Origin of the sequence: Sphingomonas sanguinis NBRC 13937 (assembly GCF_001591005.1) — a bacterium.
Classification (GTDB): domain Bacteria; phylum Pseudomonadota; class Alphaproteobacteria; order Sphingomonadales; family Sphingomonadaceae; genus Sphingomonas; species Sphingomonas sanguinis.
Genome location: NZ_BCTY01000001.1, coordinates 286,885 through 336,104 on the forward strand (window position 1 = coordinate 286,885; position 49,220 = coordinate 336,104).

Sequence of the window (49,220 nt, forward strand, 5' to 3'; positions counted from 1 at the left end):
GTCACTTCTGATGCAGCCCTATGTCTATGAAGGTCGAGCCGTCTTGGCGATGCAGTGGCTGGGTCAAACCATCGAAGGCGTCGCGATCGAAACGCGCAGATGGGGAATCATTGGAAAAGTCGAAACGTCGACAGGGACACAGTGGATTTCGGAAGGGGACTGGCTTGTCGATGAGGGCGGCTCGCGTTCCATCGTCTCCCCAGCCCTATTTGCTGAAGCGGTCCCCGCGCCAGGCGATTAAGCCAATCGTCAGGCCATCGCTTAACTCTTGTAGAGACAGTCTCTACAAGAGGCGGGCCTCGCCAGAAAATACGCAAAGCGCATGGTCGCGGCCATGGCTGATCCTGCTGATATTCAGCGCCTTGTGGGCGATCTCCTGCGCGAAGGACTGGTCGCGTCCGTCGATCACGATGCGGGGATCTGCACCGTCGAATTCGCGGATGACCTGACCACCGGCGATATCCCCTTCCTGTCACCGCGCATGGGTGCGGTGCGGATATGGCTCCCACCCTCGATCGGTGAACAGGTCCTGGTGCTGGCGCCCGAAGGCGACGCCGCGCGCGGCCTAGTGATCGGTGGCCTGGCCAGCGATACGCATCCGCATATCGGGCGCGGCCCCGGTGTGGCGCTGGAATGCGACGACGGCGCTCGCCTCGCCTATGATCCCCAAACCCACAACCTGACGATTGCCCTCCCCTCCGGCGGCAAGGCCGCGATCGTCGCGGACGGTGGGCTGTCGATCAAGGGCCCCGTCACGATCGACGGCCCCGTCGACGTGACCGGCAAGCTGACCGCCAGCGAGGACGTCGTAGGCGGCGGCAAGAGCCTGAAGAACCACCTCCACACTAAGGTTCAGGCGGGCGCCGCCATCTCCGGTCCGCCGCAATGATCGGCATGAACCGCACCACCGGCCGCCCCCTGTCCGGCGTCGACCACCTGGTCCAGTCGATCAACGATCGCCTGTCGACCCCGCTCGGCACCCGCGTCGGTCGCCGCGACTATGGCAGCCTGGTCCCCGAGCAACTGGACCAGCCTAACAACCAGCTCGGGCGGCTGCGCGTCATCGCGGCGGCTGCGCTGGCGCTGCTCCACGAACCGCGCGCGCGGATCCGCCGCATCACCCTGGCGCCCGGCGCGGACAGCCATGCGGCCGTGCTGACGATCACCGGCAACCGGACCGACGTCGCAGGCAAACCCGCCTTCATCGCCACCTCGACCATCCGCGCGCTGTCCGCGCTTTCGCAAAGGGCCCCCTCATGAGTTTTCAGCACGGCATCAACGTTCGCGAGGTGACCCGCCAGCCGCGCGGCCTGGCCACCGTCGCCACCGCCGTCATCGGCCTGGTGGCGACCGCGCCTGCGGCCGATGCCACCGCCTTTCCGCTCGATACGGCGGTGAAGGTGACCAACGTCCAGGACGCGATCGCCAAGGCGGGCGCGACCGGCACGCTGCTGCCCGCCCTGCGCGCCATCGCCGGGCAGGTCGACACGACGATCGTCGTCGTCCGTGTCGCGCCGGGCGGGACCGACGCCGCCACCACCGCCGCCATCATCGGCGCCGACGTCGCGGGCGTGAAGACCGGGATGCAGGCGCTGTTGACCGCCCCGGCACAGCTCAACGTCCAGCCGCGGATCCTGGGGGCCCCCGGCCTGGAATCGGAGGCGGTGACCAGGGCCCTGGTGCTGGTGGGCAAGAAGATGCGCGCCCGCGTCTATGCCAAGGCCCTGGGCCTCGATCGCGGCGCGGCCATCGCCCACCGGGCGCTGTTCCCCGACGCACGCGAACTGACCCTCCTGTGGCCCGGCGTCACCGCGCCTTACGGCGCAAACGGCACATCGATCGCGGTCCCCGTCGCGGCCGTCGCGATGGGCGCCCGCGCCGCGATCGACGCGACCCAGGGCTGGCACAAGACCCTGTCCAACGTCGCGCTGAACGATCTTGACGGCCTGACCGACGACGTCACCTTCGACCTGCAGGACGAAACCTGCGACGCGAACGTCCTGAACGCCTCCGAGCTGGTCACTGTAGTGCGCATTGCCGGAACGCTTCGCTTCTGGGGCAACCGCACCTGCGCCGTGAAGGATAGCGATTTCGCGTTCGAAGGCGCGGTCCGCACCGCGCAGATCCTGGCGGACAGCATCGCGATCGGCCTGGTGTGGGCGCTCGACAAGCCGCTGGTCCCCTCGCTGGTCAAGGACATCGTCGAGCAGGTCAACGAACTGTTCCGCATGGAAAAGCGCGCCGGGCGTATCCTGGGGGCCGTCGCCAGCTTCGACGGCGCCAAGAACCCGGTCGACGCGCTGAAGGCCGGAAAGCTGACCATCGGCTTCCGATACACGCCCGTCCCGCCGCTCGAGAATCTGGGGATCGAGCAGGAGATCACGACGGAATTCCTGCTCGACTTCGCGACCCTGTCGGTCGCCGCCTGACCCTCATCGTAAAGGACTGATCCGATGGCATTCCCGCCGAAGCTCAAGCAGCTCATGATGTTCAACGAAGGCGAGGCGTTCGTCGGGGAGACGGTGTCGATCACCCCGCCGAAGCTCGTCCGCAAGCTGGAGGATTACCGCGCGGGCGGCATGGACCGCCCGATCAAGATCGACATGGGTGGCGAGGCGCTGGAAATGGAGGCCGTCTATGGTGGCCCCCTGCGCAAGATCATTCGCCAGTACGGCATGCTGTCGGTGGGCGGCGTCTACCAGCGTTTCGTCGGGTCCTATCAGGACGATGCGGCGGGGACCTTTCACAAGATCGAGATGGTCACGCGCGGCCGTCACGAAGAAATCGACCTTGGGGAATGGAAGCCCGGCTCCGACACCGAATTCAAGGTGAAGAGTCAGCTTAGCTTCCTGTCGGTCACCATGGACGACGAGGAGCTTTGCTACATCGACGTCCTCGGGATGATCTCCCGCGTCGGGGGCGTCGACCAGATGGAGGCGCATCGCTCCGCGTTCGGTCTGTCCTGACCGTCGCCTGATCCTTTTCCGGGGCGGGTAGCAACAACGGCCCGCCCCACAACAACCGGACCCATCTCATGACCGCACGCAAGACCGAAACCATCACGCTCGAAAATGATGCGCTCGACGACGATGACAAGGTGCTGATGCCCAAGGGCACCAAAATTACGATTCGCCGCCCGCTGGGCGGGGCGCTTCGCGGCGCCAATCTCGGGGGGCTGGTCCGCATGGACTATGACCAGATCGCCTTGGTCGCGCCACGCGTCACCACCCCCGCCCTGGTCCCGCACATCTTTGCCGGACTCGACCCGGCCGATGTGACCCAGATCGCGGGGGAGATCGCAAATTTCTGTCTGACGAATGCGGCGCGGGCGGCGCTCTTCCCCTCCACGTAGAGGACGCGATGGCGGACATCGCATTCGTCTTTCACTGGCCACCCCAGGCGATGGACCGCCTTTCCGTCGCCGAACTGATGGCCTGGCGCCACCAGGCCGCCCGCCGTCACGACCCGGAGCGTCATGGATCGTAATCTTCGCCTCCGCCTGCTGATCGAAGCCGGTGACCGCGCCACCCGGCCGCTTCGCGATATCGCGGGCGGGTCGCGCGCCGCTGCCCAGGCGCTCGGCACCACCCGTGATCGGCTGAAGGCGCTGGAACGTGCTCAGGGCGACATCGCCGGGTTCCGCGCCCTCAAGATGGGCCTGCGCTCCACCGAAACCGAATTGCAGAGCGCACGCCAGCGGGTGACCGAACTGGGCCGCGCCATAGGACAGACCCAGAACCCCACCCGCGCCATGACCCGCGATTTCCAGCGCGCCAAGCAGGAGGCGGAGCGGCTGGAACGCCAGCACGCGCAGGAAACCCGCCAGCTTGGCGAACTCCGCACCCGCCTGCGCGACGCCGGGATCGCTACCACCGACCTTGCGCGCCACGAACGCGAGCTGCGCCGCCAGGTCGACGGCACCAACCAGGAGCTGACCGAGCAGGAACGCCGCCTCGAGCGCGCGGCCGATCGTGAACGTCGCATGGCGGCGGGCCGGGCCCGCTTCACCCGCGCGCAAGGCATCGCGACCGGCATGGCGGCGGGCGGTGCGGCCGCGATCGGCACCGGCATGGCGATGGCCGCGCCGATTATCGCCGGGGTGAAGGCCGCGCGGGAATACGAATCGACCATGACCGATATCGGTCAGAAGGCCGATCTGTCGCGGACGAAGACCGAGGCGCTGGGCAAAAGCCTGTTGATCGCCGCCCGCGCCGCCAACCAGATGCCTGCCGACATGCAGGCCGGTGTCGACGCGCTGGCGGGCATGGGTGCCAGCGTTCCCGACGCGGTCGCGATGATGCGCCCGATCGGCCGCGCCGCGACCGCCTACAAAGCGGAAATCGCCGATCTGTCCAACGCCAGCTTTGCCGCGACCGACAATCTGAAGGTTCCCGTCGCACAGACGCAGCGGGTGATCGACATCATGGCAAAGGCTGGCAAGGCGGGCGCGTTCGAGATCAAGGATATGGCGGGGGTCTTCCCATCGCTGACCGCCTCCTACCAGGCGCTGGGGCAGACTGGGACCGGCGCCGTCGCCGATCTCGCGGCCGGGCTTCAAATCGCGCGGAAAGGCGCTGGCGATAGCGCCAGCGCGGGCACCAACCTGGCCAACGTCCTCCAGAAGATCTCGTCCCCGGCCACCACGAAGGCGTTCGAGAAGATGGGCGTCAGCCTGCCCGACGCCCTGAAAAAGGCGTATAAGGAGGGGAAAACCCCGCTCGAAGCTATTGCCGAGATCACGAACAAGACGCTGAAAGGCGACCTGTCGAAGCTCGGCTATCTGTTCGAGGACAGCCAGGTCCAACAGGGCCTGCGCCCACTGATCCAGAATATGGCGCTGTTCCGCCAGATCCGAAGTGACGCGATGAAGTCGGACGGGACCACCGACCGCGACTTTGCCGAACGCATGAAGGACTCCGCGGAACAGAGCAAAGCCTTCTCGACCAACGCCGCCACCCTGGCGGTGACGCTGGGTGCGCAGCTGCTGCCCACCGTCAACGCCGGACTGTCCAAGCTCAATGCGTTCGCCACCTGGATCGGCGATGCCGCCCGCCGTCACCCCACCCTGACCAAGGCGCTGGCGATCGGTGCTGCGACCTTCGCCACCCTGTTCTTGGTCCTGGGGGGCGGCGCGATCGTCATCGCCGGGCTGGTCGCGCCCTTTGCCGCGCTCAGTTTCGCGGCCGGGGCGCTGGGTATTGGCCTTTTGCCGGTAATTGGCATCGCCGTGGGTGTGGTCGCCGGGGTCACCGCGATCGGCGCGGCGGCCTATTTGCTCTACAAGAATTGGAATTCCATCTGGGGAGAGATCCGCGCGTCCGCTGCGGGCGGGATCGGTGGCATCTCCGCCCTGCTCCTGAACTTCAGCCCGATGGGGCTGCTCTGGCGCGGCTTTTCCGCCCTGCTCGGGATGATGGGGGTCACCCTGCCCGCCCGCCTGACCGACGCCGGGCGCTGGATGATCCAGGGGCTGATCAATGGGATCACCGAAAAGCTGGCGGCGCTGAAGGCGCTGGTCATCAGCGCCGGGACCAACATCGCCACCTGGTTCCGCCGGACGCTGGGGATCCATTCCCCCAGTCGTGTCTTCGCGGGGTTCGGTGGCAACATCGTCGACGGCCTGACGTTGGGGATCGCCGCGCAGGAATCGGAGCCGGTCAAGCGCATGGACGGCCTGTCCCGCCGCCTGTCCGCCGCGATCGTCACCGGGTCCGCCCTCCCCGCCATGGCGATGGCCGCGCCCGGGCCGGGCGGCACAGGTGGCCGCGCATCCGCGCCGATCGCCTCGCCTGCACCGATCACCATTCAGATCTACGGCGCACCTGGCCAGAGCGAGACGACGATCGCGGACCTGATCGCGCGAAAGCTGCGCGAGCTGGGGATCGGCGCGCCGGTCGCGGGCTCCCCGACCTTCGCTGACCGGCCGGATTGGGAGTAAAGACCGATGCTGCTTGCACTCGGCATGTTCGCCTTCGGCATCGACACGCTGGCCTTCGACGCGATTCAGCGCAAGTCGAGCTGGCGTCATGCGACCGCCACCCGCATCGGTGCCCGCGACGCCACCCAATTCACTGGCCCCGGTGACGAGACGATCTCGCTCCCCGGCTCGGTCTTTACCGAGATCGCCGGTGGCGAGGTTTCGCTCGACGAGATCCGCCGCATGGCGAACACCGGCGACGCATGGCCGCTCGTCGACGGCCGGGGCTATGTCTACGGCGCGTTCGTCATCACCACCCTGACCGAAACCAAGAAGCATTTGTGGCCCGACGGCGCGCCGCGCCAGATCGACTTCGCGATCGAGCTGCTGCGCGTCGACGAGGACGAAGCATGATCCAGTTCGTCCCCGACTACCGCGTCACCGTCGACGGCCGCGACATCACCCAGATCATCGCCGGGCGCGTGACGCTGTCCGGCGGACGCACCCGGCCTCGCCTGATCTCCATGGGGATTGCTGAAAAGCGTGGCGAGGAAGCCGACACCTTCGATCTGGTCCTGGACGACAGCGACGACGCGCTTGACTTGCCTCCCACCGGCGCGCGGATCCGCGTCTCGCTCGGCTGGCGCCAGGGCAGCGGCGTGACCATCGGCCTGGTCGACAAGGGGGAGTTTCACGTCGAGACGGTCGCACATGGCGGATCCCCGGCCGCGCTGACCATCCGCGCGAAGGCTGCGGACTTTACCGCCGGGCTGAAGCAGCGGCGCGAGAAAGGTCACAACGCCACCACCCTGGGTGGCATCGTCACGGAGATCGCCGGACGCCACCAGCTGAAACCCCGCTGCGCGGCCGCCCTGGCTTCGATCGCGGTCCATGCAAAGGCCCAGAGCCGGGAAAGCGATCTGGCCTTCCTGCGCCGCCTGGGGCGCGAATACGATGCCGTGGCGACCGTCAAGGCGGGCGCGCTGATCTTCAAACCCGTGGGCGATGGCAAATCCCCCTCCGGCACCGCCCTCCCCTCCGTCACGATCGTCCGGTCCTCCGGCGACGCCCATCAATTCGACCGCCAGAAACGCGACGACAGCGAGGGGGTGCAAGCCACCTGGCACAACCGCGCCACCGGCAAGCGCGAGAAATTCGTATCCGGCAAGCCGGACGGCGCCCGCCACCTGTCGCGCGTGTACGCGACCGAGGACGCCGCCCGCCAGGCCGCGACCGCCGCCCATGGCCGCGCCGCGCGCGAACCGGTCAGCTTCTCGATCAACCTGGCGCTGGGCCGCGCCGATCTCGGGCCCGAGCAGAAGGCGAAGGTCAGCGGCTTCAAGCGCCAGATCGATGCGATCGACTGGCTGGTGACCGAGGTGTCGCACAGCCTGGGCGATCGGGGCTTCACCTCGCAGGTAAAGCTAGAACAGGCCTAGTTCTGTTGAACGAAACAAAATTTAATGACATCCTAACGGCTCACCCGTAGGGGCACGTCGCATGCGTGATATCGACGTCAGACTGGCTGTACGGAGTCGCCTCGTTGCTGAGCATGAAGGTGATGCTGACACGAGAATCGTCGAAGAGATGGGCATTTGGCACGGCTCGGTTCGTATCGACATGGCTGTCATCAACGGCTCATTGAGCGGGTACGAACTGAAAAGCGAGCGCGACACGCTGGACCGTTTGCCCGTGCAGGCAGGCCTATACAGTCGGGTATTTGATCAGCTTCATTTGGTGGCTGCATCCAAGCACATGCGACACGCAGAAGCAGAAGTACCGGATTGGTGGGGCTTAATCATAGCTCACGGTGAGCGAGACGGGGTCCAACTGGAATTATACCGCCAGCCACAGCAGAACCCGGCGGTAGAGGCCATACAAATTGCCCGCCTGCTCTGGAAAGAGGAAGCCCTTGAGCTGCTCGAGGCAGCCGACGCCGCGCGTGGTGTTCGCAGCGCTTCCCGTGAAAAGGTGGCGCTGCGGCTTACCGAAGCCTTCGCGCTCCCTGAATTGAGCGCGAAGGTTCGACGTTGCCTAAAGGATCGCCAGGCTTGGTTAGGGAAGCCTGTCTGCCACCAGTGAGATGTGGCGATTGGCAGCATATTCTGACCATTTCTGCCGACCTGATCGACGGGTAATGTTTGCGGCTGCGGCCTGAAATTCGGCATCGGCCCAACAGCCGGTCACGTGATTAAAGCCGTTGTACCCGATGATGATGTTCGCATGCGACTGATGCTGCGTTGCCATTGGCAAGCCGTATGCGCCGCCCGTCTGGACCCCCTTGATGATAAGCCAGGCGTTATCCAGCGTGTATCGTGCGCTTACCGTCGCACTACCCATAGCCGGACCCGGCGGTTCGGTCAGGTCGGGATGACCAGTTAGATAGTCGCTGTAGTCCAGACGGAATGGAACCTGCTGCGTCACGATGTTCCACAGCACCCAGTCGGAGCGTGGCAGCACGTTATTCCCACGTAGCAATCCGCTATGGTCCTTGGGGGCAGCGGCAGCGCTTAACGTAACCGAGCGATAATGTACATAGATCGCAAAGGATTGGCGCATGACCATGTCCACATAACCAGCGTAAGACGCGATATCCACGCCGCCTAAGTGACCAACATTAATGACCAGATCGATATCGTTGGGGTTCCAGCCCTGAGACAAGACCCACGCATGGACATGTGGCAGTTCGGCCAATGTCGCTTTGACGATATGCCCATGACCATCGATCAGGCCTGTCGCCATGGCCATATACTGCGCGGGGTACTGCATTCCAACGACAGGCATCGTTGGAATTCCGCCATTGCGCATGCCGTTCAACATGGTCTGAAAGGCGGTAGCATGGCCACTGTGATTGGCGTTGAAGCTGCCGTCGAGACCAGTGAGATTGCCAGCCCAAATCGCCGCGAGTCCCGGTGCAAAGCTATTCGTCGCACCTTCTCCGATATGGAAGACCGGCAGTATGCGTGCACGCGCTTGAGGCGTTAGCGTTGCCAAAGCGTTTATTTCTCCCGCCTTCGCCTTCATCATCGGCAGGTATCGAAAACGTCCCAAATCCTTACCCTCCCCTGTTATTATAATATCTATTTCATTCAGGAATCCGCATTGCCGAAAGCTGCCAGCCAAGGCCGTGGCGCGTGAAGATCAGGCCGTTGCCGTCATCCTTCGTAGCGCGGCGCAGGCGAAACTGGTCCAGACCTGTTCGGTCGACGATGAGGTCGCTTCCAGTTGCGTCGACCTTGGTGATCCCCTCCGGCCCACTGGTCTTGTTTTTGACGAACACCTTTCGCATCGTTGCGGGCGTAATCATGCCATCGACCATTCCGTCGACCATATTCATGGCCAGCGCCGCCCCTAGCGCCGCCATGCCATTGCCCTCTTTCGTGAATTCGGCAGCAGCTTTCGCCTTCAGTTCTTCTTTCAGGCTGGATCGCAGGGCAGGGAAATCGATGTATGACGCCAGCTTATCGGTGTCGCCTTGCTCGGCAGCCGTGCGCATTTGGTGAAGCGTGTACCGGGGTGACCCCCAATACCAGCCGCCCGCCAGAGCGATCAGCAGCACGATGACCGCAATGATTGGTCCCTTTTTCATTGATCCACCCCCTGTACCGAAGACTATCCAAACCATTTCGGTCACAACCCGGATTTAACACTCCGAAACCCGCAGAAATCCGTCACCCCATACAAAATCATACCTGATTTTACCGGGATGGCGCCACGTCGGTGTCGCCGCCAAGTGCCGGTTAATGCATGAAATCTCTGTCATGGCCGCGCCTACCGCGCCGCTCCAGATAGCCGTCCATCATATCCCGACCCGCATCGAGCAGGCGGACCGTCCCGTCATCCTCTCCCGACCCCGCCAAGCCCCTGGCGATCAGCCAGCCGATATACGGCTCGGCAATCTCACGTTCGACATGGGCGGCGATCAGCAGCTCGTGGCGCGTTGCGACCCGGCCCTCCGCATCAAGGATGTAGAGGATCAGCAACATATCCCATGCAGGCTCGCCGAACCCGCCCTCGACGCCCACGAACGCGGCGTCGCGATCCCGGCGCGAGGCGAAGATATCGGCGGCCATGCGCGCCCGTTCGACGCGCATCATGCCACACCCGTCAGACGACGATCGGCCGTCCGTCCAGCGTCTTCCAGTCCGGCTCGATCAGCCCGGCCGCGCGCCTGGTGCGATAGCGCCAGGTCCCGGCGGCCGTCGCCAGCAGCATCGGATAGGCCCAGATCTGCAACTCTATCGCGTAACCCGTGGCGTGCATTGTCGGATCGATCAGCTTGGCCAAGTGCGCGACGATCGCCGCCAATTGCCAGCCCGCGACCCACAAAGGCCAGTGCCTGGTCGACTTGGACGCCAGCACCGCCAGCGCCAGCAACAGCGTCACGTCGACCAGCGCCGATCCCACCGCCAGTGCCGAATAGGCCCGCCCGTCGACCAGACGGTGGACCAGCTCGTCCGCCGCAAACGCCCCGAGCTGAAGCAGCGCGGACGCCCGCTCGGGCGCGCCGCCCCGCGCCAGCGCATAGACGCCGGTCGCGAGCAGCACGCCGAGGAACAGAAACAGGCTCATGGCCTACTCCTTCGGGCCTGGTCGCGCACCGCGTCAACCCGGGTTGGTCAAGCCGCATCGGCCTGCACGACCGCCAGCTGGGCGCCGGTGCGCATCGGCGCGAGGGGATCGGCTTCGCGAGGCGTGTCGCCATGGTCACCATAAGCGCGGGCCGGGACGGCCATGCCATCGGCGATATCGCGAAATCCGTAATGGGCGGTGTGCACCGCCTTGCGCGCCAGCATCAGCGTCTGTTGCGCACTGACCACCTGGTCGATGGCGTCATGCCCCGAATGCAGCGGCAGGCGCGCCGCGCGGCGCCCTTCGATGGCGGCGGACGAAGCCTGTGCCAGCAGCACGAACGCTTCATCCAGCAGTTTTTCGGCACGCATCAGGGGCAGGCCCACGGCCTGCGCCACACCGATCCGCGTTTCCATGCTCGACATATCGACCTCCCCGGCGGGGGAGGTCCCCGCGATTATCCTGTCAGTCGATCGAAGGCACGAAGCACGGGCTTCGCGACGGGTGGCAACCCGCTGCCCAACGCCATAGCCAGCGTCAGGGCGGCAAGCGACGCCACCGCGATCAGCCCGATCCGTCCCAGCGTCTGCAACAGCGTGAGCGTGTTGAGGCGCCTGCCTTCTCCCAAGGTGGGCCAGAACGGGGCTGCCCCGATCGACTGGTCAGGGGTTAGGGCTGCGGCGGTCGGGCCGGATACCCGTGCAGAATCGTACTGCGATTCCGCAGGGGGCACTTCGACGGGGGCGATATCCCGCCCTTCCCCCTGCAATATCGGGGTTTCGCCAAATACCAGCGCGGCCGCCTGGCGCCGATCGCGCGCACCGGTCAGCTCGATCGCCTCGGCAAGATACTTGTCAACCGTCGACTTGCTGAGGCCCAGCTGCGCCGCGATCTCCTTCGACGTGGCCCGGTGCGACCAGACCAGCCGCAGACATTCGCGCTGGCGCGGCGACAGCGCGATCGGCCGGGTTTCGTTAGGAGGAAAACCACGGTTTTCCGCCATCGCCGATGGCCGGGCACTGTCCGATCCTTCGATTTCGGGCCGGGGCGGCTCGCTCATGTGCGACGTGCGACGATGACCGGGCGGCTGGTCCGCGCGACTCCGGCGTGCGAGCGGGGTTGCACCCCCTGTGAGATCGCCTGCTCGGTCACGGTCAGGCTTCGCGATTCGCTGTGGCGAGATCTGCGTCGGCTTCTGATGACGCCGCAGGATGGTCCGTCCGCGTCCCCGACCAAGTCCGCAGACCTTGCAGAGATGACAGCGCAATGGGCAGCTTACGTGCAAGCAGCCGAGCTTGCGATGCCCGCGACGCCTTCGGGTCGAGCCCCGCAAGCATCCCCTCGAACATCAGGGCTAGAGCCTCCTCCGATCCAAGCGTGACCTCCAGGCGGGCTGTCAGGGCTATTGGGGGCGGAGGTAAGGGGGCGTTCTCTTCTGGATCCGATATCTCGCCAGCAAGATAAGCCGGTGTGGTGTGCAGAACCTGCGCAATTTTAACGATCGACCGGGATGAACGCGAGTCGCCGTTTATAAGGGAATTAATAGTGCTCTGACGGACGCCTACCCGTCGCGCCAACTCAGCCTGCGAGATGCCAATCGCGATCCGTCGCTCTTCGATACGGGCACCAAGGGTCATGCGAGCCTTATCTAACGGCTCATCGTTAGATGAAACTCCTGTTATTCGTTTGACACCATAACGGCTAGTCGTTAGGTCGTTCTTATGAGCCTGGAACATCAGATCAATTCCGTCCTTGCCGAAGCGGTTCGCGCCGCTGGCAATCAGACGGCGTTCGGTCGCCTCATTGGGAAGCGGCAATCATCAGTCCGTGAATGGCTGAAAAATGACCGCCCCCTTCCTGCTGAACATGTTCTCGCGATCGAGGAAGCGACGGGCATCTCGCGTCACCGTCTCCGCCCCGATATATATCCCGAACCCACCTCCTCCGTACTCCCAGGCAACGAGGTGGTAGAGGGCGGCGCGCCGATTGAGAACGGCAATCGGCGCGCCGAAATGCAGTGTGTTAAGCCATGACCACACCGGCACAGCATCCGGCCCCATGGCCGCTGTTCGAGGTGACGGTCGGGGGCTACAGGCCCTTCATCGTCGCGGCCTACAGCCGCAGCGCCGCGCGCTACGCCAGTTTCCTCGACTGGACGGACGGCAAGTTTGGCGACTTCCTTCGCCGCGTGTCGATCCGCAAGGTCCCCGCGACCGCGATCGTCATCGATCCCTACGACTATGTCCGCCGCAACTATCGCCGTGACATTCGTCACGGAACGCGGGTGAAGATCACCGGGGAAGGCGCTGGCCTGGAGGGTGCGAAGGGCACCGTCATCCACCCAGGTCGCGAAAGCACGGCTTACGCCCATGTCGTCCTGGACGGTTCCAAGCACGCCATGACCGTCCACCCCCTCAGCATCATCGTGGAGGCCGCATGACCCAGGACCTGTTCATGCACGGACTTGGCTATGCCAGCCTGATCGCGATCTTCTGCCTGGCGGGCGTAGCGGCGGTGGCCACGATCGCCCGCTCGCTTACCGGCAACGCCGCCAAGATCTCCGCCGCCCTGCGCGGTCAATGGTTCGTCGTCCACCACCAGGCCCCGCCCGTCCGCCCGCGCCCCCGCGCCGTCGCGGTCATCATACCCGAAAGCACGAAGATGCGGGACGCGGCGTGACCCTTCTCCGTGCGCCCCTCACCTATGCTGACGCCGCTACACGCGTAGCGGGCGTGATTGGATGGGACGGGGTCTGCTCAACCGCCGACCGGTCGCTGCGCGCGGTGCGCCACTGGTCGGACCCGAAATCCCAGACCGTCCCCACGATCGCCCAGGCACAAGCCCTCGACGCCGCCTATATCGCGGCCGGTGGCCAGGGCGCGCCCTTCCTGGACGCCATGGAATTCCAGCTGGGGATCCAGGTGCAGCGCCAGGAGGCGTGCACCCGCGCCCTGCTGGACGAGATCGCCACGGTCAGCCGCGAGGCTGGCGAGGCTATCGCGGCGGCCATCCGTATCACCCAATCCAACGCCTCTCCGCTGGACGCCCTCCGCGCGTTCGCAGAGGTGGAACAGGCCGGCAGCGCGTTCGACGCGCTGATGCGCCGCCTGTCGAGTTTCCTCCCGTCCGATGTCAGCGGCGCGGGGAAAGACGGGGGTCCACTCAAGTGAAGAAGAAAATTGTCCGTATCCCGGCGATCGCGTGTCCGCATTGCGGGTCGCGGTCCATCACGCGCGACAGCGTCGAGATCGACCTGTTGACGCGCGAGTTGCGCTGCAATTGCGAGAACGACGCCTGCGGCCACACTATGGTCGTGCAGCTCGCGGTGATCCGCACCATCCGGCCAAGCGACACGCCGAACCCGGCGGTGATCCTGCCCGTGGGTCAGTGGCGCGCACGCCCCGCCAATGACGACGAGAAGCAGTTGTCGCCGGTCAACGACAATGAGGTGAACGTCGTGGAAGCGACGCCTCCCGGATGACGCCGCCCTGATCCCGGCGGTCTGACCGCCCCACCCTGACCCGTCTTTCCCCACCCGGCGATCACCCTGTCGCCGGGAGCCCCTTCGCTTTGCCTGAAAGGATCGCCTCCCATGCTGCATGTCGCGCTCCCCTCGATCGCCGCCTGTACGCCGCTGACCCCCGACGCCTATCTACAACTGCGCCGGGTCGCCGCTGGCCTGTCGCACGACGACGTGGCGCGGCGCATTGCCCATGGGCGCGAGGACGTCAGCATCGCCGCACAGCTGGTCCGCTCGCTGGAAACCCCCGGCGTCCGCGCCCGGCTGACCGCCACCCTCGACCGGCTGCGCATCGTCTTCCCGTTCGACCGGGAAGTCTATCACCAGCTCCACCACGCCCCCGCCTCCACCCACCCGCGGATTTGTCGCGGCTGCGGGGTCAGCGCCTGGGATATGGAGACGGCGCCCGGCGTCGACGCTGGCGGCTGGCATGACGATGTGACCTGTCTGGCCTGCGCCAGCGTGAAGGGCCGCCATTGATGCGCCGCGATCCGCTCCCCCGCTGGGTCCGGCTCCTCGGCACCATCGTCATCGCGATCATCGCGATCCCCTTCGTCCTCGTCACGATCGCCGCGCAGGCGAAGGACACGCGGCGGTGATCGCATGGTCGGGACCGGCCTCTGTCGTGGCGACCGCGCCGTCTATCTCGGGCTTGGCCAGGCGCGCAGCAAGCACTGTGACGTTCTGTCCGTGCGTGGGATCCACGTCTCGGTCCGGTTCGACACCGGCACCGCGTGCCGGGCGCTGGCCAAGGACTGCCACCCTATCCCACGCCGCCCGCCTCCCGAATTCTGACCCGCCCGGCTCTTGTTGAGGCCGTCTCTACAAGAGTCGCCTCTGGCCAGCGCCGCGAACACCACCCCACCAGCCACAGGATGACCCAAATGCCCGACGCCAACGAACTTGCCGATGCAGCCGGTAATATCACCGCCGATGAACTGCGCCTGCTGATCGAGCGCGCAGAGCGCCTGGAAGAGGAAAAGAAGGGCCTTAGCGAAGACATCAAGGATGTTTTCGCGGAGGCGAAGGCCCGTGGTTACGACCCCAAGGCCATCCGCACCATCATGAACATCCGTAAGAAAAAGCGGGAAGAGTACCAGGAAGAGGAAGCGATCCTGGAGGTCTACATGAAGGCCCTGGGGATGATCTGATGTCGATCGCCACCACCTTCACCCTCCGCTGTGATCGCTGCGGCGTCCAGGCGATCGTTGTCGATGGCAACGCCCGCCCGGACGGCTGGGGCGGCATCGCGGCGCGGCGTCACGGTGGTGGCGCCAGCGTCGGCAAGGACGGCTTGGACGATCTCTGCCCGACCTGCATCGACGACTTGCTGACCGTTTGGTTTGCCCAGGTCCCCGCCACCGCCGCGCCGATCGCGACCCCGGCTCCCCGCCCCCGGCCGGTCTTCACGATCGAGGACCGCAAGCGGGCGATCGACAGCGCGACCGGCGCGCTCCTGACCAGCCTAGAAGCGCTCCGCCAGAACCTGCGCGATGACCCGACAAGCATCCTTACCGATCAGCTCCCCGCCGCGCTGACCGAGCCGCTGGCCTTTCACGCCCACGCGATCGTCACCGCCATCGTCCGCCGCCTCAATCTCGAAGATCCTGCGTGATGTACGCCACCCTGACCCAAAGCCTCCGCGCGCTCGAGGTCGTCCGCGACGCCGATGTCCGCCGCGCCGATCCCACACACTATCGCGAGGCGATGGCCCGCGCGTTGATCGTCGACAACGCGATCACCGCGACCCTGCAGCTCGCGGCGGCCGTAAAGGCGGCCGCTGCTGGCGACACCGCCCCGGCCGTCACGGTCGTGGCTGCGCTTCGCCTGGACGAATTGGAGGTGCGGTCATGAAACGCGGAGGAACCGTCACCGTGGCCAAGCGCCCCACCGTATCGACCCAAACGGCATCGGCGGGCTGCGTCACATGCCATGGGCAAGGCACCGGCTGGACCGGTGCGAACGCCCTCGCTCTTGCGGCACGCCATCACGACGCAACCGGACACGCGACCTGGTGCGATACGCACCTCTCCGTCCGTTACGGCTCCGCCAAGCCTGACACCCGCCAGATCGATATCGAAGATGCGATCAAGGAGGCCACCCATGGGTAGCGCGTCCGAGGCCTTCGATCCTTATGCGCGCCTGCAAACCAAAGCGGGGATCTGCGTTTATCTCGGTCACATCAGCGTCGCGACCTACGACGCCTGGTGCGCCAAAGGCGTGGTGCCCGGCCCGGTACGCGGCACGAATCGTTACGACATACGCGCTCACGATCTGCTGCTCGATCGCCATGCTGGTCTGTTGAAGGCCAACACCGCTCTATCGCCACTCGAACAATGGGAGGCGGAGCGTGCGCGCGCGTCTTAAAGGGGTATTCAAGTCCGAGAAGAAATTGGCGGACGGATCGCGTCGGGTCTATTATTTCTTTCGCGGTCACGGGGCATTGAAGCCGCTCGACGGCGACGAACAGCAGCCATTCGCGCCAGGCACCCCGGCCTTCATGCGCGCCTACAACGCTGCGATCGAAGCGCCGCGTGTCGCGCGAACCGCAGGCACTCTCCAAGCCGTCATCGACGCCTATGAGAAAAGCCCGCAATTCACGAAGCTCGCACCCCGCACTCAGCGAGATTACGGCGCTGCCCTCATAAAGATCGGTGATAAATTCGGGACGCACCCCCTGGTGGTGGTCGAAGATCCGAAGATCCGCATACGCTTCCTCGAATGGCGGGACCTACTGGCTAAGTCGTCCCCCCGCCAGGCGGATGCCGTCCTTGGGGTCCTGCGCATTGTGCTGGAATGGGGCCGCGATCGCGGTCACCTGATCCACAATCACGCGACTCGCCCGAAGAAGGTCTACCGCGCCGATCGCGCTGACAAGCTGTGGCTACCGTCAGACATCGAAGCGCTACGCGCGGTGGCCACGCCGGAAATTCTGCTGGCGTTCGAATTGGCGCTGGGGACTGGTCAGCGGAAGGGCGACCTACTGGCGCTGACTTGGTCGTCCTATGATGGTCAGCGGATCCACCTCCGCCAGGCAAAGCGCAAGCGCTTCATCGACATGCCGGTCACGAAATCGCTGAAAGCGATCCTGGACGCACAACCGCGCACGGCCGCCACCATCCTGACACGCAACGGAAAACCATGGGGTGCGGTCAACTTCGACCACCGCTGGCGAGGGACGGTCCTGAAGGCCGGACGAAACGGCCTGCACTTCCACGATCTGCGCGGAACCGCCTGCACCGTCTTGGCGCAAGCTGGTGCGACGCCGTCCGAAATCGCCGCGATGCTGGGTTGGACCGTCTCAACGGTCGCTCGAATGCTCGACCTCTACCAGGCGATGACCGCCTCGCTGAGCGATTCTGCGGTCGCCAAGATCGAGGCTCACCAAACCAAATTGCAGAACGATGTGCAGAACGCCGCACCCGCTAAACTAAATTCGGGGGTAAATTCGTGAAAAATGCAATGAAATCAATGGCTGGGGCGGCAGGATTCGAACCTGCGTATGACGGTACCAAAAACCGTTGCCTTACCGCTTGGCGACGCCCCAGTGGAGAGGCGCGCCTTATACCCGGCGCGCCGTTCTTGAAAAGCCTTATTTACCGCGAAATATCAGCCCAGGCGGCGCATCCAGCCATGGAGGTCTGGGGCTTGGCCGCGCTGAATCGAGACCAGCTGTTCGCGAAGGCGCGTGGTCAGCTGGCCGGGGCCGCCGCTGCCGATGGTGAAGCGGCCCGCGGGCTCGGCGACGCTGCCGATCGGGGTGACGACGGCGGCGGTGCCGCAGGCGAAGGCTTCGACCAGGCGGCCGCTGGCGGCGTCGGCCCGCCATTGGTCGATGGCATAGGGCTCCTCGCGCACGGTCAGGCCCTGGGCGCGGGCAATGGTCAGGATCGAATCGCGGGTGATGCCGGGCAGGATCGTGCCGGTCAGCGGCGGCGTGACCAGACTGCCGTCATCGAACACGAAGAAGACGTTCATGCCGCCCAGTTCCTCGACCCAGCGGCGCTCCACCGCGTCGAGGAAGACCACCTGGTCGCAACCATTGGCGATCGCTTCCTTCTGCGCGAGCAGGCTTGCGGCGTAGTTGCCGCCGCACTTGGCCGCGCCGGTGCCGCCCGGTGCCGCCCGCGTGTAGCCTTGGCTCACCCAGATCGACACGGCGGGCGCGCCGCCCTTGAAATAGGCGCCGACCGACGAGGCGATGACCATGTAGAGATATTCGGCCGAGGGCTTCACGCCCAGGAACACTTCGCTGGCGAACATGAAGGGGCGGAGGTACAGCGCGCCGCCATCCTGTTCGGGAATCCAGTCGCGCTCGACCTCGACCAGCCGCTCGATCGATTCGAGGAAAAGGTTCTCGGGCAGTTCGGGCATCGCCATGCGACGCGCCGAGTCTTGGAAACGGCGGGCATTCGCCTCGGGCCGGAACAGCGCGGTGCCGCCATCAGCCAGGCGATAGGCCTTCATCCCCTCGAAGATCTCCTGCGCATAATGCAGGACCGAGGCGGCCGGATCGATGCTCAAGGGCACGCGCGCGGTGATCTGCGCATCATGCCAGCCCTTGTCGTCGCTATAGCGGATCAGGGCCATGTGATCGGTGAAAACGCGCCCGAAACCGGGGTCTACCAGACGCGCCGACCGCTCGCTCGCCTCGACCGGGGTCTGGCAAGGATCGAACCGAAACGTAAGGGATTGATGCGCTTCCATGATCATCTCTCTGTTTTGGGTTGCCGTGGCCTAGGGCGTGTGAGTAGACGGGTCAACATGGCTGCCTCGAACCAGTCCGCATCGGCACAGTTTCTCCGTGAACCAGAACTCCGTAGGGGTATGGAATTGCTGTATTTCGGCAATAGCCATCTCGTGCGCTCGATCGATCGCGGTCTCGCCGCGCAGGGGCTGGGCCGTGCCCATCACCGTGCGCTTTATTTCATGGCCCGCAAGCCCGATATGACGGTCAGCGAACTGCTGTCGCTGCTGGCGATCACCAAGCAATCGCTGGGCCGCGTGCTCAACGAACTGGCGACGCGCGACCTGATCGAGACGCGACCGGGCGACCGCGATCGGCGGCAGCGGCTGTTGCGGTTGACTCCGGCCGGGGCCGCGATGGAGGCGGAGTTGTTCGACGCGCTGCGCGAGAAGCTGTCCAAGGCCTATGCGCGCGCGGGGCAGCAGGCGGTGACGGGCTTCTGGACGGTGCTGGAGGGGTTTATCCCCGAGAACGAGCGTGCCAGGATCGAGGATCTGCGCTCTAACGACGGGTGATAGGGTTCGCGCGAAGAAGTTTGGGTTTCGCGCGGAGGCGCAGAGGACGCGGAGATGTTACGAGCGACGCGCCGCCGGGCGTTTTACCACCAGCGGATGAAATGACGAGATTGCCATCAGCAATCTACGTCCGCATCCATCGCTGTTCCGCTCGCAAAAATCTCTTCGTGCCGTCGCCGCTTCGCGTGAACTAAAAATCAGCCACGCGCGGCTTGCGCCATTTCGCGATTACGCCGTTCGGACGCCTTCAGCGTATCGGCCATGAGCCGCTTGAGCGCATCGTTCATGTCCAGCACGTTCAGCCCCTCGCGGGTCGAGCCGCCTGGACTCGCGACGCGGTCCGCCAGCACGGATGGCGCAGCATCGGCCGTAATCGCCATGGCCCCTGCCCCGTCCACGGTAGCCAAAGCCAATTGCTGCGCTAGTTCGGGTGCCAGCCCCAGCCCGATGCCCGCCTGCGCCATGGCATCGATGAAGCGAAAAACGAAGGCAGGGCCACACCCCGCCAGCGCGGTGACGGCGTCGAACCGCGCCTCGTCGTCCACCCAGGGGGCCAGGCCGAGCGGGCGGGCCAGCGCCTCGGCGGCGTCACGGACGGCGCTGTCGGGCGAGCGGGTATAAAGAGCGGTAACGCCCTGCCCGATCGCGACCGGCAGATTGGGCATCAGCCGCACGACTGCGCCCGCCGGGATTTGGGCGGCAAGCGTCTGCTCCTCCACGCCCGCCAGGATCGAAAGCAAAATCGCCGGGTTCAAATGCGCCAGAGTCGGCGCGATGTCGTTCAGTTGCTGCGGCTTGAACCCCAGCATCAGGATCGCAGGTGTCTCGTCGATGGGAAGTGCGGTCAACGAGCGGACGCCCTCTGGCGCGCGGGTGCCGCTGCGGGTGATGACGGTGACCTGCGCCGGGTCCAACCCTTCGGCCAGCCAGCGGCGGAGCATCGCGCCAGCCATGTTGCCACATCCGACCAGCCAGATCGGTCCGGCGGGAAAGCTCATGCTCGCCAATTTACGCTTCGCCCTGGGTCTCGATCAGCGCGGCGGCCAGCGCCTCGCGCGGGGTCTTGCCGCCCCACAGGACGAACTGGAACACGGGGTAGAAGCGCTCGCATTCCTCGATCGCCGATTCGACCAGCAACTCGGTGGCGGAAAGGGAGATGGTGCCGTCCTCGCCACCATCGACCATCGCGGCGTGACGATAGAGCAGGATGCCGCTGTTGGACCACAGTTCGAAATGGCCGATCCAGAGCTGTTCGTTGACCAGCGCCAACGTCTCATAGATGCCAGCGCGGCGATCCTCAGTCACCTTTATATCGGGAAACGCCAGGAATTGCAGGACGCTGTCGTCGTCGCGCCACAGCGCGCGCAGTTCGTAGGTCGCCCAACTGCCCTTTACCGTCGCAACGATTTCCTCGTCGTGACGCTCATGTTCCCACCCATGCGCGGCGAAATACGCTTCCAGCATATCGATGGGGGCCGAATCATCGGCTTCATGATCGGTCGACTCAAGCATCACTGGCCCTTGCGAACAAACCCAGACCGACGCAGGTTGCACCGCTCCGGGGTCCACCGCAAGCAGCGGGCGGCCGATTCCTGTGGATAGCTGCCCGCATCCGTGGAGCAAGCAGCCTTTCCCAGTTGGCGATGCCGGTCAGGATTCGGTCCCGGTCGTCGTCGCGCCCAGCCGCGCCTCCAGCGCGTCCAGGCGCGCCTTCAGCGCATCGGCCTCGTCGCGAGCGGCCACCGCCATCGCCTTGGCGACCTCGAACTCTTCGCGGCTGACGAAATCGAGACCGCCGATCCATTCCCGCGCACGCGACCGCGCGCTAGCTTCGGCCTCGCGGCCCATGCCCGCCACGGTGCCGGCCAGGCCGTTCATCACCTTGGCGAAATCGTCGAACAGCTTGTTGTCGGCCTGCATATCAAATTCCCAAAAATCGTTTCACAGCATTTGGGAGGTCTGGGCCCCCGGCACAAGCTTTTCCGCACCCGGATTCAGCTGATCGATCCGCCAGTTGAGCACACCGGCAAAGGACAGCCACACCAGATAGGGCACCATCAGCCATGCCGCGCCCTTGCGAATGCGCGAGAACGCAATGGTGGTGACGATGGACAGCAGCAGGATGCCGACGATCACGAACAGCGCCACGCTCACCTTGTGCGCGCCGAAGAACAACGGCGTCCAGGACAGGTTGAGCAGGAACTGGACCACAAACAGGGCGATGGCGACACCCCGCCCCCTGGCGCCGCGCGCATGGAGGATCATCGACAGCGCCAAGCCGATCATGATGTAGAGCGTCGTCCACACCACCGGAAAGATCCAGCCCGGCGGGTTCAGCTCGGGCTTGACCAGCGCCATGTACCAGCCATTCTCGCTACCCGAAGGCACGACACGGCCCGACGCGAAGCCGAGCAGCAGGATCAGCGGCACGATGACGATCGCCCAGCGCAGGAAAGACATCCGCAACTGATCCTTCGATGCGATCGTACCCACTCGTCCCTCTTTCGCCATGATGCCCGTCGATCTGCCCCAGCGACCCGGGGCCGTAAACGGATAAGGTGAACGTTATTACAGCCGCCCCGTTCAATTTCGGGATGCGGCCACCAAAAACTCGATATTGCCTTCCGGCCCGGTGATCGGGCTCTGCGTGACGCCCGCCACCGACCAGCCGCCGGTCGTCAGCCACGCGACGACCTGATCGCAGACCCGCTGGTGCACGTTCGGATCGCGCACGACGCCGCCCTTGCCGACCTCTTCGCGCCCCGCCTCGAACTGCGGCTTGATCAAGGCCAGCAGCCGCGCGCCGGGCTTGGCGAAGCTCAGCGGGCGCTCCAGCACCTTGGCCAGGCCGATGAAGCTGGCGTCGCACACGATGATGTCGATCGGCTCGGGGATATGCGCCTCGGTCAGGATGCGGGCGCTAGTCTGTTCATGGACGATAACGCGCGGGTCCTGACGCAGGGACCAGGCGAGCTGGTTGGTGCCGCTATCGACCGCATAGACCCGCGCGGCACCCTTTTGCAGCAGCACATCGGTAAAGCCGCCGGTCGAACTGCCGACATCGATTGCAACGCAACCGGTCACGTCCCAGCCGAAATGCTCCAGCCCATGCGCCAGCTTGATGCCGCCGCGCGACACCCAGGGATGATCGCGCCCGCGCACGTCGAGGTTCGCGTCCTCGGCCAATTGCTGGCCGGGCTTGGCAATCTTCGTCTCACCCGAAAAGACCAGGCCCGCCATCACCAGCGCCTGCGCGCGCGAACGGGATTCCACGAGTCCGCGGTCCACGAGCATCTGGTCGACACGCAGCTTGGCCATGCCTCGCCCCTACCCCCCGGCTCGGTCCGTCGCAAGTCGTCATCCATTGGGCGCGAACGCTATTGCCTATCTTTTTAGTAGGAATACATTCCATACCAAGGATCGGGAGTCGACCCGGCCCGGAATCGAGGAGATGCCATATGGGTTCGTTCGCATCCTATGAGGCCCGCAAACCGACGGTCCTCACCGTACCTGGCCTGGGAGGCTCAGGCCGCTCGCACTGGCAGAGTTTGTGGGAAGAGGCGCGCCCCGATACCATCCGGGTCGAACTCGGCATGTGGTCGACGCCGCATCGCAACGCCTGGGTCACGCGGCTGGACCAGGCGATCCGGCAGGCGCAGGCACCGGTGATCCTCGCCGCGCATTCGCTGGGCTGTCTGGCCGTCGCTTGGTGGGCGGAACTGTCGCCCCAGCCCTATGGCTGGCCGGTCGCAGGCGCCCTGCTGGTCGCGCCCGCCGATGTCGACCGCGCGGATGCCCCAGAAGCGCTGAAGGGCTTCGCCCCCAGCCCGCGCACGCCGCTCCCCTTCCCCTCGATCCTGGTCGCGAGCCAGGACGATCCCTGGATCTCGATCGAACGCGCGCACAGCCTGGCGGTCGACTGGGGCAGCCACTTCGTCGATGCGGGGCCGCAAGGGCATATCAATGCCGCCAGCGGTCTCGGCTGGTGGCAGGAAGGGCAGGAACTGCTCGGCCGGGTGATCGCGGCCAGCGGCATGGACCGACCGACGCCGTGTGGGCCGTTGTCGCCCAGCGAAGCGCGGGCGGTGCTGGCGGTAAATGCGACGGACGCGGCGCAGGCGCATTATCTGGGGCGGTGAGTTGTTCGCCCCGTCCAGCCTGAGCTAGGTCGAAGGCCAAGGGGAACCCTTATCAATCAGCGTTCCCCGGCGAAGGCCGGGGCCCAGTTTCGGTGAAGATAAGAGGTAGTAGAAACGACGCGTGGGAGGCCAAGGCTATCGGTGGCAAGGCCTCCCACGCCCATTCACCGCGCCTTCGTGATCGCTCAGCGACTGGGCCCCGGCCTTCGCCGGGGAACAGATTCTGTTTTGGGTCGGGGCGTGGCCTAAATTCTAACTCAGGCGGAACGGGCGCTTTGATCGGACTCGATCGTCTCCCGCTCCGCCTCGGCCTTGGCCGCCGCCGTGGCCTGCTTCATTCGCCGCCACATCCGCACATTCACGCCGATCATCATGACCACCGCCAGCGTCGTGAAGACGATGACGGCGGTCCAGCCCCGGATCACGCGCGCGCACCCTCGTTGATGTTGGCGCTGTTGTGGCGCAGCGCCTTCAGCACCGTTTCGACGATCGCGTCGGCATCCAGCCCGGCTTGGGCGTACTGCACTTCGGGCTTGTCCTGATCCTGGAAGATATCGGGCAGGCGCATCGTGCGCAGCTTCAGCCCGCCGTCGATCAGCCCTTCGTCCGACGCCATGGTCAGCACATGCGCGCCGAAGCCGCCGATCGCATTCTCCTCGATCGTCACCGCCACCTCATGGGTGGTCAGCATCCGGCGGATCAGCGCCTCGTCCAGCGGCTTGGCGAAGCGCAGGTCGGCGACCGAGGTCGACAGCCCCTTGGCCTCCAGCGTGTCGGCGGCGCGCAGCGCCTCGGCCAGGCGAGTGCCGAGCGAGAGGATCGCGACCTTCTTGCCCTCGCGCACCACGCGGCCCTTGCCGATCTCCAGTAATTGCGGAACGTCAGGCAGCGCCACGCCGACACCGTTGCCGCGCGGATAACGCACTGCGATCGGGCCGCTGTCGTGGTTGACGCAGGTATGGACCATATGGACCAGCTCCGCCTCGTCGGCGGCCGCCATCACGACCATGTTGGGCAGGCTCGCCAGATAGGTGACGTCAAACGAGCCCGCATGGGTCGCCCCGTCCGCCCCAACCAGACCGGCACGGTCGATCGCGAAGCGGACCGGCAGGTTCTGGATCGCGACGTCATGGACCACCTGGTCATAGGCGCGCTGAAGGAAGGTGGAGTAGATGGCGCAGAAGGGCCGCATCCCCTGCGCCGCCAAGCCCGCCGCGAAGGTTACGGCATGCTGCTCGGCGATGCCGACGTCGAAGAACCGCTCGGGATGCGCATTCGCGAACCGATCCAGACCGGTGCCCGAGGGCATCGCGGCGGTGATGGCGCAAATGCGAGGATCGCTGTCGGCTTCCTTCGCCAGCGTTTCGCCGAACACGTTCTGGTAGGCGGGCGGCCCCGGAGGTGCCTTGGCCTGGGCGCCGGTGATGACGTCGAACTTCTGGACGCCGTGATATTTGTCCGCCGCCGCCTCGGCCGGGGCATAGCCCTTGCCCTTCTTGGTGACGACGTGGATCAGGATCGGGCCTTCCTCGGCGTCGCGGACATTCTCCAGCACCGGGATCAGGTGATCGAGATTGTGGCCGTCGATCGGGCCGACATAATAAAAGCCCAGCTCCTCGAACAGCGTGCCGCCCATCGTCATGCCGCGCGCGAACTCGTCGGTCTTCTGCGCCGCCTTTTGCAGCGGACGCGGGAAGCGCTTGGCGAGCTTCTTGAGCACGTCGCGCACGCCCAGGAACTCGCGGCTCGACACCATGCGCGACAGATAGGCCGACAGGCCGCCCACCGGTGGGGCGATCGACATGTCGTTGTCGTTCAGGATCACGACCAGCTTGTTGCCCGCCTGCTCGGCATTGTTCATCGCCTCATAGGCCATGCCCGCCGACATCGCGCCGTCGCCGATCACCGCGATGCCCTTGCCCGGCGTCCCCGCCAGCTTGTTGGCGATCGCAAAGCCGAGCGCCGCCGAGATCGAGGTCGAGCTGTGTGCCGCGCCGAAGGGGTCGTATTCGCTCTCGGTCCGCTTGGTGAAGCCCGACAGGCCGCCGCCCTGGCGGATCGTGCGAATCCGGTCGCGCCGCCCGGTCAGGATCTTGTGCGGATAGCATTGGTGGCCGACGTCCCAGATCAACCGGTCATCGGGCGTGTTGAAGACATAGTGGAGCGCGACCGTCAGTTCGACCACGCCCAGGCCGGAGCCGAGATGCCCGCCGGTGGTGCCGACGGCCGAGATCGTCTCGGTCCGCAATTCGTCGGCGAGCTGCCGCAGCTGTTCGGGCGCCAGTCGACGCAGATCGTCGGGAGTCTGAACCGTGTCGAGCAGCGGGGTCTGAGGAATGTCTGCCATCCCACCGGCTTATCCCAGCAAATCGATGGTGTCGATTGCCACTATTCACCGTACCGTCATTGACGCATGCGGAATTTTGTCCCGAAAAGACCGCATGTTCACCTATCGCTGGGCCGAAACCGCCGACATTCCCGCCATCGCCACGCTGATGGAGCGCGCCATCGCGGTACTGCAGCAGGGTTTCCTGTCCCCCGAAGAGATCACCGCCAGCCGCGCGGTCATGGGCCTGGACACGCAACTCATTGCGGACGGCACCTATCTGCTGGCCGAACGGGATGGCAGGCTGGCGGGCTGTGGCGGCTGGAGCGCGCGGGCGACGCTCTATGGTGGCGATCACAGCCATGACCTGCGCGACGCGGCGATGCTCGATCCGGCGACGGACCCGGCCCGCATCCGGGCCATGTATGTCGATCCCGATTTCGCCCGGCAGGGGCTGGGCCGCGCGATCCTGGTGCGGTGCGAGGCGGCGGCGCGCGAGGCCGGATTCCGTTCGGCCGAGATGATGGCGACGCTGGCGGGCGAGCCGCTTTACCGCGCGTGCGGCTATGCCGCGATCGAATCGGTGCACTCCGCACCGGTCGAAGGCGTTCGCGTGCCGCTGATCCGCATGGGGAAACCCCTTTAACCGACGCCCCCTTTAACCGGCGGACACCGTCCTCAGGCGCGGGAAGACATCGTCGATCGGCTTGGTATCGGGCAGGATATAGACATAGCCGCCCTTCTTGCGGAATGTCGGCCGCAATTGCCGCGTATAAAAAGCCTGGGGCACGTTGATGCAGCCAAAGGTGATACGATTGTCGTCGGGCGTCGGCGACAGCATTCGCTCGCGACGCTTCTCGCGCGCGCCTGCGTCCTTGGGGATCGGGTGCAACGCGACCGAGGTCGCATAATCGACCCACAGCACCCGCTCCCCCGCCACCGGCAGGCCGAACTTGGCGAGATAGCGCCCGGCGGGGGTCGTCTTCTCCGCCGGACCGAGCGAGGCCAACGTCTTGGTGCCGACACCAGGGCTGGCATCGTCGCCCGGCATAATGCCGATCAGGACCGGCACCGCCGCCATCTGTTTGCCGTCGGATGCGAACAGGAACAGCGTCGCATTGACCTTGTCGACCACCGCCCAGGGCAGGCCGCGATTGTCCTGCGAGGACGCCACCCAGTCGATGACACGCTGCGCGGACGCCGAGGGGGTCAGCACAGGAGCCGGCTCCGCCTGGGCTTTGGGCTTCGACTTGCGCGCGGAGGCCTTGGGCGGTTCGGCCCGACGTGCATCGGCGACGGAGGGGAAAAGCAGGGCAAGACCGGCCAGCGGCGCCATCAGAAATTTCATCGGAGCGTTATACTCAAGCAAAAGGCCGGTCCTTCCCCGATAAAGGGGAAAGACCGGCACGGCATTTTATCAGTCTATCGCAGGACCGACAGGATCAATGCTGCGATCAATGGCGCGGGCGACGCGCGGGCTTCTGTTCCTGCACGGTCAGGCGCTGTTCGACGCCATCGACGCGACCGGTCAGCTGATCCAGCCGCTGGCCATTGGCCTGGGACTGGCCCGATGCCGCCTGCGCCTCGGCCAGCGCCTGCTTGGCGGTGCCATCGGTCTGCTGGAGCCGCTGTTCGAGCGAATCAACGCGCTGGCTGACGGGAGCGATCTGCTCGCGCACGAAGGACTTCGTGGCGCAACCACCAAGACTGACGGCACCGGCCAAGGTCACCACGGCAAGCAGGGATTTCGATGCAAAAGCAGACATAAACACTTCTTTCAGTCGTTAACCAACCGCAACAACGAAGCCGAGTGCGAAAAGTTCGACAATCCCGATTGTGTTCGACCGTGCCGGTTTTTCGACCAAGCGTTGATCACCGAATACTTACGAACACTTGGAAATTTCACGATTTTGTTAAGTCAGCGTTCAGAATCTAACGCTTTCGTGACACGCGTTTCGCAAAGGGGTCGCGCGGAATGCCGTCGGCACCACCCTGGTCGCGCGACGCCTTGGCGGGAACGACCTTCCGGGCTGCCACACAGTTGCGCAGCGCGGCGATCGCGGCTCCGCTTCCGTCGAGCGACAGGCGTTCGACCGGCACGTCGCCCCGTGCGATGTCCAGCCGCTGAGACTTGGCGAGATAGGTCGGGAAGGCACGCTCGAAGCTGGTGACGAAGCCCTGCTTGCCGTCTGCGCCCAGCCCGATGGCGAAATGCTTGGGATAGCCGCCGCTCGTCAGCCGGAAGTCCAAGGCCAGCCGCTCCTTCGGCTTGATCGACCAATTGGCGTTCAGCACGGTTAGATGGTTCGACCCGTCGCGGTCCAGCCCGAGCAGCAGCGTCGTGTCGCCCGGCCGGTCATAGATGCGCGTCAGGAAACATCCGTCGCCATCCTCGCTGATCGCCAGCGTCCAGTCGCCGACTTTCCGCGGCAGGGTGTCCTTGTCGGCGGCACTGGCCCCGTTTGGCGATAGCGCAGCCGCCAGACCGAGTAGCGATAGAGCGGACAGACGACGTGAAAGCTTCATAGACTTCTTCCTCCACCGCCGACCCTATCCGCCCGGACCGCCATTGGCCAAGCCCAAGCCCCCTTCCACTCCTCCCCTGCAAGAGGTGGAATGAACGGCTTATGCCATCCGCTCGCGCACCACCCTCTCCAGCACGTCGAGCGGCATCGCGCCCAGCGTCAGGACGCGGTGGAATGCCTTGGGGTCCCATTTCGCGCCCGCCTTGGCCTTCGCTTCGTCACGCAGCCGGGTCCAAACGGTGTGGCCGATCTTGTAGCTGCACGCCTGTCCCGGCCAGACGGTATAGCGGTCGATCTCTCCTTGGCTGCGACCGCGCGCGATGCCGGTGGTGGCGATGAAATAGTCGGTCGCCTTTTCGCGGCTCCAGCGCTTGGCGTGCATCCCGGAATCGACTACCAGCCGCGTCGCGCGGAAGAGCAGCGATTGCAGATAGCCGACCTGGCCGAGCGGATTGCCCTCATACAGGCCCATCTCGTCGGCCAGCTGCTCGGAATAGAGCGCCCACCCTTCCGAATGGCCCGAATAGTAGACACCCCGGCGGATCAGCGGAATGTCGTTGCTTTCCAACGCCGACATGACCTGCAGGTGATGGCCCGGCACCGCCTCGTGATAGGTCAGCGTCGCCAGCCCGAATTTGGGTCGGTCGAACGTATCGCGCAGATTGATGAAGTAGATGGCGGGCCGCGAGCCGTCGAGCGAGGCGGACTGGTAATAACCGCCCGGCGCACCCGCCTGGATCGCCTCGGGCACGCGGCGGATTTCGACCGGGGCCTTGGGCAGCACCGCGAACTGTTCGGGCAGGCGGCGGGTCATCGCCGCGACCTGCGCGCGCAATTGTTCGAGCAGCGCCTCGCGACCGGCATCGGTGTTGGGATAGAGCTGGTCCGGGCGCTTGTTGAGCCCGACCAGCCGCTCTCCAACACTGCCCTGCCCCATGCCCTGCGCCTTCAGGATGGCATCGATCCGTGCGCCGATCTCCGCCACCTGCGCCACGCCCAGCCGATGGATGTCGTCGCCCGACATCCTGGTGGTCGTCGCGGCGGCCGCGGCGGCGGTGTAATAGGCCTCGCCATCGGGGAGCCGCCACACGCCCGCGTCATGCACCGCCCGGCCGCGCAATTCGGTGACGAGCGCACGTTGCCGGTCAAGCGCGGGAAAAACCTTGTCCGCCATCAACCGGGCAACGGCCTGCGCCCGTTCGGGCGGCAGGTTCGCGGCCTTCAGCTTGGCGGCCAGATCGGTGGCGGGCCCGGTCGCCTCGGGTGCCTTGTCGCGGACCGCCGCCAGCTGCTTCAGCGCGGTATCGAGGATATAGTCGGGGGCGAACACGCCCTTGGCGGCATCCTGCCGCTGGCGCTCAGTGTCCGCATCGATCGCGCCCGCGAACGCCTCGACCCGCGCGACATAGGCGTCGGCGTCGGCCGCGTTCGTCACCTGGTGCTGGCTCGACAGGAAATCGGGGACATCGCGATACGCCCCCGACAACTGGCTGAGCACATAAGGCGCATATTGCCCTGCGCTGGTCCCATAGGCGAACCGCTCGCCCGCGATCACCTGGTCCAGCCCATAGCCGACGATATCGTAATCGAGCCGCGCCGCCTCCCCCAGCGAGGCGCGCGGGATGGTCCGCAGCGCTGCCAGCTCCTGCCGCGCCCGCGCGTATTGGCGGGCTTCCCCGGCGCGCGACACATCGCCGAGCTTGCTCTTCAGATGCGCGCGTGGCCCCGTATCCAGCCCCAGCGAGGTAGCCTGTTCGGGACTGTCCTCCAACCGCGCATAGAAGAAGCGGTCGAGCATCGCCCGCAGCTCCGCATCGCGCGAACCGGTCGCCGCGCGGGCCAGACCCGGCCAAGCGGTGGTGACGGCGGCAAGGCTGGCGGAGGCAAGAAACTGGCGACGCTGCATGGACGATCCCGGCAATTATGACGTGATTGCCAAGGCTAAGCCCCTGATCCTGCGATGCAAGGCGAAAAGCCACCCGCCCCGGTCTGCACCGTTTCTGCACCGAAAGCGCGCCGGATCATCAGCACGCGCGCCGGTCGATCTGGACCCCGGCGACCCATAGCCGCCCCATCAGGGAGTTCGGCATGACCATCACCACATCCATATACCATAGCTTCCACACCAAGCTGCTCGGCGCCTTCGTGCTGGTCGCGCTGGCGCAGTTTATTTTCTATGGGCAGGAGGCTGGCTGGACGCTGGGCGGCTTCGCCCTCGCCTGGACCGCCGTGCTCCTCCTGACGCGCGCCGATGTCCGCGCCAGCCGCCCCGCATGCGTCGCGGTGGCGGTGGCGACGCTGTTCGGCGTGATGATGGTCGATGATCCGGGGCCGCTCAAATGGCTGTTGTTCGGTGCGTCGATCGGCATGGCGACGCTGTTGCCGCTGCGCCGGTTCGACGATGCCCTGCACTGGGCGGGGCGGCTGGTCGTCCATGGCTTTGGCAGCATGGTGGCACCACTGCGCGACGCGGGGCGGCTCGCCCAGGCCCGTCGCCGCCGACCGGGACGGCGCATGGTCGCGGTGGCGACGATGCTGGTCCTGCCGGTGCTGGGCAGCGCGCTGTTTCTGACGCTGTTCGCCCAGGCCAATCCGGTGATCGAGCAGGCCTTCGCCGCGATCCGCTTTCCCGACCTGTCGGACGTCATCTATCGAACGCTGTTCTCGTTATTCTTCCTCGTGATGATCTGGTCCAGCCTGCGCCCGCGCAGGACCGTGTTGCGGCAAGGGTTCATGGCCTGGCCCGGCACAGGCACCCTTCCCCCAATCGGTCGCGCCACGCTGGTCCTGTCATTGGTGACGTTCAACCTGATCTTCGCAGGCCAGAACGCGCTCGACCTCGCCTTTCTGTGGAGCGGCGCGCCGTTGCCGCAGGGGGTGACGCTGGCCGACTATGCGCATCGCGGAGCCTATCCGCTGATCGTGACCGCGCTGCTGGCGGGCGGGTTCGTGCTGCTGGCCGGACGATCCGGGGATCGGCTGGTGCGGCGGCTGATCGTCCTGTGGGTCGCGCAGAACCTGCTACTCGTCGCCTCCAGCATCCTGCGTACGGTCGATTATATCGCGGTCTTCGGGCTCAGCGGATGGCGGATCGCCGCGCTCGCCTGGATGGGGCTGGTCGCGCTGGGGCTGATCCTGATCGTCTGGCGGATGCTGCGCGGGCGTTCAGTCCGCTGGCTGATCAATGCCAATGCGCTGGCGGCCGGGGCCATGCTGACCGCCGGCTGCGCCAGCGACCTGGGAGAGATCGCAGCCCGCTGGAACGTCGCCCATGCCAAAAGCGCGGCGGATATCGACCTGTGCTATTTGGAGAGCCTCGGCCCGTCGGCGCTGCTGCCGCTGATCGAGGTCGAGCGGCGCGCTTCCGGGCCGGTCCTGCGCCATCGGGCCCGCAACATCATCGGCGATGTGATGGCCGACATGCGCCGCGACCGGGCCGACTGGCATCGCTGGAGCTGGCGCAACGCCCGCCGCCTGTCCGCCGCCGAAACCCTGGTCGGGCAGCGCAAGCCTGCCGCCAAACCCCATATTTGCGGCGAGCCCTATCGCGAGCAGGCCTCGGCCCCCGCGTTGACGAAGCCGCACCAGTCATGATCCTATGCCCCATGCCCCGCACGATCCTGGTCGCCGATGACGATCCCAATATCCGCCAGCTGCTGGTCTTCGCGCTCGGCAAGGCGGGGCTCGACACGATCGAGGCGGCGGACGGCGAAGCGGCGCTGGCCGAGGTGGCGCGGCACGCGCCCGACCTCGTGGTGCTCGACATCAACATGCCGCGCATGGACGGGCTGGAGGTCTGTCGACGGCTGCGGGCGGGCGGTGAGACGCCGATCCTGTTCCTGTCCTCTCGCGATGACGAGATCGACCGGGTGCTGGGGATCGAACTGGGCGCGGACGACTACGTCGTCAAACCCTTTTCGCCGCGCGAGGTGGTGGCGCGGGTCATGGCGATCCTGCGCCGCACCCATGCCCATCCGCCGCAAGTGGAGACGGCGGGCGCGGTCATCCACCATGGCCGCCTGGCCCTGGACGTCGAAGGATGGCAAGCGCGCTGGGCGGGGGCGGAGGTGCCGTTGACCGTCACCGAATTCTCGATCCTGCGGACGCTCGCCGTCATGCCCGCCAAGGTCTTCAGCCGCGAGGCGATTATCGACCGGCTGCACGGCCCCGGCTTTGCCGTGACCGACCGGACGATCGACAGCCATATCCGCAACCTGCGCGCCAAATTCGCCGAGCGCGGCGGCACCGACCTGATCGAGACGCGCGCCGGGATCGGATATCGGCTGGGGACCTGCAGCGGCGGGGCGGCGTGATCGCGCGGGTCAAGGCCTGGGCCAAGCGCCACTGGCCGCGCCTGTCACTTCGCACCTATCTGTTCGCCAGCTTCTTTCTGGTCGCGGCGCTGCCCGGTGTCGGGGCGGTGGCCTTGCGGGTCTATGAGAATACGCTGGTCCGCCAGACCGAGGCGGAGCTGGAGGCGCAAGGGGCGGCACTGGCCGCCAGCGCCGCCGCATTATGGCCCGCCGCGCCGCCGGGACGCCCCGTCACCCGCTTCGCCGCCGAGACGAGCGGCCCCTATGGCGGCGCGGTCGCCACCGCCGTCGATCTGAGCGCGACGCCGATCCTGCCCGAACGGCCCCTGCCCCAAGCTGCTGGCGCGCCGAGCCCGGATGCAAGAGCCGCCGCCACCCGCCTGTCGCCTGTGCTGGCCGTTACCCGCCAGGCTACCCTCGCCTCGATCATCCTGCTCGACCGGGACGGGCGGATCGTCACCGGATCGGCGGCACAAGGGAGCTATGCCGCGCTGCCCGAAGTCGCCGCCGCGCTGGCCGGTATGCCGCGCACGGTGCTCCGCCGAAACGCGAGCTACCGGGCGATCTTCCGCTTCGACTGGTTATCGCGCGCCGCCGCCACGCGAGTGCATTACGCCCGGCCGATCCTGGTCGACGGGCGAGTGGTCGGCGTCCTGCTGCTGTCCCGATCGGCGCGGTCGCTGTTCGTCGGGCTCTATCAGGACTGGGGCAAGATCGTCATCGGCGTGGCCACGATCCTGGGCACGCTCATCCTGCTGTCGGGCCTGTTGTCGCGCGGTATCGCGCGTCCGATCGAGGAGTTACAGGACGCCGCGCGCGATGTGGCAGCGGGGCGCGGCACCGTGCCCGCGATACCGGCGACGGCGGCGACCGAGATCCAGGACCTCTACCGCGACTTCGCCGCCATGGCCGAGGCGATCGAGGCGCGCTCGCTCTATCTGCGCAACTTCGCCCATGCGGTCAGCCATGAGTTCAAGACGCCGCTGACCGGCATTCGCGGTGCGATCGAGCTGTTGCAGGATCACGGCGCCACCATGTCGGATGCCGAGCGTCGCCGCTTCCTGGCCAATGCGGACGCCGATGCCGGGCGGCTAACCTTATTGGTCTCGCGTCTGCTCGACCTGGCACGCGCGGACATGACGGTAGCGACGGAGGGCGAGAGCGATGTCATCGGCATCGCGCTGAAACTCGCCGATGCGCACCGGCGGGAGGGTGTAGCAATCTCGGTCGAGGCCGATCGCCCCAAGGTGCTGGCCGTCATCGCCCCGGAGACGCTGAAGACAATCCTGACGACCCTGATCGAAAATGCCGGTCAAGCCGGGGCCGACACGATCACCATCCGGGTCGAAGCGGCGGACCGCGTCGTCATCGACGTCATCGACAATGGCGGCGGCATTCCGCCCGGCGACCGGGACCGTATCTTCGAGCCCTTCTTCACCTCCCGCCGGACGAGCGGCGGCACGGGACTGGGCCTGTCGATCGCGCGGGCGCTACTCGCCGGAGCGGGCGGAACGCTGGAACTCGCCGATGTCGAACAGGGGACGACGATGCGCCTCACCCTGCCCGCGCCTCAGCGATAACGGCCCATCACCACTTTCAGGACGACCGGGCGGTCGACGATGTTGATGCCGTAATCGGTCTGGTCCCCGTTCCAGATACGGTCCATCACCCAGCGGCCATCGGTGAAATGCCCCTGCTCGACCCGGACGATCATCGCCTTCGGATCGGGGGTCGCAGGATCGAAGCGGGCGCGGACATGGTCGCCGACCATCAGGAATTCGTCGCGCGACAGCTGGACGACCGCCATGCCGCCGACCGGCTCGGCCTTCCACGGCGCGGGTTCGGACTTGAGCCAGGTCCAGCTCTTCTCGCCGAATTGCCACTGGCCGAACTCGGCGCGGATACGCCAGTCGCCCAGCACCGTCTCGCGGTCGCCGCCGTCATCGGGCTTGGCCGCCCCCCAGGTCGGATGCTCGAACGCCGCCTTGGCCCAGTCGCGCATCACGCCCGACACCGCGCCATAAGGCCCGGCAAAGGCCTCGAGCGTGCTGTCGTCCAGCGCCTTGGCCCCCAGCGGATAGTTGAAGAAGCCGGTGTCATCCATGCCGAACGGCGCAAAGCCGATCGCGCCGCGCCCCAGCGCTTCGTAAAAATAACGCGCGAACTCGCGGCCGTTACCGATCTCAGGCACCAGCAGCGGGTTGTCGGGCCGGGCATAGGCGTCGAGATACAGGCCGACATTGCGGCTGGCCCGGTCATAGATGTCGGGGGCCTCGGCATCGATCGAGGGCGCGGCGACCTTCCAGATGTCGAGCACATCCTGCTGCGGTCCCCCACTCGCCACGCCGTCGGGATCGGGCACGTTGGACGGCCCCGCCAGCGCGGCGTTGACGTACGTGGGCAAGGGCTTCACAGCTTTGCCCGCCTCGACGATTTCGTTGATGTAGCGCGCGGTGTACCAGCTGTTGAAGGCGCGGTCGGCCTGCGCCCCGAACACCGTACTCCAATTTCCGCGCGGCTTGCCCAGTTTGCGGGTCAGCGCCTCGGGCACTGGCTGGTCGAACAGGCGCTGCGCGGCGGCAGAATAATCGCGCGGGTTGCGATAGCTGCCCACTTCGTTTTCCGGCTGGACCATGATGACCGTGTTCTGCGGATCATGCTCCTTCAGATGGGTCATCAGCCGGACGAAGGCGCGCTTGTCGGCCTCCAGCGTGGTCCGCGCCATCGGGGTCAGCGCATAATGGTCCTGGCCGCCCTTCGTCTTCATCCGAGGAAAGCGGCGATTGTCGAGCTTCACCCAATCGGGCGTATAGCCGGGCGAGGTATTCTTCCAGGTGGCGAACCACAGGATCACCACCCGCTTGTCATGCGCGCGCGCCTGATCGAGCAGGGTCTGGAGGAAGGTGAGGTCGAACTGCCCCTCGACCGGCTCGATCTGTTGCCAGGCGACGGGGATTTCGATCGTATTGGCATGGATGCGGTCCAGCACCGGCCAGACCTGCGGCAAGGCGGCGGCGTAGTTACTGGAATTGTTGACCTGCGCAGCCAGCATCAGGAACGGCTGCCCATCGACCAGCAACGCGTGCCGCCCCGCCCGGGAGACGATACGCGGTCCCTCGGTCGATTGCGCGGCCAGCGGCGTCGCCAGCCCCAGCGTCACCATCGCTGTCATCATTGCCCTGCGCATCGCATCCCCTCCGTTTGCATATCCTGTGCACGGGAAGGCCTTGCGCGGCAACGGGGCTGTGAGAGACGAAGCGGCGTCAGGCCGCCTGGTCGGTCTCCATCATACGGAGCGCGTCGGTCGTGGCACGGGCGTCGCGGGCCGCCTCGGTGCGGAGCGATCGCTGCGCCATGGCCGCCCAGGCCGCCTCGGACCGCAGGCACCGCTCGCGCACATTGGCAAGGTCGGTCGTCGCGGCCTGGTCGCGGCACTCGTCGGCCCGCTGCTGGAAGAGTTCGGAGTCACGCATGGTCATGCCTTTCGCGCAAGAATGGCAAAGGGTGGCGGGGAGCCGCCGGATGACCCGGCCTGTCCCCGCCCGGGGATCAGTCGACGGTCTGCAGGTTGACCGCCGCCATCTTGCCGCGCCGATCCTGTTCCAGGTCATAGCCGATACGCTGGTTCTGCTGCAGCGTGATCATGCCCGCCCGCTCGACCGCGGTAACGTGCACAAAGGCATCTGCGCCGCCAGTATCGGGCGTGATGAAACCATAACCCTTGTCGGCATTGAAAAACTTGACGGTTCCGTTCTGGCTCATGGATATCTTCCTTCCATTGCGGGTCTGCCGGATCAGCGGACCCATGGGGCCTCGACTGCAGGGAAAGAAGGAAGAAGGGGCGTGCCAAGCGCCAAAAACCGTCGATGTGCGACTAAAGCCAGATCAATATGGGGATCAGGCTGCCAGACCGCAACCGGTGGCCCCGGCAGGCGATGGCGCGGCGCAACGATATTCGGCCGCGATGCGCAGGATTTCGGCACAGGTGAAGCCGCCGCTGGCCCGGTCGTCGCCCGCGTCCGATTCTCGCCAATGATCGATCTCGACCATACGGACAGGGCGCATCGCCACGATGCCCACCCAATGCGCCAGCAGCACGTCCAGCTCACGGAAGCCATTGGCGGTCACCCGGGCCCGTACGGTCCGCCGCCGCTCCGACAGCAGCCGTGCGGGCGTCGCCCAGAGCGGCGCGATCCGCTCCTCGACGACGCGGATGCCGTTCATCAATGCGCGATAAGCGCGGGCCTGTTCGGCGGGGGTGATTAACATATGCGTCATGCGCATCGCCCCGAGGGGCGGCAAGATGGGACGAGGATCAAGACGGGGGCTCCGGCGCAACAAGCGGGAGCACAATGTCTCTCAGTCACCAGCGCTTGCGATACCCAAACCGGCGATGGGCAACGCTAACAGGTCGCCCTTCCGACGTCGCGCGGAATCGGTTTCGCGACGAAATTTATCCCAGGATATATTTTGCCGCCACCAAAATCCATTACACACGTTTCATGAAGACCACTGCCATGGTGTCTCCCTTTGACCGAGCGACCGCGCTTGCAAGGGCGCGCGCCGTAGCGGATGCTCGGGACAAGGTGAAAGGGAGCCAGACCATTGGCTGATCGCAGCGAATTTTCGGTATCGCGCCGTGGGGTGATCGTCGGCAGCGCCGCGACCGCCATGGCCGCGTCCTCCCCCGCCTCGGCGGCCCTCGGGGCCCAGAGCAGAAAGAGCGTCATGCCACCCGATCCCTCCGCCATGCCCGTCACGCTGAAGGTGAACGGCCAGACCCGCAAACTCTCGCTCGATCCGCGCACCACCCTGCTCGACACGCTGCGCGAACATCTCCACCTGACCGGCACTAAGAAGGGTTGCGACCATGGCCAGTGCGGGGCGTGCACGGTGATGGTCAACGGCCAGCGGATCAACAGCTGCCTGTCCTTGGCGCTCCAGCATGAAGGCGACAGCATCACCACCATCGAAGGGCTCGGCACGCCCGAGAAACTGCACCCCATGCAGGCGGCGTTCGTGCGCCACGACGGCTATCAGTGCGGTTACTGCACACCGGGCCAGATCTGCTCCGCGGTGGCGGTCCTGGATGAGATCAAGCGCGGTGTGCCCAGCCATGTCCAGGCCGACCTGACCGCCAAGCCCCAGGCCAGCAACATGGAAATGCGCGAGCGGATGAGCGGCAATATCTGCCGCTGCGGTGCCTATTCCAACATCGCCGACGCGATGGCCGAGGTTGCGGGAGCCAAGGCATGAAGCCCTTTACCTACGAACGCGCGAAGGATGCCGTCTCGGCCGCCCGGGCCGCCACCAAGCCCGGCGCGAAATTCCTGGCGGGCGGCACCAACCTGCTCGACTTGATGAAGATCGAGGTCGAGACGCCGACCCTTCTGATCGACATTCAGGATACGGGCCTCGACAAGATCGAGAAGACCCAGGATGGCGGCCTGCGCATTGGCGCCTTCGTCAGCAACACCGCGCTCGCCGCCGATGAGCGGGTGCGGCGCGATTACGGCGTCCTGTCGCGCGCGATCGTCGCGGGGGCGAGCGGCCAGCTGCGCAACAAGGCGACCACGGCGGGCAATCTGCTCCAGCGGACCCGTTGCCCCTATTTCTACGACACCAACATGGCCTGCAACAAGCGCAAGCCCGGTTCGGGATGCAGCGCGATCGGCGGTTATTCGCGCCAACTCGCGGTGATCGGATCGAGCAGCGACTGCATCGCGACCAACCCCAGCGACATGAACGTCGCGATGCGGGTGCTCGACGCGGTGGTCGAGACGGTGAACCCGCAAGGCCAGACCCGCGCCATCCCCATCGCCGACTTCCACCGCCTGCCCGGCAACACGCCGCATATCGAGACGGCGTTGCAGCCCGGCGAGCTCATCACCGCCGTCACCCTGCCCCGTCCGATCGGCGGTACGCATATCTATGAGAAGGTGCGCGACCGCGCCTCCTATGCCTTTGCGCTCGTATCGGTCGCGGCGGTCATCCAGAAAGACGGCTCGGGCCGGGTCGCCGTCGGCGGGATCGCTCCCAAGCCCTGGCGGGTCGAAGCCGGCGAGGCCGCCATGCCGCAGGGGGCCAAGGCGGTGACGGCGACGCTGCTCGCCGATGCCCGGCCCACCGAGGACAATGCCTATAAACTGCCGCTTGTCGAACGAACGCTGGCAGCGACGATCAACCAGGCGAGGACCGCATGAAGTTCACCGAGCCTGCGGGCACCAATCCCATCGACCGCATGACCGTGGTCGGCCGTGCGCAGGACCGGATCGACGGTCCGCGCAAGACGACCGGCACGGCCGCTTACGCCTATGAGCATCACAAGGAGGCGCCGAACGCCGCCTATGGCTGGATCATCGGCGCCGCCGTCGCCAAGGGGCGTATCCGGTCGATGAACCTGGACGATGCGCGCGGCGCGCCGGGCGTGTTGGCGATCGTCACCGCCAATGAGGCGGGCCCGCTGGGCAAGGGCAATTTTAACACCGTCAAGCTGCTCGGCGGCCCCGACATCGACCATTATCACCAGGCGGTCGCCATCGTCGTCGCGGAGAGTTTCGAGCAGGCACGCGCCGCCGCCGGGCTGGTCCGCATCGACTATGAGCGCGGCAAGGGCCAATATGACCTGGCCGAGGGCCTGAAGTCCGCTCCGCTGACCGGTGGCGAGGAGGGCAAGCCCGGCAAGGAAGACCGGACCGGCAGTTTCGAGAGCGCCTTCACCGCCGCCCCAGTGAAACTGGACGCGACCTACACCACCCCCGACCACAGCCATGCGATGATGGAGCCCTTCGCCTCGATCGCATCGTGGGAGGGCGACAAGCTGACCGTCTGGACCTCGAACCAGATGATCGCCTGGGGCCATGGCGACCTGGCCAAGACGCTGGGGCTGCCCAAGGAAAAGGTGCGGCTGATCTCGCCTTATGTCGGTGGTGGCTTTGGCGGGAAACTGTTCCTGCGTGCCGATGCCGTCATGGCGGCGCTGGGGGCGAAGGCGGCGGGACGGCCGGTCAAGGTTGCGATGCAGCGGCCGCTGATGGCGAACAACGCCACCCATCGCCCCGCGACGACGCAGCGTATCCGCATCGGCGCGACCAAGGACGGCGCAATCCAGGCGATCGCGCATGAAAGCGGCTCGGGTGACCTGCCCGGCGGCGGTCCCGAGACGGCGGTCAACCAGACCAAGCTGCTCTATGCCGGGCCGAACCGCCTGACCTCGATGCGGCTGGCCGTGCTCAACCTGCCCGAGGGCAATGCGATGCGCGCACCGGGTGAGGCACCGGGCATGATGGCCCTGGAAATCGCGATGGACGAGATGGCGGAAAAGCTGGGGATGGACCCGGTCGCCTTCCGCGTGAAGAACGACACCCAGGTCGATCCCGAAAAGCCCGAGCGCCGCTTCTCGCAGCGCCAGCTCGTCCGCTGCTTGGAAGAAGGCGCACAGCGCTTCGGCTGGTCGCAGCGCAACGCCAAGCCCGCCCAGGTCCGCGACGGGCGCTGGCTGGTCGGCATGGGCGTGGCATCGGCCTTCCGCAACCATATGAACATGAAGTCGGCGGCGCGGGTGACGCTGGGCCAGGACGGGCGCGTCCTCGTCGAAACCGACATGACCGATATCGGCACGGGCAGCTACACGATCATCGCCCAGACCGCCGCCGAGATGATGGGCCTGCCGATGGATACCGTCGACGTCCGGTTGGGCGACAGCGACTATCCCGTATCAGCGGGCTCGGGCGGTCAGTTCGGCGCAGCCAATGCGACGGCGGGCGTCTATGCCGCCTGCGTCAAACTGCGTGAGGCGGTGGCGCAGCGGCTGGGCTTCAACTCGGCTGATCTGACCTTTGCCGATGGCCAGGTGACGGGTGGCAATCGCTCGGTAAAGTTGCGTGACGCGGCATCCGCCGGTCCGCTGACCGCCGAGGACAGGATCGAGTTCGGCACGCTCGACAAGACCTATCAGCTCTCCACCTTCGGCGCGCATTTTGTCGAGGTGGGCGTCGATGTCTACACTGGCGTCACCCGGCTGCGCCGGATGCTGGCGGTCTGTGCGGCCGGGCGCATTCTGAACCCGAAGGCGGCGCGCAGCCAGATGATCGGCGCAATGACCATGGGTGTCGGCTCGGCCCTGATGGAGGAACTGGCGGTCGACAAGCGCTTCGGTTTCTTCGTCAACCATGACCTGGCGGGCTATGAAGTGCCGGTCCATGCCGACATTCCGCATCAGGAGGTGATCTTCCTGGAGGAAGCCGATGACAAGGCCAATCCGATGAAGGCCAAGGGTGTCGGCGAGCTCGGCCTGTGCGGTGTCGGCGCGGCGGTGGCCAATGCCGTCTACAATGCGACCGGCGTACGTATCCGCGACTATCCGCTGACGCTGGAGAAGCATCTGGACAAGTTGCCCGCCATCGCCTGATGGGCCCCTCGCCCTTCCCCCTGCCCAGGCGGGCGGGAAGGGTGAGGCGTCGATTCGCACGGGCCGCTCGGTGCCGCCGACATCCTGGTCGTAACCGAAACAGGTTGGCGCCTCCGTTGCCGCAAACCCGCCTTCTCTCCGTAGCATGCGAAACACAGTGCGGTGAAAATGGTGGGAAATCCGCGCCACGGCCGCACATTCCCATTGCAAGATGATGCCGCTTGCCCTCGCTATCGCGACGCCGATCGGTCATGCGGTCGGGAACAGGGAGGGGACCATCACCATATGAACGACGCGATCGACAGTTTCTGGAAGACGGCCGGCGGTATCCTGTCTCCGCACGGGCCCGCCACGGCGGGCGCCGCGGCCAGCTATGTGCCCGGCGACTACAGCATCCACTTCTTTCTGCAACTGGCGGTGATCCTGCTGGCCTGTCGCGTTGTCAGCTGGGCGGGGCAACGCTTCCTCGCGCAGCCGCCCGTCGTCGGCGAGATGATCGCGGGCGTGATCCTGGGCCCCTCGTTGCTGGGGCTGTTCTTCCCCGAACTCCAGGGTGCCATCTTTCCCAAGGAGACCCGCAACGTCCTGTATGCCGGATCGCAGCTGGGTGTGGCGCTCTACATGTTCCTGGTCGGCTTGACGCTCAGGCTCGATCATTTCCAGTCCAAGGCGAAGAGCGCGATGGCGGTGTCCGCCTCGGGCGTGCTGGCACCCTTCCTGATCGCGGTGGCGATCACCCCGATGCTCCTGACCGTGCCCGGCCTGTTTGCGGCCGGGATCAGCCAGGCCAATGCCACCCTGTTCATGGGCGCGTGCATCGCGCTGACCGCCTTTCCGATGCTGGCGCGGATCATCAACGAGCGCGGTCTGGCCAACAGTCCGCTAGGCACGCTGTCGCTGGCGGCGGGGGCGTTCGACGATGCTGCGTCATGGTGTGTGCTTGCCATCGTGCTGGCGACCTTCGGCGGCGGCCCCGGCGTCGCGATCCTGGCGATCGGCGGAGCGGTGATCTATGTCGGCCTGCTCATCCTGTTCGGCCGCCGCCTGCTCGCGCCGCTCGGCCGCGCGGTCGAGGCCAGGGGCGAGATGTCGACCACGGTGCTGGCCGTCACGCTGATGGCCTTTTGCATCTCCGCCTTCATCATGGACGCGATCGGCGTGCATGGCATTTTCGGCGGCTTCATCCTGGGCGTGTTCATGCCCCGCGGGCTGTTCGTGACCGAGCTGAAGAAGAAGGTCGAACCTCTGGCGGTCGTCCTGCTACTGCCCATGTTCTTCACCTATTCCGGGCTCAATACGCGAATGGACATGGTGAATTCGGTGCCGCTGCTGCTGATTGCGCTAGGCATCCTGGCCGCCTCGATCGCCGCGAAGTTTGGGGCCTGCTATCTGGCCGCACGCGTCTGCGGCGAGGACAATCGCACCGCCATGGGCATCGGCGCGCTGATGAACTCGCGCGGGCTGATGGAGCTGATCATCATCAATATCGGGCTGCAAAAGGGGATTATCGGTCCGACGCTTTTCTCGATGCTGGTGCTGATGGCGATCGTCACCACCATGATGGCCAGCCCGTTGTTCGAGTTCGTCTATGGCCGCAAGGCGCGCGTGATGGGCGAGATGGAAACGCTGAACAGCGCCGCCGTCTGAGCGCATTGGCGTCTTCGAGCCCCCGCCGTCCCCATCCGTGACGGCGGGGCTCTTTGCGTTCGGACATGATTTGCCGAGCGGCCCTCCCCCCGCCCCAAACGACGTGCACAAAAAAGGGCGGCCTCAGCCACCCTTTCTCGTCCGTCAGACCCAGCCGTAACCGACTGAATTTCCGGATGCCTGATCTCAGGCGGTCTTCTTGCGACGACGACGCGACGCCGCGATCAGGCCACCGATGCCCGCGCCGAACAGGGTCAGCGTGGCAGGCTCCGGCACGGAGGTCGGCGCGGTGTTGAAGAAGGACACGTTATCCAGCTCGAACGCGGTCTGACCCGAGGCGAACTTCAGGCCGCCGATCTTCTGGCCGGTCAGGCTGTCCAGCGTGTAGGTGACATACTGGTTGTACTTCGGGCTGCTGGGGTTGCTGAACAATGCGTCCGCACCCGGCGCGGCAAAGTCGAGGCCGGTGATGGTCTTGATGACCTGACCCGCCGTGTCGAGGATCGACAGCGTGTTGTACGAGTCGGCCGAACCCCAATAGAGGCTGACGCCGTCGAAACCCTGGCCGCCGGTGCTCAGGGTCGCGCTCTTGCCGCCATTGACCATCAGATACTGGGTGGTGTCACCAAGCGGCGCGGACCAGCCATTGGACGAACCGGTCGTCAGCAGGCCGCCACCGGTCAGCGAAAAGCCGTTAGGCAGGTTCGTCTGTCCCGGCGTGCCGTTGCTGTTAAAATCGACCGTGACCGAACCGGCGCGCGGCGTCTGGTCGCCCGCCACCGAGGTCAGGGTGCCCGCGCTTGCGGCGGTCGACACCATGGCACCGGCGACGATACCCGCCACAGCCATCATCTTTGCAATACCAGCCACCATCAGTCTCCCTGACCGCTATAAACGTTCATCTGCATCCTGTGATGGGGGATAGAGCGCGTCACCACCATAGTAGATCCACACGGCCGAGTCCCAATACGGTTCATATCGTCCCGATACGGTTCGGATCGCCCCGACGACTGTCCCAGGATCATACAGGCCCCTCGCTCCCGATCGGCTTTTACCCTATCTCAAGATCGATCGGGTGATAGGCCCGTCCGACGCCAGCAGCAGGGATGATCCATGAAACGCCGCAAGAAGCTCCTCGTCATTGCGGGCGTCGTGCTCGTTCTCATCATCCTCGCCGTCACCGCCCGCGGACTGTTGCGCCGCCCCGTGGAGAAGGCTGCGCCAACGCCGGTCTTCGTCGAGCGTCCGGCCCCGGCCGCCGATCCCGGCGCGGCCCAGGCCGTCGCCGCGAAGGCACCGGGCAGCGCCGCCGCGCAGAAGGAATTGGGCGATGCCCTGCTCGCCAAGCGTCGCTTCGACGAGGCGGGGGCCGCCTATCGCGCCTCGCTCGCCATCGACCCCAACCAGCCGCTGGCCTGGTCGGCGCTGGGCGAAACGCTGATGCAGACGACCAAATCCGAAGGCGTCGGCCTGCCCGCCGGAGCCGCGGACGCTTTCCGCAAAGCGCTGGCCCTCGACCCGCGCGATCCGCGGGCGCGCTTCTACTTTGCGATGGAAAAGGACTTCAAGGGCCAGCATGACGAGGCCATCGGCGAATGGCTGCAGCTGCTGCGCGAGGTTCCGGCAGGATCGGATGCGGACGAGGCGATCCGCACCACCCTGGCCGCGTCGATCAAGCGCAATGTCCAGCTGATCCGTCAGGCCGCTGACGAGGCGGGACGCGTACAGCCCCGCTACAAAACGGACAAATAGACCTTTTCCATTCGAGAACCTTGAGCGGCGTGAACGGCATAGGCCTTTCACGCCGCTTTTGTTTGTGAGGCCCAAAAGCCGAGCCGAAGAGAGCGATCATGAAAATCATGTCATGATCGCAACGAGAATTGACTGCCGCGGCAATGATTGCCATTGCAGCGATATGTCCCTATCCGATCCAGACCCCTTCGATCCCGAGCGTTCCGTCGGTTACCTGACGAAACGCTGTTTTCAGCTTGCGCGGATCGGGCTGGAACCGGTCTTCGCCGACGAAGAGGTCACGCATACCCAGTGGAGCGCCCTGATGGCGCTGCATTATGGCGTGGGCGGCACCGCGGCCGAGCTGTCGCGCCATTTGTGCCATGACACCGGTGCGACGACCCGCATTCTCGACACGCTAGAGGAACGCGGCCTGATCGAACGGTCGCGCTGCACCACCGATCGCCGCGTGGTTCGCCTGTCACTGACCGAGGCGGGGCGGGTCGTCACCGACCGCTGCAAGGAAAAGGTCATGGCCCAGTGGAACGACTGGATGGCCGACTGGCCAGGCGAGGATGTCGCCCGGTTCCTCGGCTATCTCCTGCGCCTGCGCAACACCCTGGAGACCGTCGCATGAAGCGTTTCGCCCTTCTGACCGGCCTGTTGCTGGCTGGCTGTTCGGTACCACAGGCGCATCCCGGCGTGACGCCCAAAACGCCGGAAACGCTCGGTCTTGGCCAGGCGCAGGCCCCGCTGGTCGCCGCCGACTGGTGGCGGGGGCTGGGCGATCCGCAGCTCGACCGGATCGTCGGTGACGCACTGGCGGGCAACCCATCGCTGGATATCGCGCTGGCCCGGTTGCGCCAGGCCGAGTCAGTGTTGGCCAGCCGCCGGGCCGATAACGGCCCCTCCGCCACGCTTGACGCGCAGGAACAGTATAACCGCTTCTCGGGCCGCTATATCATCCCACCGCCCTATGCGGGCACGATGCAGTGGCTGGGCCAGGCGCAGGCCAATCTGAATTGGACCATCGACCTGTTCGGACGACAGGCCGCCGCGATCGACGCCGCGCGCGCCTCGACCCGTGCCGCCACGCTCGATGTGACGGCCGCGCGGCTGGCGCTCGCCGGGTCGGTCGCCCAGACCTATGTCGAGCTGGCCCGGGCCGAGCGACAGGCGGCGATCGCGCGCCAGACGATCGACACGCGCACCCGCTCGCTGGGCCTGGTGCAGACGCGCATCCGGCATCAGCTCGCCAGCCAGATCGACGCCGCCGGGGCGCAGACGCTGCTGGCCCAGGCGCGAGTCGCGCTCGCCCGGGCGGAGGCGCAGGCGGCCCTGTCGCGCAACGCGCTGGCCGCCCTGGCCGGACGCGGACTGGACTATCCGGCGACCATCGCGCCGACCCATATCGCCTTTGACGCAGCCCTTCCCATTCCCGCCACGGTGCCCGCCGACCTGCTGTCGCGCCGCCCGGACATCGCCGCCTCGCTCGCGCGGATCGATGCCGCCGCCAAGGGACAGGAGGTCGCGCGCAAGGCTTTCCTCCCCAACGTGAACCTGATGGCGTTTGCGGGTCTACAGGCGGTCGGGCTCGGCAATCTGTTCACCGCCGATGCGGGCACGGTGGGGGCTGGCCCCGCCCTCCATCTGCCGATCTTCGACAGCGGACGGCTGCGCGCCGGTTTGGCCGGGGCGACCGCCGCACTCGACCTCGCCACCGCCGATTATAACAACCGCATCGTCGGCGCGGTGCGCGAGGCCGCCGATGCCGTGACGCGCAGCCGGACGCTCGCCACCGAACGCGCCCGCCAAGCGGAAGTCGTGCGCGGCCTGTCCGAAACCCGCCGCCTGAACGCCATCCGCGTGTCGAGCGGCCTGCAATCGCAACTGGGGCTGATCGACCCCGACATCCGCCAGCTGGAGGCCGATCAGGCCGACGCCAATCTCGCCGCCGATGCGGTCCAGGCGCGCATCGCGCTGGCCGTCGCCCTTGGGGGCGGTTTCTCCTCTTCTTCGCAGGGTATCACGCAATGAGCGACACCGAAGCCGCCTCCCCCGCCGCCCCCACGACCCAGGCTCCGAATGGCGGCAAGCCCAAGGCCCGCAAGCTTGGCCTGACCATCCTGGCGATCGTCGTGGTCGCCGCCGCCATCGTCTGGGCGGTGTTCCATTTCCTGCTCGCCAAGCCCGAGGAAGAGACCGACGACGCCTATGTCGCGGGCGACGTGGTGGCGATCACCGCCCGCGATCCGGGTACGGTGCTGGCCATCCATGCCGACAATACCCAGACGGTGAAGGCGGGTGCGCCGCTGCTCGACCTCGACCCCGCGACCGCCGATGTCGGCCTCGCCTCTGCCGCCGCCGAGCTGGCGCGCGCGGTCCGCGCGACCCGTGCCGACTTCACCAAGGTCAACCAGAGCGGCGCCGCCATCGTCCAGGCCCAGGCCGAGCTGACCCGTGCCCGCGCCGACTATGCCCGCCGCCAGGGCGCGGCCGCCGAAGGCGCGGTGTCGGGCGAGGAGCTGTCGCACGCCGCCGATGCGGTCAAGGTCGCGACCGCCAACCTGACACTCGCGCGGGCCCAGGCCGCCCAGGCGCGGACCGCCGTGCAGGGCACCGACGTCAACACCAACCCGGCGGTGCTTGCCGCGATCGCCGCCTATCGCCGCGCCGCCATCATGCGCAGCCATATGCACATCACCGCACCCATCGATGGCGTCATCGCCCAGCGTACGGTGCAGGTGGGCCAGCAGGTCGCGGCCGGAACCCCGCTGATGGCGGTGGTGCCGCTCGACCGGTTGTGGGTCGATGCCAATTTCCGCGAGACCCAGCTGCGCGACCTGCGCATCGGCCAGCCCGCGACGATCACCGCCGATATGTATGGCGGGAAGATCGTCTATCACGGCAAGGTCATCGGCCTGGGTGCAGGCAGCGGCAACGCCTTCGCCCTGTTGCCGCCGCAAAATGCCAGCGGCAACTGGATCAAGATCGTCCAGCGCGTGCCGGTGCGCATCGGGCTCAATGCCAACGAGCTGCGCCAGAACCCGCTGCGCGTCGGCCTGTCCGCGACCGTCACCGTGGACACCGCCGACCAGAACGGCCCGCGTATCGGCACCGCCGCCACCCAGGCCTATCAGACGCGCGCGACCGACGGTAACGATCCGGCGATCGAAGCCCGGATCGCGCAGATCATCGCGGCGAACCGCTGATGGCCGGGGCCCCCGCACAGGCGGGCGCGGGGGATGGCCCCGCCCCGCTGAAAGGCGCGCCGCTGGCGCTCATCGCCTTTGCGTTGGCGCTCGGCACCTTCATGCAGGTGCTCGACTCGACCATCGCCAACGTCTCGCTGCCGACCATCGCGGGCAATCTGGGCGTCAGCTCGGATAATTCGACCTGGGTCGTCACCGCCTTCGCCGTCGCCAACGGCGTGGCGGTGCCGCTGACCGGCTGGCTGATGGGCAAGTTCGGGGTGGTGCGCACCTTCTGCGTCTCGGTCTTCCTATTCACCATCGCCTCGTTCCTGTGCGGTATCGCGTGGAACCTGTCCTCGCTGATCGGTTTCCGCGTCCTGCAGGGCGCAGTGTCGGGGCCGATGATCCCGGGCAGCCAGGCGCTGCTGATCTCGATCTTCCCGCCGCAGAAACGGTCGACGGCGCTCGGCATCTGGTCGATGACGACGCTGGTCGCGCCGATCATGGGGCCGATCCTGGGCGGATACATCTCCGACAATTATCACTGGAGCTGGATTTTCCTGATCAACGTGCCAGTCGGCCTGTTCTGCGCGGGCGTATGCTGGCGCGGACTGTCGAGCCGCGAGACGCCGACGCGCAACCTGCCGATCGACAAGGTCGGACTGATCATGCTGGTCGTCTGGGTCGGCGCGCTTCAGATGATGCTCGACCTGGGTAAGAATGACGACTGGTTCCAGTCGACCCGGATCGTCGTGATGACGGTCATCGCGATCGTCGGCTTCATCGCCTGGCTCATCTGGGAACTGACCGACGCCAATCCGGCGGTGGACCTGTCGCTGTTCAAGGGCCGCAACTTCAGCATCGGCACCCTGTCCTTCTGCCTAGGCTATGCGGTGTTCTTCGCCAACACGCTGCTGCTGCCGCTCTGGTTGCAGACGCAGCTGGGCTATACCGCGACCTGGGCAGGCCTGGTCGCCGCGCCCAGCGGGGCAGTGGCGGTGGTCCTGACCCCCGTCGTCGCGCGCCTGTCGGGCAAGGTCGATGCGCGGATCATGGCAACGATCGCTTTTGCCGCCTTCGGTCTGTCCTATTGGATGCGTTCGGGGCTGAACACCCAGGCGAGCTTCAGCGATTTCGTGCTGCCGCTGATGGTGCAGGGCATTGCGATGAGCACATTCTTCCTCGCGATGCTGACCATCGCGCTGGACGGCGTGCCGCAACATCGCATTCCCTCGGCGACCGGCATCTCCAACTTCGCACGCATCACGGCGGGCAGCTTTGCCGCGTCGCTGACCACCACCATGTGGGATCGGCGCGAGGCGATGCACCAGGCGCATCTGTCGGAGGCGATCGGCCAGAACCCGGTGTGGCAGATGGCACGTATGGGGCTCAACCATCTGGGCCTGACCGATACCCAGGCGGTGGCGGCGGTCACACGGCAGATGGTGGGCCAAGCCTATCTGCTGGCCTCGACCGATATCTTCTACGTCTCGGCGTGGTTGTGCATCGTGCTGGCGGGGCTGACCTGGTTCACCCGACGTCCCAAGCCGCATGACGGTCCGATCGCGGCGGATTGATACATAATCCTCCCCGATTCGGGGAGGTGGCAGCGCGCCAGCGCTGACGGAGGGGGACTTCCGCAAGAAGTGTCCTTGGTGGAAAGC

Annotated in this window: 63 protein-coding genes and 1 tRNA gene (1 of these 64 running past the window's edge); 39 read left to right on the top strand and 25 right to left on the bottom strand. The window is 66.1% G+C overall.

What is annotated here, in order from left to right:
* From SSA01S_RS01245 to SSA01S_RS01300, 12 genes are all read left to right on the top strand, one after another.
* A protein-coding gene (locus tag SSA01S_RS01245) for a hypothetical protein (RefSeq protein WP_061778827.1) crosses the window boundary here: on the top strand, positions 1–11 show its 3' portion. The gene continues 1,846 nt to the left of window position 1, outside the view; only the last 11 of its 1,857 coding nucleotides appear in the window; its start codon lies off the left edge, out of view; its stop codon occupies positions 9–11.
* Positions 11–241 (top strand): hypothetical protein, encoded by a 231-nt coding sequence (locus tag SSA01S_RS01250; RefSeq protein WP_061778828.1) that lies wholly within the window; start codon positions 11–13, stop codon positions 239–241. The genes SSA01S_RS01245 and SSA01S_RS01250 overlap by 1 nt, the downstream gene beginning before the upstream one ends.
* Before the next feature lie 93 nt (positions 242–334).
* A complete protein-coding gene (locus SSA01S_RS01255) occupies positions 335–889 on the top strand; it encodes a phage baseplate assembly protein V (protein ID WP_061778829.1) in 555 nt (184 codons plus the stop codon).
* 5 nt (positions 890–894) lie between these two features.
* Entirely contained in the window at positions 895–1,260 is a 366-nt protein-coding gene (locus tag SSA01S_RS01260; protein ID WP_369691208.1) for a GPW/gp25 family protein, read from the top strand.
* Positions 1,257–2,429, top strand: coding sequence for a phage tail sheath subtilisin-like domain-containing protein (locus SSA01S_RS01265; RefSeq protein ID WP_061778831.1), 1,173 nt, complete (start codon positions 1,257–1,259; stop codon positions 2,427–2,429). Before SSA01S_RS01260 ends, SSA01S_RS01265 begins: the two co-directional genes overlap by 4 nt.
* 24 nt (positions 2,430–2,453) lie before the next feature.
* On the top strand, positions 2,454–2,966 hold the full coding sequence (locus SSA01S_RS01270; RefSeq protein ID WP_061778832.1) for a phage major tail tube protein: 513 nt from the start codon (positions 2,454–2,456) through the stop codon (positions 2,964–2,966).
* A gap of 68 nt (positions 2,967–3,034) precedes the next feature.
* On the top strand, positions 3,035–3,352 hold the full coding sequence (locus SSA01S_RS01275) for a phage tail assembly protein (protein WP_061778833.1): 318 nt from the start codon (positions 3,035–3,037) through the stop codon (positions 3,350–3,352).
* An 8-nt stretch (positions 3,353–3,360) separates the two neighbouring features.
* Entirely contained in the window at positions 3,361–3,486 is a 126-nt protein-coding gene (locus tag SSA01S_RS01280) for a GpE family phage tail protein (RefSeq protein ID WP_061778834.1), read from the top strand.
* On the top strand, positions 3,476–5,938 hold the full coding sequence (locus tag SSA01S_RS01285) for a phage tail tape measure protein (protein ID WP_061778835.1): 2,463 nt from the start codon (positions 3,476–3,478) through the stop codon (positions 5,936–5,938). Before SSA01S_RS01280 ends, SSA01S_RS01285 begins: the two co-directional genes overlap by 11 nt.
* A 6-nt stretch (positions 5,939–5,944) precedes the next feature.
* Positions 5,945–6,331, top strand: a complete 387-nt coding sequence (locus tag SSA01S_RS01290; protein WP_061778836.1) for a phage tail protein — start codon at positions 5,945–5,947, stop codon at positions 6,329–6,331.
* Positions 6,328–7,356 (top strand): contractile injection system protein, VgrG/Pvc8 family, encoded by a 1,029-nt coding sequence (locus SSA01S_RS01295; protein ID WP_061778837.1) that lies wholly within the window; start codon positions 6,328–6,330, stop codon positions 7,354–7,356. The genes SSA01S_RS01290 and SSA01S_RS01295 overlap by 4 nt, the downstream gene beginning before the upstream one ends.
* Positions 7,357–7,417: 61 nt before the next feature.
* A complete protein-coding gene (locus SSA01S_RS01300; RefSeq protein ID WP_061778838.1) occupies positions 7,418–7,999 on the top strand; it encodes a sce7726 family protein in 582 nt (193 codons plus the stop codon).
* On the opposite strand, the gene SSA01S_RS01305 is transcribed toward SSA01S_RS01300, so the two are convergent.
* The 7 genes from SSA01S_RS01305 to SSA01S_RS18965 form a co-directional block, all read right to left on the bottom strand.
* Complete coding sequence (locus tag SSA01S_RS01305) at positions 7,973–8,944, bottom strand: beta family protein (RefSeq protein WP_061778839.1); 972 nt, start codon at positions 8,942–8,944, stop codon at positions 7,973–7,975. The two genes, SSA01S_RS01300 and SSA01S_RS01305, sit on opposite strands and share 27 nt — an antisense overlap.
* A 58-nt stretch (positions 8,945–9,002) precedes the next feature.
* Positions 9,003–9,542 (bottom strand): DUF2939 domain-containing protein, encoded by a 540-nt coding sequence (locus tag SSA01S_RS01310; protein ID WP_082794856.1) that lies wholly within the window; start codon positions 9,540–9,542, stop codon positions 9,003–9,005.
* 115 nt (positions 9,543–9,657) lie between these two features.
* Positions 9,658–10,014: a hypothetical protein gene (locus SSA01S_RS01315; protein WP_061778841.1), complete on the bottom strand. Its 357-nt coding sequence runs from the start codon at positions 10,012–10,014 to the stop codon at positions 9,658–9,660.
* Positions 10,015–10,024: 10 nt separating this feature from the next.
* A complete protein-coding gene (locus SSA01S_RS01320) occupies positions 10,025–10,489 on the bottom strand; it encodes a hypothetical protein (RefSeq protein WP_061778842.1) in 465 nt (154 codons plus the stop codon).
* A gap of 47 nt (positions 10,490–10,536) precedes the next feature.
* On the bottom strand, positions 10,537–10,914 hold the full coding sequence (locus SSA01S_RS01325) for a hypothetical protein (RefSeq protein ID WP_061778843.1): 378 nt from the start codon (positions 10,912–10,914) through the stop codon (positions 10,537–10,539).
* A 32-nt stretch (positions 10,915–10,946) separates the two neighbouring features.
* Complete coding sequence (locus tag SSA01S_RS01330; protein WP_156477616.1) at positions 10,947–11,492, bottom strand: helix-turn-helix domain-containing protein; 546 nt, start codon at positions 11,490–11,492, stop codon at positions 10,947–10,949.
* Between the two features lie 151 nt (positions 11,493–11,643).
* Positions 11,644–12,306: a helix-turn-helix domain-containing protein gene (locus tag SSA01S_RS18965; RefSeq protein WP_244885507.1), complete on the bottom strand. Its 663-nt coding sequence runs from the start codon at positions 12,304–12,306 to the stop codon at positions 11,644–11,646.
* On the opposite strand from SSA01S_RS18965, the gene SSA01S_RS20210 reads away from it, so the two are divergent.
* From SSA01S_RS20210 to SSA01S_RS01395, 12 genes are all read left to right on the top strand, one after another.
* Positions 12,211–12,522 (top strand): transcriptional regulator, encoded by a 312-nt coding sequence (locus SSA01S_RS20210; RefSeq protein WP_082794858.1) that lies wholly within the window; start codon positions 12,211–12,213, stop codon positions 12,520–12,522. The two genes, SSA01S_RS18965 and SSA01S_RS20210, sit on opposite strands and share 96 nt — an antisense overlap.
* Positions 12,519–12,929, top strand: coding sequence for a hypothetical protein (locus tag SSA01S_RS01340; protein ID WP_061778846.1), 411 nt, complete (start codon positions 12,519–12,521; stop codon positions 12,927–12,929). Before SSA01S_RS20210 ends, SSA01S_RS01340 begins: the two co-directional genes overlap by 4 nt.
* Entirely contained in the window at positions 12,926–13,168 is a 243-nt protein-coding gene (locus SSA01S_RS01345) for a hypothetical protein (protein WP_061778847.1), read from the top strand. The genes SSA01S_RS01340 and SSA01S_RS01345 overlap by 4 nt, the downstream gene beginning before the upstream one ends.
* Complete coding sequence (locus SSA01S_RS20005) at positions 13,165–13,659, top strand: hypothetical protein (protein WP_061778848.1); 495 nt, start codon at positions 13,165–13,167, stop codon at positions 13,657–13,659. Before SSA01S_RS01345 ends, SSA01S_RS20005 begins: the two co-directional genes overlap by 4 nt.
* On the top strand, positions 13,656–13,970 hold the full coding sequence (locus SSA01S_RS20010) for an Ogr/Delta-like zinc finger protein (protein WP_244885509.1): 315 nt from the start codon (positions 13,656–13,658) through the stop codon (positions 13,968–13,970). The genes SSA01S_RS20005 and SSA01S_RS20010 overlap by 4 nt, the downstream gene beginning before the upstream one ends.
* 111 nt (positions 13,971–14,081) lie before the next feature.
* Positions 14,082–14,489 (top strand): hypothetical protein, encoded by a 408-nt coding sequence (locus SSA01S_RS01360; RefSeq protein ID WP_061778849.1) that lies wholly within the window; start codon positions 14,082–14,084, stop codon positions 14,487–14,489.
* A gap of 404 nt (positions 14,490–14,893) precedes the next feature.
* Positions 14,894–15,160 (top strand): DUF2312 domain-containing protein, encoded by a 267-nt coding sequence (locus SSA01S_RS01370; RefSeq protein ID WP_061778851.1) that lies wholly within the window; start codon positions 14,894–14,896, stop codon positions 15,158–15,160.
* Positions 15,160–15,624: a hypothetical protein gene (locus tag SSA01S_RS01375; protein ID WP_061778852.1), complete on the top strand. Its 465-nt coding sequence runs from the start codon at positions 15,160–15,162 to the stop codon at positions 15,622–15,624. The genes SSA01S_RS01370 and SSA01S_RS01375 overlap by 1 nt, the downstream gene beginning before the upstream one ends.
* Positions 15,621–15,863 (top strand): hypothetical protein, encoded by a 243-nt coding sequence (locus tag SSA01S_RS01380; protein ID WP_156477608.1) that lies wholly within the window; start codon positions 15,621–15,623, stop codon positions 15,861–15,863. The genes SSA01S_RS01375 and SSA01S_RS01380 overlap by 4 nt, the downstream gene beginning before the upstream one ends.
* Entirely contained in the window at positions 15,860–16,120 is a 261-nt protein-coding gene (locus SSA01S_RS01385; RefSeq protein ID WP_061778854.1) for a hypothetical protein, read from the top strand. The genes SSA01S_RS01380 and SSA01S_RS01385 overlap by 4 nt, the downstream gene beginning before the upstream one ends.
* A complete protein-coding gene (locus SSA01S_RS01390) occupies positions 16,113–16,376 on the top strand; it encodes a hypothetical protein (protein ID WP_061778855.1) in 264 nt (87 codons plus the stop codon). Before SSA01S_RS01385 ends, SSA01S_RS01390 begins: the two co-directional genes overlap by 8 nt.
* On the top strand, positions 16,360–17,463 hold the full coding sequence (locus SSA01S_RS01395; RefSeq protein WP_156477609.1) for a tyrosine-type recombinase/integrase: 1,104 nt from the start codon (positions 16,360–16,362) through the stop codon (positions 17,461–17,463). Before SSA01S_RS01390 ends, SSA01S_RS01395 begins: the two co-directional genes overlap by 17 nt.
* Before the next feature lie 18 nt (positions 17,464–17,481).
* On the opposite strand, the gene SSA01S_RS01400 is transcribed toward SSA01S_RS01395, so the two are convergent.
* Together SSA01S_RS01400 and SSA01S_RS01405 are read right to left on the bottom strand one after the other, a co-directional pair.
* Positions 17,482–17,556 (bottom strand) — tRNA-Gln (locus SSA01S_RS01400).
* A gap of 62 nt (positions 17,557–17,618) precedes the next feature.
* Positions 17,619–18,722 (bottom strand): branched-chain amino acid aminotransferase, encoded by a 1,104-nt coding sequence (locus SSA01S_RS01405; RefSeq protein WP_170171620.1) that lies wholly within the window; start codon positions 18,720–18,722, stop codon positions 17,619–17,621.
* 51 nt (positions 18,723–18,773) lie between these two features.
* On the opposite strand from SSA01S_RS01405, the gene SSA01S_RS01410 reads away from it, so the two are divergent.
* Complete coding sequence (locus SSA01S_RS01410) at positions 18,774–19,271, top strand: MarR family transcriptional regulator (RefSeq protein ID WP_058717037.1); 498 nt, start codon at positions 18,774–18,776, stop codon at positions 19,269–19,271.
* Positions 19,272–19,468: 197 nt separating this feature from the next.
* Here the strand turns inward: SSA01S_RS01410 and proC are convergent, their stop codons facing one another.
* The 5 genes from proC to SSA01S_RS01435 form a co-directional block, all read right to left on the bottom strand.
* Complete coding sequence (gene proC, locus SSA01S_RS01415; protein ID WP_061778858.1) at positions 19,469–20,269, bottom strand: pyrroline-5-carboxylate reductase; 801 nt, start codon at positions 20,267–20,269, stop codon at positions 19,469–19,471.
* A gap of 10 nt (positions 20,270–20,279) precedes the next feature.
* Positions 20,280–20,783: a type III secretion system chaperone family protein gene (locus SSA01S_RS01420; protein ID WP_061778859.1), complete on the bottom strand. Its 504-nt coding sequence runs from the start codon at positions 20,781–20,783 to the stop codon at positions 20,280–20,282.
* A gap of 138 nt (positions 20,784–20,921) precedes the next feature.
* Positions 20,922–21,191 carry an accessory factor UbiK family protein gene (locus SSA01S_RS01425; RefSeq protein WP_058732624.1) on the bottom strand — a complete coding sequence of 90 codons (270 nt, stop codon included), beginning with the start codon at positions 21,189–21,191 and terminating at the stop codon, positions 20,922–20,924.
* 21 nt (positions 21,192–21,212) lie between these two features.
* Positions 21,213–21,731, bottom strand: a complete 519-nt coding sequence (locus SSA01S_RS01430) for a TspO/MBR family protein (protein ID WP_061778918.1) — start codon at positions 21,729–21,731, stop codon at positions 21,213–21,215.
* A gap of 123 nt (positions 21,732–21,854) precedes the next feature.
* On the bottom strand, positions 21,855–22,589 hold the full coding sequence (locus SSA01S_RS01435; protein ID WP_061778860.1) for a TlyA family RNA methyltransferase: 735 nt from the start codon (positions 22,587–22,589) through the stop codon (positions 21,855–21,857).
* A 140-nt stretch (positions 22,590–22,729) separates the two neighbouring features.
* On the opposite strand from SSA01S_RS01435, the gene SSA01S_RS01440 reads away from it, so the two are divergent.
* Positions 22,730–23,410, top strand: a complete 681-nt coding sequence (locus SSA01S_RS01440; protein ID WP_061778861.1) for an RBBP9/YdeN family alpha/beta hydrolase — start codon at positions 22,730–22,732, stop codon at positions 23,408–23,410.
* A 257-nt stretch (positions 23,411–23,667) separates the two neighbouring features.
* Here SSA01S_RS01440 and SSA01S_RS19400 read toward each other — a convergent pair whose 3' ends face one another.
* A complete protein-coding gene (locus SSA01S_RS19400) occupies positions 23,668–23,835 on the bottom strand; it encodes a hypothetical protein (protein WP_156477610.1) in 168 nt (55 codons plus the stop codon).
* Complete coding sequence (gene dxs, locus SSA01S_RS01445) at positions 23,832–25,757, bottom strand: 1-deoxy-D-xylulose-5-phosphate synthase (RefSeq protein WP_061778862.1); 1,926 nt, start codon at positions 25,755–25,757, stop codon at positions 23,832–23,834. The genes SSA01S_RS19400 and dxs overlap by 4 nt, the downstream gene beginning before the upstream one ends.
* A gap of 94 nt (positions 25,758–25,851) precedes the next feature.
* On the opposite strand from dxs, the gene SSA01S_RS01450 reads away from it, so the two are divergent.
* Positions 25,852–26,382 carry a GNAT family N-acetyltransferase gene (locus SSA01S_RS01450; protein ID WP_061778863.1) on the top strand — a complete coding sequence of 177 codons (531 nt, stop codon included), beginning with the start codon at positions 25,852–25,854 and terminating at the stop codon, positions 26,380–26,382.
* Positions 26,383–26,394: 12 nt separating this feature from the next.
* On the opposite strand, the gene SSA01S_RS01455 is transcribed toward SSA01S_RS01450, so the two are convergent.
* The 4 genes from SSA01S_RS01455 to SSA01S_RS01470 all read right to left on the bottom strand — a co-directional run bounded on the left by SSA01S_RS01455 (position 26,395) and on the right by SSA01S_RS01470 (position 30,167).
* Positions 26,395–27,084 carry a hypothetical protein gene (locus tag SSA01S_RS01455; protein WP_061778864.1) on the bottom strand — a complete coding sequence of 230 codons (690 nt, stop codon included), beginning with the start codon at positions 27,082–27,084 and terminating at the stop codon, positions 26,395–26,397.
* Between the two features lie 106 nt (positions 27,085–27,190).
* The gene (locus tag SSA01S_RS01460; protein ID WP_061778865.1) at positions 27,191–27,502 is read right to left on the bottom strand and encodes a hypothetical protein; all 312 of its coding nucleotides are present in this window, start codon (positions 27,500–27,502) and stop codon (positions 27,191–27,193) included.
* A gap of 166 nt (positions 27,503–27,668) precedes the next feature.
* The gene (locus tag SSA01S_RS01465) at positions 27,669–28,262 is read right to left on the bottom strand and encodes a hypothetical protein (protein ID WP_061778866.1); all 594 of its coding nucleotides are present in this window, start codon (positions 28,260–28,262) and stop codon (positions 27,669–27,671) included.
* 99 nt (positions 28,263–28,361) lie between these two features.
* A complete protein-coding gene (locus SSA01S_RS01470) occupies positions 28,362–30,167 on the bottom strand; it encodes a DUF885 domain-containing protein (protein WP_061778867.1) in 1,806 nt (601 codons plus the stop codon).
* 182 nt (positions 30,168–30,349) lie between these two features.
* Between SSA01S_RS01470 and SSA01S_RS01475 the strand changes: the two genes are divergently transcribed.
* Genes SSA01S_RS01475 through SSA01S_RS01485 form a run of 3 tightly spaced genes read left to right on the top strand, consistent with a single transcriptional unit; the run spans position 30,350 to position 34,154 of the window.
* Positions 30,350–31,855, top strand: a complete 1,506-nt coding sequence (locus tag SSA01S_RS01475) for a DUF4153 domain-containing protein (RefSeq protein ID WP_061778868.1) — start codon at positions 30,350–30,352, stop codon at positions 31,853–31,855.
* 11 nt (positions 31,856–31,866) lie between these two features.
* The gene (locus tag SSA01S_RS01480) at positions 31,867–32,574 is read left to right on the top strand and encodes a response regulator transcription factor (protein WP_061778869.1); all 708 of its coding nucleotides are present in this window, start codon (positions 31,867–31,869) and stop codon (positions 32,572–32,574) included.
* The gene (locus SSA01S_RS01485; RefSeq protein WP_061778870.1) at positions 32,571–34,154 is read left to right on the top strand and encodes a sensor histidine kinase; all 1,584 of its coding nucleotides are present in this window, start codon (positions 32,571–32,573) and stop codon (positions 34,152–34,154) included. The genes SSA01S_RS01480 and SSA01S_RS01485 overlap by 4 nt, the downstream gene beginning before the upstream one ends.
* Here SSA01S_RS01485 and SSA01S_RS01490 read toward each other — a convergent pair.
* The 4 genes from SSA01S_RS01490 to SSA01S_RS01505 all read right to left on the bottom strand — a co-directional run bounded on the left by SSA01S_RS01490 (position 34,145) and on the right by SSA01S_RS01505 (position 36,852).
* Entirely contained in the window at positions 34,145–35,761 is a 1,617-nt protein-coding gene (locus SSA01S_RS01490) for a DUF5597 domain-containing protein (protein WP_061778871.1), read from the bottom strand. The two genes, SSA01S_RS01485 and SSA01S_RS01490, sit on opposite strands and share 10 nt — an antisense overlap.
* Before the next feature lie 76 nt (positions 35,762–35,837).
* On the bottom strand, positions 35,838–36,047 hold the full coding sequence (locus tag SSA01S_RS01495) for a hypothetical protein (protein ID WP_061778919.1): 210 nt from the start codon (positions 36,045–36,047) through the stop codon (positions 35,838–35,840).
* 76 nt (positions 36,048–36,123) lie between these two features.
* A complete protein-coding gene (locus SSA01S_RS01500; protein ID WP_058717052.1) occupies positions 36,124–36,336 on the bottom strand; it encodes a cold-shock protein in 213 nt (70 codons plus the stop codon).
* Positions 36,337–36,471: 135 nt separating this feature from the next.
* Positions 36,472–36,852 carry a hypothetical protein gene (locus SSA01S_RS01505; protein WP_156477611.1) on the bottom strand — a complete coding sequence of 127 codons (381 nt, stop codon included), beginning with the start codon at positions 36,850–36,852 and terminating at the stop codon, positions 36,472–36,474.
* A gap of 327 nt (positions 36,853–37,179) precedes the next feature.
* On the opposite strand from SSA01S_RS01505, the gene paoA reads away from it, so the two are divergent.
* The 4 genes from paoA to SSA01S_RS01525 all read left to right on the top strand — a co-directional run bounded on the left by paoA (position 37,180) and on the right by SSA01S_RS01525 (position 42,631).
* Positions 37,180–37,830 (top strand): aldehyde dehydrogenase iron-sulfur subunit PaoA, encoded by a 651-nt coding sequence (gene paoA / locus SSA01S_RS01510; protein WP_061778873.1) that lies wholly within the window; start codon positions 37,180–37,182, stop codon positions 37,828–37,830.
* A complete protein-coding gene (locus SSA01S_RS01515) occupies positions 37,827–38,777 on the top strand; it encodes an FAD binding domain-containing protein (protein ID WP_061778874.1) in 951 nt (316 codons plus the stop codon). Before paoA ends, SSA01S_RS01515 begins: the two co-directional genes overlap by 4 nt.
* Positions 38,774–40,984, top strand: coding sequence for an aldehyde oxidoreductase molybdenum-binding subunit PaoC (gene paoC, locus SSA01S_RS01520; RefSeq protein ID WP_061778875.1), 2,211 nt, complete (start codon positions 38,774–38,776; stop codon positions 40,982–40,984). The genes SSA01S_RS01515 and paoC overlap by 4 nt, the downstream gene beginning before the upstream one ends.
* A 285-nt stretch (positions 40,985–41,269) precedes the next feature.
* Positions 41,270–42,631 carry a cation:proton antiporter gene (locus tag SSA01S_RS01525; protein ID WP_061778876.1) on the top strand — a complete coding sequence of 454 codons (1,362 nt, stop codon included), beginning with the start codon at positions 41,270–41,272 and terminating at the stop codon, positions 42,629–42,631.
* Positions 42,632–42,817: 186 nt separating this feature from the next.
* On the opposite strand, the gene SSA01S_RS01530 is transcribed toward SSA01S_RS01525, so the two are convergent.
* Positions 42,818–43,504: an Npun_F0296 family exosortase-dependent surface protein gene (locus SSA01S_RS01530; protein WP_082794861.1), complete on the bottom strand. Its 687-nt coding sequence runs from the start codon at positions 43,502–43,504 to the stop codon at positions 42,818–42,820.
* A 240-nt stretch (positions 43,505–43,744) separates the two neighbouring features.
* Between SSA01S_RS01530 and SSA01S_RS01535 the strand changes: the two genes are divergently transcribed.
* From SSA01S_RS01535 to SSA01S_RS01555, 5 genes are all read left to right on the top strand, one after another.
* On the top strand, positions 43,745–44,383 hold the full coding sequence (locus SSA01S_RS01535; protein WP_061778878.1) for a tetratricopeptide repeat protein: 639 nt from the start codon (positions 43,745–43,747) through the stop codon (positions 44,381–44,383).
* A gap of 163 nt (positions 44,384–44,546) precedes the next feature.
* Entirely contained in the window at positions 44,547–44,999 is a 453-nt protein-coding gene (locus tag SSA01S_RS01540; RefSeq protein WP_061778879.1) for a MarR family winged helix-turn-helix transcriptional regulator, read from the top strand.
* Complete coding sequence (locus SSA01S_RS01545; RefSeq protein WP_061778880.1) at positions 44,996–46,399, top strand: efflux transporter outer membrane subunit; 1,404 nt, start codon at positions 44,996–44,998, stop codon at positions 46,397–46,399. The genes SSA01S_RS01540 and SSA01S_RS01545 overlap by 4 nt, the downstream gene beginning before the upstream one ends.
* Entirely contained in the window at positions 46,396–47,574 is a 1,179-nt protein-coding gene (locus SSA01S_RS01550) for an HlyD family secretion protein (RefSeq protein WP_061778881.1), read from the top strand. Before SSA01S_RS01545 ends, SSA01S_RS01550 begins: the two co-directional genes overlap by 4 nt.
* Positions 47,574–49,133 (top strand): DHA2 family efflux MFS transporter permease subunit, encoded by a 1,560-nt coding sequence (locus tag SSA01S_RS01555; RefSeq protein WP_061778882.1) that lies wholly within the window; start codon positions 47,574–47,576, stop codon positions 49,131–49,133. Before SSA01S_RS01550 ends, SSA01S_RS01555 begins: the two co-directional genes overlap by 1 nt.
* The last annotated feature ends 87 nt before the right edge of the window (positions 49,134–49,220 follow it).

Bases quoted from the DNA above. Each gene is read 5' to 3' on its own strand.
- SSA01S_RS01360 (WP_061778849.1), top strand. From the start codon at position 14,082: ATGCTGCATGTCGCGCTCCCCTCGATCGCCGCCTGTACGCCGCTGACC.
- proC (WP_061778858.1), bottom strand. From the start codon at position 20,269: ATGAGCTTTCCCGCCGGACCGATCTGGCTGGTCGGATGTGGCAACATG.
- SSA01S_RS01525 (WP_061778876.1), top strand. From the start codon at position 41,270: ATGAACGACGCGATCGACAGTTTCTGGAAGACGGCCGGCGGTATCCTG.
- SSA01S_RS01275 (WP_061778833.1), top strand. From the start codon at position 3,035: ATGACCGCACGCAAGACCGAAACCATCACGCTCGAAAATGATGCGCTC.
- SSA01S_RS01550 (WP_061778881.1), top strand. From the start codon at position 46,396: ATGAGCGACACCGAAGCCGCCTCCCCCGCCGCCCCCACGACCCAGGCT.
- SSA01S_RS01375 (WP_061778852.1), top strand. From the start codon at position 15,160: ATGTCGATCGCCACCACCTTCACCCTCCGCTGTGATCGCTGCGGCGTC.
- SSA01S_RS01430 (WP_061778918.1), bottom strand. From the start codon at position 21,731: ATGTCTTTCCTGCGCTGGGCGATCGTCATCGTGCCGCTGATCCTGCTG.
- SSA01S_RS01300 (WP_061778838.1), top strand. From the start codon at position 7,418: ATGCGTGATATCGACGTCAGACTGGCTGTACGGAGTCGCCTCGTTGCT.
- SSA01S_RS01320 (WP_061778842.1), bottom strand. From the start codon at position 10,489: ATGAGCCTGTTTCTGTTCCTCGGCGTGCTGCTCGCGACCGGCGTCTAT.
- SSA01S_RS01425 (WP_058732624.1), bottom strand. From the start codon at position 21,191: ATGCAGGCCGACAACAAGCTGTTCGACGATTTCGCCAAGGTGATGAAC.
- SSA01S_RS01465 (WP_061778866.1), bottom strand. From the start codon at position 28,262: ATGAAGCTTTCACGTCGTCTGTCCGCTCTATCGCTACTCGGTCTGGCG.
- SSA01S_RS01310 (WP_082794856.1), bottom strand. From the start codon at position 9,542: ATGGTTTGGATAGTCTTCGGTACAGGGGGTGGATCAATGAAAAAGGGA.
- SSA01S_RS01450 (WP_061778863.1), top strand. From the start codon at position 25,852: ATGTTCACCTATCGCTGGGCCGAAACCGCCGACATTCCCGCCATCGCC.
- SSA01S_RS01420 (WP_061778859.1), bottom strand. From the start codon at position 20,783: ATGCTTGAGTCGACCGATCATGAAGCCGATGATTCGGCCCCCATCGAT.
- SSA01S_RS01345 (WP_061778847.1), top strand. From the start codon at position 12,926: ATGACCCAGGACCTGTTCATGCACGGACTTGGCTATGCCAGCCTGATC.
- SSA01S_RS01555 (WP_061778882.1), top strand. From the start codon at position 47,574: ATGGCCGGGGCCCCCGCACAGGCGGGCGCGGGGGATGGCCCCGCCCCG.
- SSA01S_RS01370 (WP_061778851.1), top strand. From the start codon at position 14,894: ATGCCCGACGCCAACGAACTTGCCGATGCAGCCGGTAATATCACCGCC.
- SSA01S_RS01255 (WP_061778829.1), top strand. From the start codon at position 335: ATGGCTGATCCTGCTGATATTCAGCGCCTTGTGGGCGATCTCCTGCGC.
- SSA01S_RS01250 (WP_061778828.1), top strand. From the start codon at position 11: ATGCAGCCCTATGTCTATGAAGGTCGAGCCGTCTTGGCGATGCAGTGG.
- SSA01S_RS01480 (WP_061778869.1), top strand. From the start codon at position 31,867: ATGCCCCGCACGATCCTGGTCGCCGATGACGATCCCAATATCCGCCAG.
- SSA01S_RS01540 (WP_061778879.1), top strand. From the start codon at position 44,547: ATGTCCCTATCCGATCCAGACCCCTTCGATCCCGAGCGTTCCGTCGGT.
- paoC (WP_061778875.1), top strand. From the start codon at position 38,774: ATGAAGTTCACCGAGCCTGCGGGCACCAATCCCATCGACCGCATGACC.
- SSA01S_RS01495 (WP_061778919.1), bottom strand. From the start codon at position 36,047: ATGCGTGACTCCGAACTCTTCCAGCAGCGGGCCGACGAGTGCCGCGAC.
- SSA01S_RS01270 (WP_061778832.1), top strand. From the start codon at position 2,454: ATGGCATTCCCGCCGAAGCTCAAGCAGCTCATGATGTTCAACGAAGGC.
- SSA01S_RS01490 (WP_061778871.1), bottom strand. From the start codon at position 35,761: ATGCGCAGGGCAATGATGACAGCGATGGTGACGCTGGGGCTGGCGACG.
- SSA01S_RS01295 (WP_061778837.1), top strand. From the start codon at position 6,328: ATGATCCAGTTCGTCCCCGACTACCGCGTCACCGTCGACGGCCGCGAC.
- dxs (WP_061778862.1), bottom strand. From the start codon at position 25,757: ATGGCAGACATTCCTCAGACCCCGCTGCTCGACACGGTTCAGACTCCC.
- SSA01S_RS01435 (WP_061778860.1), bottom strand. From the start codon at position 22,589: ATGGCCAAGCTGCGTGTCGACCAGATGCTCGTGGACCGCGGACTCGTG.
- SSA01S_RS01315 (WP_061778841.1), bottom strand. From the start codon at position 10,014: ATGATGCGCGTCGAACGGGCGCGCATGGCCGCCGATATCTTCGCCTCG.
- SSA01S_RS01390 (WP_061778855.1), top strand. From the start codon at position 16,113: ATGGGTAGCGCGTCCGAGGCCTTCGATCCTTATGCGCGCCTGCAAACC.
- SSA01S_RS01530 (WP_082794861.1), bottom strand. From the start codon at position 43,504: ATGGTGGCTGGTATTGCAAAGATGATGGCTGTGGCGGGTATCGTCGCC.
- SSA01S_RS01470 (WP_061778867.1), bottom strand. From the start codon at position 30,167: ATGCAGCGTCGCCAGTTTCTTGCCTCCGCCAGCCTTGCCGCCGTCACC.
- SSA01S_RS01460 (WP_061778865.1), bottom strand. From the start codon at position 27,502: ATGTCTGCTTTTGCATCGAAATCCCTGCTTGCCGTGGTGACCTTGGCC.
- SSA01S_RS01535 (WP_061778878.1), top strand. From the start codon at position 43,745: ATGAAACGCCGCAAGAAGCTCCTCGTCATTGCGGGCGTCGTGCTCGTT.
- SSA01S_RS01330 (WP_156477616.1), bottom strand. From the start codon at position 11,492: ATGGCGGAAAACCGTGGTTTTCCTCCTAACGAAACCCGGCCGATCGCG.
- SSA01S_RS01290 (WP_061778836.1), top strand. From the start codon at position 5,945: ATGCTGCTTGCACTCGGCATGTTCGCCTTCGGCATCGACACGCTGGCC.
- SSA01S_RS01455 (WP_061778864.1), bottom strand. From the start codon at position 27,084: ATGAAATTTCTGATGGCGCCGCTGGCCGGTCTTGCCCTGCTTTTCCCC.
- SSA01S_RS01340 (WP_061778846.1), top strand. From the start codon at position 12,519: ATGACCACACCGGCACAGCATCCGGCCCCATGGCCGCTGTTCGAGGTG.
- SSA01S_RS01505 (WP_156477611.1), bottom strand. From the start codon at position 36,852: ATGACGCATATGTTAATCACCCCCGCCGAACAGGCCCGCGCTTATCGC.
- SSA01S_RS01410 (WP_058717037.1), top strand. From the start codon at position 18,774: ATGGCTGCCTCGAACCAGTCCGCATCGGCACAGTTTCTCCGTGAACCA.
- SSA01S_RS01515 (WP_061778874.1), top strand. From the start codon at position 37,827: ATGAAGCCCTTTACCTACGAACGCGCGAAGGATGCCGTCTCGGCCGCC.
- SSA01S_RS01385 (WP_061778854.1), top strand. From the start codon at position 15,860: ATGAAACGCGGAGGAACCGTCACCGTGGCCAAGCGCCCCACCGTATCG.
- SSA01S_RS01285 (WP_061778835.1), top strand. From the start codon at position 3,476: ATGGATCGTAATCTTCGCCTCCGCCTGCTGATCGAAGCCGGTGACCGC.
- SSA01S_RS01280 (WP_061778834.1), top strand. From the start codon at position 3,361: ATGGCGGACATCGCATTCGTCTTTCACTGGCCACCCCAGGCGATGGAC.
- SSA01S_RS01545 (WP_061778880.1), top strand. From the start codon at position 44,996: ATGAAGCGTTTCGCCCTTCTGACCGGCCTGTTGCTGGCTGGCTGTTCG.
- SSA01S_RS01440 (WP_061778861.1), top strand. From the start codon at position 22,730: ATGGGTTCGTTCGCATCCTATGAGGCCCGCAAACCGACGGTCCTCACC.
- SSA01S_RS01405 (WP_170171620.1), bottom strand. From the start codon at position 18,722: ATGATCATGGAAGCGCATCAATCCCTTACGTTTCGGTTCGATCCTTGC.
- SSA01S_RS01305 (WP_061778839.1), bottom strand. From the start codon at position 8,944: ATGATGAAGGCGAAGGCGGGAGAAATAAACGCTTTGGCAACGCTAACG.
- SSA01S_RS01260 (WP_369691208.1), top strand. From the start codon at position 895: ATGAACCGCACCACCGGCCGCCCCCTGTCCGGCGTCGACCACCTGGTC.
- SSA01S_RS01265 (WP_061778831.1), top strand. From the start codon at position 1,257: ATGAGTTTTCAGCACGGCATCAACGTTCGCGAGGTGACCCGCCAGCCG.
- SSA01S_RS01325 (WP_061778843.1), bottom strand. From the start codon at position 10,914: ATGTCGAGCATGGAAACGCGGATCGGTGTGGCGCAGGCCGTGGGCCTG.
- SSA01S_RS20210 (WP_082794858.1), top strand. From the start codon at position 12,211: ATGAGCCTGGAACATCAGATCAATTCCGTCCTTGCCGAAGCGGTTCGC.
- SSA01S_RS01500 (WP_058717052.1), bottom strand. From the start codon at position 36,336: ATGAGCCAGAACGGAACCGTCAAGTTTTTCAATGCCGACAAGGGTTAT.
- SSA01S_RS01475 (WP_061778868.1), top strand. From the start codon at position 30,350: ATGACCATCACCACATCCATATACCATAGCTTCCACACCAAGCTGCTC.